Annotated in this window: 50 protein-coding genes and 4 tRNA genes; 16 read left to right on the top strand and 38 right to left on the bottom strand. The window is 35.4% G+C overall.

Annotated features, from left to right (window positions below):
• Positions 1-1,893, top strand: a 1,893-nt coding sequence (locus tag AC4CVH_RS15160) for a glutamine synthetase (protein ID WP_490788289.1), incomplete at its 5' end; no start/stop codon positions are given.
• A 51-nt stretch (positions 1,894-1,944) separates the two neighbouring features.
• Here the strand turns inward: AC4CVH_RS15160 and AC4CVH_RS15155 are convergent.
• Positions 1,945-2,493 carry a 2'-5' RNA ligase family protein gene (locus AC4CVH_RS15155; RefSeq protein ID WP_490788572.1) on the bottom strand — a complete coding sequence of 183 codons (549 nt, stop codon included), beginning with the start codon at positions 2,491-2,493 and terminating at the stop codon, positions 1,945-1,947.
• Between the two features lie 250 nt (positions 2,494-2,743).
• On the opposite strand from AC4CVH_RS15155, the gene murA reads away from it, so the two are divergent.
• The 4 genes from murA (at position 2,744) to AC4CVH_RS15135 (ending at position 6,061) form a co-directional block, all read left to right on the top strand.
• Positions 2,744-4,000, top strand: coding sequence for a UDP-N-acetylglucosamine 1-carboxyvinyltransferase (murA, locus tag AC4CVH_RS15150; protein ID WP_490788571.1), 1,257 nt, complete (start codon positions 2,744-2,746; stop codon positions 3,998-4,000).
• A 47-nt stretch (positions 4,001-4,047) separates the two neighbouring features.
• A complete protein-coding gene (locus AC4CVH_RS15145) occupies positions 4,048-4,833 on the top strand; it encodes an MBL fold metallo-hydrolase (protein ID WP_490788570.1) in 786 nt (261 codons plus the stop codon).
• A gap of 20 nt (positions 4,834-4,853) precedes the next feature.
• Positions 4,854-5,426 (top strand): GerMN domain-containing protein, encoded by a 573-nt coding sequence (locus AC4CVH_RS15140; protein ID WP_490788569.1) that lies wholly within the window; start codon positions 4,854-4,856, stop codon positions 5,424-5,426.
• A 131-nt stretch (positions 5,427-5,557) separates the two neighbouring features.
• Positions 5,558-6,061, top strand: coding sequence for an SEC-C metal-binding domain-containing protein (locus AC4CVH_RS15135; protein ID WP_490788568.1), 504 nt, complete (start codon positions 5,558-5,560; stop codon positions 6,059-6,061).
• Positions 6,062-6,116: 55 nt separating this feature from the next.
• On the opposite strand, the gene asnS is transcribed toward AC4CVH_RS15135, so the two are convergent.
• Both asnS and AC4CVH_RS15125 read right to left on the bottom strand, forming a co-directional pair.
• Positions 6,117-7,508, bottom strand: coding sequence for an asparagine--tRNA ligase (gene asnS, locus AC4CVH_RS15130; RefSeq protein ID WP_490788567.1), 1,392 nt, complete (start codon positions 7,506-7,508; stop codon positions 6,117-6,119).
• Positions 7,509-7,646: 138 nt separating this feature from the next.
• Entirely contained in the window at positions 7,647-9,461 is a 1,815-nt protein-coding gene (locus tag AC4CVH_RS15125; protein ID WP_490788566.1) for a DUF4434 domain-containing protein, read from the bottom strand.
• Between the two features lie 191 nt (positions 9,462-9,652).
• On the opposite strand from AC4CVH_RS15125, the gene AC4CVH_RS15120 reads away from it, so the two are divergent.
• From AC4CVH_RS15120 to AC4CVH_RS15100, 5 genes are all read left to right on the top strand, one after another.
• Complete coding sequence (locus AC4CVH_RS15120; protein ID WP_490788565.1) at positions 9,653-9,898, top strand: TM1266 family iron-only hydrogenase system putative regulator; 246 nt, start codon at positions 9,653-9,655, stop codon at positions 9,896-9,898.
• Positions 9,899-10,071: 173 nt separating this feature from the next.
• Positions 10,072-10,563, top strand: a complete 492-nt coding sequence (locus AC4CVH_RS15115) for a dUTP diphosphatase (RefSeq protein WP_490788564.1) — start codon at positions 10,072-10,074, stop codon at positions 10,561-10,563.
• A 145-nt stretch (positions 10,564-10,708) separates the two neighbouring features.
• Positions 10,709-11,140 (top strand): DMT family transporter, encoded by a 432-nt coding sequence (locus tag AC4CVH_RS15110; RefSeq protein ID WP_490788563.1) that lies wholly within the window; start codon positions 10,709-10,711, stop codon positions 11,138-11,140.
• 85 nt (positions 11,141-11,225) lie between these two features.
• Complete coding sequence (locus AC4CVH_RS15105) at positions 11,226-12,428, top strand: S8 family serine peptidase (RefSeq protein ID WP_490788562.1); 1,203 nt, start codon at positions 11,226-11,228, stop codon at positions 12,426-12,428.
• A 99-nt stretch (positions 12,429-12,527) separates the two neighbouring features.
• Positions 12,528-13,049: a ferritin gene (locus AC4CVH_RS15100; protein WP_490788561.1), complete on the top strand. Its 522-nt coding sequence runs from the start codon at positions 12,528-12,530 to the stop codon at positions 13,047-13,049.
• A 39-nt stretch (positions 13,050-13,088) separates the two neighbouring features.
• On the opposite strand, the gene AC4CVH_RS15095 is transcribed toward AC4CVH_RS15100, so the two are convergent.
• The 12 genes from AC4CVH_RS15095 to AC4CVH_RS15040 form a co-directional block, all read right to left on the bottom strand.
• Complete coding sequence (locus AC4CVH_RS15095) at positions 13,089-13,928, bottom strand: acetyl-CoA carboxylase carboxyltransferase subunit alpha (RefSeq protein WP_490788560.1); 840 nt, start codon at positions 13,926-13,928, stop codon at positions 13,089-13,091.
• A gap of 27 nt (positions 13,929-13,955) precedes the next feature.
• Positions 13,956-14,834 carry an acetyl-CoA carboxylase, carboxyltransferase subunit beta gene (gene accD / locus AC4CVH_RS15090; protein ID WP_490788559.1) on the bottom strand — a complete coding sequence of 293 codons (879 nt, stop codon included), beginning with the start codon at positions 14,832-14,834 and terminating at the stop codon, positions 13,956-13,958.
• 48 nt (positions 14,835-14,882) lie between these two features.
• A complete protein-coding gene (locus tag AC4CVH_RS15085) occupies positions 14,883-16,241 on the bottom strand; it encodes an acetyl-CoA carboxylase biotin carboxylase subunit (RefSeq protein ID WP_490788558.1) in 1,359 nt (452 codons plus the stop codon).
• A gap of 24 nt (positions 16,242-16,265) precedes the next feature.
• Positions 16,266-16,721, bottom strand: coding sequence for a 3-hydroxyacyl-ACP dehydratase FabZ (gene fabZ, locus AC4CVH_RS15080; protein ID WP_490788557.1), 456 nt, complete (start codon positions 16,719-16,721; stop codon positions 16,266-16,268).
• Positions 16,722-16,750: 29 nt separating this feature from the next.
• Positions 16,751-17,260 (bottom strand): acetyl-CoA carboxylase biotin carboxyl carrier protein, encoded by a 510-nt coding sequence (gene accB / locus AC4CVH_RS15075; RefSeq protein ID WP_490788556.1) that lies wholly within the window; start codon positions 17,258-17,260, stop codon positions 16,751-16,753.
• 1 nt (position 17,261) lies between these two features.
• Positions 17,262-18,500, bottom strand: coding sequence for a beta-ketoacyl-ACP synthase II (gene fabF / locus AC4CVH_RS15070; RefSeq protein WP_490788555.1), 1,239 nt, complete (start codon positions 18,498-18,500; stop codon positions 17,262-17,264).
• Between the two features lie 40 nt (positions 18,501-18,540).
• Positions 18,541-19,290, bottom strand: coding sequence for a 3-oxoacyl-[acyl-carrier-protein] reductase (fabG, locus tag AC4CVH_RS15065; RefSeq protein WP_490788554.1), 750 nt, complete (start codon positions 19,288-19,290; stop codon positions 18,541-18,543).
• Positions 19,291-19,312: 22 nt separating this feature from the next.
• Positions 19,313-20,248 carry an ACP S-malonyltransferase gene (fabD, locus tag AC4CVH_RS15060; protein WP_490788553.1) on the bottom strand — a complete coding sequence of 312 codons (936 nt, stop codon included), beginning with the start codon at positions 20,246-20,248 and terminating at the stop codon, positions 19,313-19,315.
• Positions 20,249-20,257: 9 nt separating this feature from the next.
• Positions 20,258-21,199 (bottom strand): enoyl-[acyl-carrier-protein] reductase FabK, encoded by a 942-nt coding sequence (gene fabK, locus AC4CVH_RS15055; protein WP_490788552.1) that lies wholly within the window; start codon positions 21,197-21,199, stop codon positions 20,258-20,260.
• A gap of 64 nt (positions 21,200-21,263) precedes the next feature.
• Positions 21,264-22,238 carry a beta-ketoacyl-ACP synthase III gene (locus tag AC4CVH_RS15050; RefSeq protein WP_490788551.1) on the bottom strand — a complete coding sequence of 325 codons (975 nt, stop codon included), beginning with the start codon at positions 22,236-22,238 and terminating at the stop codon, positions 21,264-21,266.
• Between the two features lie 33 nt (positions 22,239-22,271).
• On the bottom strand, positions 22,272-22,733 hold the full coding sequence (locus AC4CVH_RS15045) for a MarR family winged helix-turn-helix transcriptional regulator (protein WP_490788550.1): 462 nt from the start codon (positions 22,731-22,733) through the stop codon (positions 22,272-22,274).
• A 50-nt stretch (positions 22,734-22,783) separates the two neighbouring features.
• A complete protein-coding gene (locus tag AC4CVH_RS15040; protein WP_490788549.1) occupies positions 22,784-23,851 on the bottom strand; it encodes an NAD(P)H-dependent flavin oxidoreductase in 1,068 nt (355 codons plus the stop codon).
• A 201-nt stretch (positions 23,852-24,052) separates the two neighbouring features.
• Between AC4CVH_RS15040 and AC4CVH_RS15035 the strand changes: the two genes are divergently transcribed.
• Together AC4CVH_RS15035 and AC4CVH_RS15030 are read left to right on the top strand one after the other, a co-directional pair.
• A complete protein-coding gene (locus tag AC4CVH_RS15035; RefSeq protein ID WP_490788548.1) occupies positions 24,053-25,042 on the top strand; it encodes a DnaD domain protein in 990 nt (329 codons plus the stop codon).
• The gene (locus tag AC4CVH_RS15030) at positions 25,035-26,018 is read left to right on the top strand and encodes an ATP-binding protein (RefSeq protein WP_490788547.1); all 984 of its coding nucleotides are present in this window, start codon (positions 25,035-25,037) and stop codon (positions 26,016-26,018) included. The genes AC4CVH_RS15035 and AC4CVH_RS15030 overlap by 8 nt, the downstream gene beginning before the upstream one ends.
• 73 nt (positions 26,019-26,091) lie before the next feature.
• On the opposite strand, the gene AC4CVH_RS15025 is transcribed toward AC4CVH_RS15030, so the two are convergent.
• From AC4CVH_RS15025 to AC4CVH_RS15005, 5 genes are all read right to left on the bottom strand, one after another.
• Positions 26,092-26,167: transfer RNA gene (locus tag AC4CVH_RS15025), tRNA-Thr, on the bottom strand.
• Positions 26,168-26,173: 6 nt separating this feature from the next.
• Positions 26,174-26,250, bottom strand: a tRNA-Asp gene (locus AC4CVH_RS15020).
• Between the two features lie 8 nt (positions 26,251-26,258).
• Positions 26,259-26,334 (bottom strand) — tRNA-Val (locus AC4CVH_RS15015).
• 8 nt (positions 26,335-26,342) lie between these two features.
• Positions 26,343-26,417, bottom strand: a tRNA-Glu gene (locus AC4CVH_RS15010).
• Between the two features lie 98 nt (positions 26,418-26,515).
• Positions 26,516-27,313, bottom strand: a complete 798-nt coding sequence (locus tag AC4CVH_RS15005) for a pyruvate, water dikinase regulatory protein (RefSeq protein ID WP_490788546.1) — start codon at positions 27,311-27,313, stop codon at positions 26,516-26,518.
• A gap of 117 nt (positions 27,314-27,430) precedes the next feature.
• Here AC4CVH_RS15005 and AC4CVH_RS15000 point away from each other — a divergent pair, with 117 nt between their 5' ends.
• Positions 27,431-28,666, top strand: a complete 1,236-nt coding sequence (locus AC4CVH_RS15000; protein ID WP_490788545.1) for a BaiN/RdsA family NAD(P)/FAD-dependent oxidoreductase — start codon at positions 27,431-27,433, stop codon at positions 28,664-28,666.
• Here the strand turns inward: AC4CVH_RS15000 and AC4CVH_RS14995 are convergent.
• Positions 28,663-29,418, bottom strand: a complete 756-nt coding sequence (locus AC4CVH_RS14995; protein ID WP_490788544.1) for an acyl-[acyl-carrier-protein] thioesterase — start codon at positions 29,416-29,418, stop codon at positions 28,663-28,665. The two genes, AC4CVH_RS15000 and AC4CVH_RS14995, sit on opposite strands and share 4 nt — an antisense overlap.
• A 117-nt stretch (positions 29,419-29,535) precedes the next feature.
• On the opposite strand from AC4CVH_RS14995, the gene AC4CVH_RS14990 reads away from it, so the two are divergent.
• Positions 29,536-29,997 carry a low molecular weight protein-tyrosine-phosphatase gene (locus AC4CVH_RS14990; RefSeq protein ID WP_490788543.1) on the top strand — a complete coding sequence of 154 codons (462 nt, stop codon included), beginning with the start codon at positions 29,536-29,538 and terminating at the stop codon, positions 29,995-29,997.
• A gap of 58 nt (positions 29,998-30,055) precedes the next feature.
• Here the strand turns inward: AC4CVH_RS14990 and AC4CVH_RS14985 are convergent, their stop codons facing one another.
• The 11 genes from AC4CVH_RS14985 to nifH all read right to left on the bottom strand — a co-directional run bounded on the left by AC4CVH_RS14985 (position 30,056) and on the right by nifH (position 43,597).
• Positions 30,056-31,342: an adenylosuccinate synthase gene (locus AC4CVH_RS14985; RefSeq protein ID WP_490788542.1), complete on the bottom strand. Its 1,287-nt coding sequence runs from the start codon at positions 31,340-31,342 to the stop codon at positions 30,056-30,058.
• A 37-nt stretch (positions 31,343-31,379) separates the two neighbouring features.
• The gene (locus AC4CVH_RS14980; RefSeq protein ID WP_490788541.1) at positions 31,380-32,786 is read right to left on the bottom strand and encodes an NAD(P)/FAD-dependent oxidoreductase; all 1,407 of its coding nucleotides are present in this window, start codon (positions 32,784-32,786) and stop codon (positions 31,380-31,382) included.
• Positions 32,787-32,932: 146 nt separating this feature from the next.
• On the bottom strand, positions 32,933-33,739 hold the full coding sequence (locus AC4CVH_RS14975; protein WP_490788540.1) for a hydroxymethylglutaryl-CoA lyase-like TIM-barrel protein: 807 nt from the start codon (positions 33,737-33,739) through the stop codon (positions 32,933-32,935).
• 6 nt (positions 33,740-33,745) lie between these two features.
• A complete protein-coding gene (locus tag AC4CVH_RS14970; protein WP_490788539.1) occupies positions 33,746-34,792 on the bottom strand; it encodes a homocitrate synthase/isopropylmalate synthase family protein in 1,047 nt (348 codons plus the stop codon).
• Positions 34,776-37,430, bottom strand: a complete 2,655-nt coding sequence (gene nifB / locus AC4CVH_RS14965; protein WP_490788538.1) for a nitrogenase cofactor biosynthesis protein NifB — start codon at positions 37,428-37,430, stop codon at positions 34,776-34,778. The genes AC4CVH_RS14970 and nifB overlap by 17 nt, the downstream gene beginning before the upstream one ends.
• 25 nt (positions 37,431-37,455) lie before the next feature.
• The gene (nifE, locus tag AC4CVH_RS14960) at positions 37,456-38,805 is read right to left on the bottom strand and encodes a nitrogenase iron-molybdenum cofactor biosynthesis protein NifE (protein ID WP_490788537.1); all 1,350 of its coding nucleotides are present in this window, start codon (positions 38,803-38,805) and stop codon (positions 37,456-37,458) included.
• Between the two features lie 69 nt (positions 38,806-38,874).
• A complete protein-coding gene (gene nifK, locus AC4CVH_RS14955; RefSeq protein WP_490788536.1) occupies positions 38,875-40,236 on the bottom strand; it encodes a nitrogenase molybdenum-iron protein subunit beta in 1,362 nt (453 codons plus the stop codon).
• On the bottom strand, positions 40,236-41,864 hold the full coding sequence (gene nifD / locus AC4CVH_RS14950; RefSeq protein WP_490788535.1) for a nitrogenase molybdenum-iron protein alpha chain: 1,629 nt from the start codon (positions 41,862-41,864) through the stop codon (positions 40,236-40,238). The genes nifK and nifD overlap by 1 nt, the downstream gene beginning before the upstream one ends.
• 21 nt (positions 41,865-41,885) lie before the next feature.
• Positions 41,886-42,278, bottom strand: a complete 393-nt coding sequence (locus tag AC4CVH_RS14945) for a P-II family nitrogen regulator (protein WP_490788534.1) — start codon at positions 42,276-42,278, stop codon at positions 41,886-41,888.
• A 14-nt stretch (positions 42,279-42,292) separates the two neighbouring features.
• On the bottom strand, positions 42,293-42,619 hold the full coding sequence (locus tag AC4CVH_RS14940; protein ID WP_490788533.1) for a P-II family nitrogen regulator: 327 nt from the start codon (positions 42,617-42,619) through the stop codon (positions 42,293-42,295).
• A 138-nt stretch (positions 42,620-42,757) separates the two neighbouring features.
• The gene (gene nifH, locus AC4CVH_RS14935; protein WP_490788573.1) at positions 42,758-43,597 is read right to left on the bottom strand and encodes a nitrogenase iron protein; all 840 of its coding nucleotides are present in this window, start codon (positions 43,595-43,597) and stop codon (positions 42,758-42,760) included.
• Between the two features lie 354 nt (positions 43,598-43,951).
• Here nifH and AC4CVH_RS14930 point away from each other — a divergent pair, with 354 nt between their 5' ends.
• Positions 43,952-44,887: a substrate-binding domain-containing protein gene (locus tag AC4CVH_RS14930; RefSeq protein WP_490788532.1), complete on the top strand. Its 936-nt coding sequence runs from the start codon at positions 43,952-43,954 to the stop codon at positions 44,885-44,887.
• Positions 44,888-44,959: 72 nt separating this feature from the next.
• On the opposite strand, the gene AC4CVH_RS14925 is transcribed toward AC4CVH_RS14930, so the two are convergent.
• The 5 genes from AC4CVH_RS14925 to AC4CVH_RS14905 all read right to left on the bottom strand — a co-directional run bounded on the left by AC4CVH_RS14925 (position 44,960) and on the right by AC4CVH_RS14905 (position 48,531).
• Positions 44,960-45,745, bottom strand: a complete 786-nt coding sequence (locus AC4CVH_RS14925) for an exodeoxyribonuclease X C-terminal domain-containing protein (RefSeq protein ID WP_490788531.1) — start codon at positions 45,743-45,745, stop codon at positions 44,960-44,962.
• A gap of 13 nt (positions 45,746-45,758) precedes the next feature.
• Positions 45,759-46,247, bottom strand: a complete 489-nt coding sequence (locus AC4CVH_RS14920; protein ID WP_490788530.1) for a siphovirus Gp157 family protein — start codon at positions 46,245-46,247, stop codon at positions 45,759-45,761.
• A complete protein-coding gene (locus tag AC4CVH_RS14915; RefSeq protein ID WP_490788529.1) occupies positions 46,240-46,485 on the bottom strand; it encodes a hypothetical protein in 246 nt (81 codons plus the stop codon). The genes AC4CVH_RS14920 and AC4CVH_RS14915 overlap by 8 nt, the downstream gene beginning before the upstream one ends.
• A 352-nt stretch (positions 46,486-46,837) precedes the next feature.
• A complete protein-coding gene (locus AC4CVH_RS14910; protein ID WP_490788528.1) occupies positions 46,838-47,035 on the bottom strand; it encodes a hypothetical protein in 198 nt (65 codons plus the stop codon).
• Positions 47,036-47,724: 689 nt separating this feature from the next.
• Positions 47,725-48,531 (bottom strand): right-handed parallel beta-helix repeat-containing protein, encoded by an 807-nt coding sequence (locus AC4CVH_RS14905; protein ID WP_490788527.1) that lies wholly within the window; start codon positions 48,529-48,531, stop codon positions 47,725-47,727.
• Positions 48,532-48,938: 407 nt separating this feature from the next.
• Here AC4CVH_RS14905 and AC4CVH_RS14900 point away from each other — a divergent pair, with 407 nt between their 5' ends.
• Positions 48,939-49,259, top strand: coding sequence for a hypothetical protein (locus AC4CVH_RS14900; RefSeq protein WP_490788526.1), 321 nt, complete (start codon positions 48,939-48,941; stop codon positions 49,257-49,259).
• Positions 49,260-49,295: 36 nt separating this feature from the next.
• On the opposite strand, the gene AC4CVH_RS14895 is transcribed toward AC4CVH_RS14900, so the two are convergent.
• The gene (locus tag AC4CVH_RS14895; RefSeq protein ID WP_490788525.1) at positions 49,296-49,979 is read right to left on the bottom strand and encodes a DUF3862 domain-containing protein; all 684 of its coding nucleotides are present in this window, start codon (positions 49,977-49,979) and stop codon (positions 49,296-49,298) included.
• Positions 49,980-50,676: the final 697 nt, after the last annotated feature.

Genomic DNA, 50,676 nt, shown 5'->3' with positions numbered 1-50,676 from the left:
ATGTCAAAAGATTTAATTTATTCAATATCAAAAGATAGTCATAATGAAAAAAGTCTCAAGGAACTTTTAACGAAACATCCGGAGATAAAATTCGTATCAGCTGTAGGAGTTGACCTCTGCGGCAACAACACAGATGAAAAAATACCAATCAAAGTATTTTTAAGCGATATAGATGGTTTCCTTAAAGGTGCAGTACAGACAGACGGTTCTTCCATCATACTTCCTGGAATTGCAACTCTCGACGATGCGAAGGTTGATATGGTGCCTGATCTTGATGTCAACTGGTTTGTAGACTACAATAAAGACAACCTGGATGAAGCAACTGGAAAGCCTGTTGGAACCTTGAGAATTCCCTGCTTCCTGTACCACAATGGATCAGCAGTAGATTCAAGGTATGTGCTCAAACATTCAATAGAATATTTGAAATCAAATCTCACAGACCTTTTCAAAAAATACCCTGCTTCACTTTCCTCAATCGGAATAAAGATTGACGACATAGAGGATATCATAGGAACATCCGCAACAGAACTTGAATTCTGGGTAAGTACTCCAAACAACAAGACAGAAGTTGAGGACCTTTCAACTTCACAGGTTTTAAAGGAACAGTACTGGGCAAGAACAAAAGGTGCTGTAAAGACAGCTCTTGAACAATCCCTCGAGATAATGGAGATCTACGGATTTGAGCCTGAAATGGGACACAAGGAAGTCGGCGGAATCCAGGCCAAGATCGATGAAAACGGGAACTATGAAATAATGGAGCAGATGGAAGTTGACTGGAAATATTCAACATCAGTACAGTCAGTTGACAATGAAGCCTTCGTAAAGAATATAATAGAAGAAACTTTCAAGGAAAACGGACTCAATGTTACCTTCAAGGCAAAGCCTGTTGAGGGAATCGCAGGAAGCGGAGAACACACCCATATAGGGATAGCCCTTAAACTGAAAAATGGAAAAAGAGTAAATCTTTTCTCTTCGAAAAACAGCTTCCTAAGCATATTCGGATACGGATCAATCATGGGAATACTCAAGAACTATGAAGTATTGAATCCTTTTGTTTCATCAACTACAGATGCCTTGAGAAGATTGAAACCCGGCTTTGAAGCACCTGTATGTATAGTAACTTCAATAGGACGTTCGGTTGAAGTACCATCAAGGAACAGATCCGTACTCATAGGTGTTGTACGAGAAATGCAGAGTCCTCTTGCAACAAGATTCGAACTCCGTGCCCCAAATCCAGGAACAAATACTTACATTGCAGTAGGCGCACTCTACATAGCAATGGTTGACGGAATAGAATATGCAGTAAAGAACAACAAGTCTGAGGAAGACCTTTTGAAGGAACTTTCAAAGAAAAAGGGAGAATCTGCAGACTACTTTGACAAGGACAGAGAATACAGAAGTGAAATAGATGTATTTGAATGCTATTCCGATGAAGAAAGGGAAGACCTCTTTGGAAAGGCTCCAGCAACGGTATACGAAAACTTTGAAGCCCTCGACAAATATCCTGAGAAAAAAGCAGTACTTACAAAAGGCGGAGTTTTGAAAGAAAAATATATAGAAAGCTTCAAGACAGCTTATATAGAAAAATGGTTAATTGAACTGAGCCACAGAGTATTGAATCAGTATACAAAAGAAATAAGGAACGCAAAAATGCTTCACTCCATAGACAAAGCTCTTGATATAGACGTTGCAAACTGGATGAAGATAGACAACCTGAGACATGAACTTCTTAAGGATTCATACGACAAAAAGAGTCTCTTCACACAGATAAAAGAGGCTATAGATGCTGAAGATTACGGAACTGCATCAGATCTTCAGATAGACATAGAAAAGAAGATGTTCGATCTCAGAAATTTGTATTCCAACTACAAGAAAAACTTGCTCGACATATAACACCAGATAAAGAAGAACCACTGGAAATATTCTTTCCAGTGGTTCTTTTTTTCAATATTTTCTAAGCCTAAAGGTTTTAACTGTCATCTCTCTTCTATTATTTATAGGTTTCCACAGTGCCATTCTATTTACAGTAACCATTTTACAAATGTTTTCTTTTTTTGCAGTTTCACATGCTGCAGCATATTCTTTGCTTGACCATTCTCTTACTGCATAATTTGTATTGGCAAGCGCAACATGAAGATCCCAGTTCTCCATATTTGCCTTTACATCGAACTTATAAAGCTTCAATAAATCATTTATCTGTCTTGTAAGCCTGGTTATATAACCTTTCTTTTCTATCTTGAGATTTACCGATTTGTACGGAGGTTCGAAACATATTGCTCCATTGATCTCCACCTTGAAATTTTTATATGGGCCTAGAAGTTTCGAAATTACTTTATATAATTTCTCCACATCTGGGTTTTCTATAACTGCAAGCGTTATATGTAAAACAGGCATATGCCTGTAAAGTTTGTATTTTCTACACATACTTCTCTGAATACGTTCAATATAAGAGTAAGAATTTCTATCAAATAATGCCACCAAATAATACCTCATTTTATAATACCCCCATTAGTAAAAAGTTGTAGTAAAATCTTTTACAACAATTATATCATATAATTCTTCCATGGAATATTTAATCTCCCTTAAAGTGCCTATTTAAGCGTGTTTTTCACAGTAGCCTTTTTTCACAAATTTTTATGTTAAAAAGACATTAATTTATGATATAATAAAATTTGTGTAATATGAATTAATTTGATATTTTCTAAACTTTATATAAATATAAATCGATAAGGATGGTACATAAATGGATAAATTGATAATTAACGGAGGTAAACCTCTGTTTGGTTCCATAGAAATAAATGGTGCAAAGAACGCTGCTGTTGCAATATTACCAGCTGCATTAATGGCAAGTAAAGATAAGTGTATAATAGATAACATACCTAACATAGAAGATGTTCATTGTATTGAAAGAATACTTAAAAGTCTCGGTTGTACCATTAAAATCAACAAAAATTCTGCCACAATAGACAGTACAAATATAGTAAACTTAAATGCAAGCACGGAAGATGTAAGAAAAATGCGTGCATCTTACTATCTGATAGGAGCACTTCTTGGAAGATTCAAAAAAGCAAAAGTTGAGCTTCCAGGAGGCTGTCCAATCGGAGTCAGACCAATAGATCAGCACATAAAGGGATTTGAAGCCCTTGGAGCAAAAGTAAAAATTACGCATGGATGTGTAATAGTTGAAGCGGATGAACTTATAGGAACAAACATTTTCTTTGATGTTGTAAGTGTTGGTGCAACTATAAACGTAATGCTTGCTGCAGCACTGGCAAAAGGTATAACTACTCTTGAAAATGTTGCAAAAGAACCTCACGTAGTGGATGTGGCAAATTTTCTAAACAGTATGGGTGCAAACATAAAAGGCGCAGGTACAGACGTCATACGAATAGTTGGAGTAGAAAGTTTGAATGGATGCAATTACAGTGTAATACCGGACCAGATAGAAGCAGGCACCTACATGATAGCTGCAGCTGCTTGCAGTGGCGAGGTTATAATTAAAAATGTAATTCCAAAACATCTTGAATCCATATCTGCAAAATTGATTGAAATGGGTGCTGAAATTAAAGAAGATGGTGACTGTATTACAGTAAAATCAAGTGGTCATTTAACCGGAGTTAATATAAAAACCCAGCCTTATCCTGGCTTTCCTACAGATGTACAGCAACCTATGAGCTCCCTTTTGAGCATTTCAAAAGGCCGAAGCATAATAAATGAAAGTATATGGGAGAGCAGGTTCAAACACGTAGACGAGTTGAAAAAGATGGGAGCAAACATAAAAGTTGAAGGACGAACTGCAATAATAGACGGAATCCAAAACCTGACAGGTGCCACTGTAAAAGCCACTGACCTCAGAGCCGGTGCTGCAATGGTAATTGCAGGTCTTATAGCAGAAGGTACAACAGAGGTCCTGAGCATAGAACACATAGACAGGGGATATCCCAATATAGAAGATAAGTTTAAAGCACTTGGTGCCGACATACACCGAGATTCCGAATAACTTTTATTGTTATCCAAAGCACTATTCAAACCACAAGGAGAATTATTATGATTTTTTGTCCATTATTTAGTGGAAGCAGCGGAAACAGCACTTTTATAGCATCAAAAAATACGCGAATTCTCGTTGATGCCGGTTTAACAGGCAAAGCAATGGAAAAAGCCCTATGTAGCATACATGAAAATCCCAACGAAATAGACGCTATTTTAATTACACATGAGCACACAGACCACATTAAAGGTGTCGGCATATTGTCGCGCAGGTATAATATACCTATATATGCCAACGAAGCCACATGGAATGCCATGTCAAAATCAATAGGGAAGATAAAAGAACAAAACATAAAAACAATCGAGAACGATTATGTTGAAATTAAAGATCTTGACATAACAAGCTTCAGGATATCACATGATGCAGCCGATCCAAGGGGCTATGACATTCAAAACAAAAACAAATGTGCCTGCATAGCAACTGATTTGGGCTTCCTGTCAAATGAAATAAAATTACATTTGACAAAAGCAGATGTAGTACTTCTTGAAAGCAATCATGATGTTGAAATGCTGAAATTCGGTCCATATCCCTATACTTTAAAAAGAAGAATACTCAGCAAAATAGGTCATCTTTCCAATGAAGATTGCGGTAAAGCAATACTCGATATATCAAGCACCAAATTCAAAAAAATAATCCTTGGACATTTAAGCAAAGTAAACAACTATCCTGAACTTGCCTACAAAACCGTACTCAATGTACTAAATGATGCAGGATTAAAATTAAACAGTGACTTAAATGTAACCATGGCAGAAAGAACCATGCCAAGCAATTACACAAAATTTTGATGAGAAAAGGTGCTAATGTTATGAAGAAAACTTTTACTCTTTTATTGTGCTCTACAATCCTGATATTCAACTTCTCATTGACAGCTTGCGACAGGAACGACACTTTAAGCACACGCAATAACGAAAAAGAGAAAAACATAGTGTTTTCAAATCAGAAAAATGATATAGTAGAACTAAATGTATATTTCAACTCTACCAGAGACGGCAGTAAAGTGGAAGTATCCAAAGAACCAAGAAGCATAAGCAAAGATGAACTTCTTGCGGAGACAATAGTAAACGAACTTATAAAAGGCCCTTCAGTTAAAAGCAGGCTTTATCCCGTGCTAAACAACAACACAAGGGTAATAAGTTTATCCATTAAAGACAATATTGCCTACCTTAACTTAAGCAAAGAAGCCAATGAAAATATGTCTCCCGAAAAAGAAGAAACCTGTATAAAAAGCATAGTTCTATCTCTGACCCAACTATCAAGCATCCACAAGGTAAAAATATATATAAACAACTCAGATAGAAATTTATTTGGAGGTAACTTTGACTTGTCAAAACCTATTGGGAAAAATGATCTTGACAATCTCAATGTAAATGAGAAATAAAAAATACCACATTAATTATTGCAAATTATTATAATATTTATTATAATAATTCAAGTGTTTATTCAACTTATTTGATATTAGAATAAAAAACGAAGGGGAGGTACTGCCTAACTATAATGGCAGGATTAGACATGAGTTTATATGATGATTGGACAAATACCGTCGTAACAATGGTAAAAACCAAAGGAGAAACTGAATTTTGGAAAGAATATGGATCTATAGAAAAAAATATCTATACTAAATTACTATCGGAACATATGTCTGAGCTAAATGGCAGCATAAAGAGTCTATCCAAAAGCTTTGACATTTCAACTCTATTTTTTCTCGGATTTCTCGATGGAATAAATGACAGCTTGGAGACCAGCCTTGATCTCAAGAGTCTTGAAGAAAGCTCTGAAATAACTATTAAAATAGACTTTGAAAAATTATATTTTAATATGCTTGATGCAAAAGCAGACTATTTATATAAATTACCACAATGGGAATCAATTTTTTCAAAGCAAAAGAGAAGAGAAATTCATAAAAAATGGACATCTTCAAAAACTATAGTGAATAAAAATAAAGTCGGAAGAAACGATCCCTGTCCATGCGGCAGTGGCAAAAAGTACAAAAATTGCTGTGGTAAAACTGCATAATAAATAACTACAAACACGGTGTATACAACTTAATGTATACACCGTGTTTAATTTTCTAAAACTCTGCTGAACCTGTAGTTCTAGGGAATGGAATAACATCTCTTATATTCGACATTCCAGTCATATACATAAGTATTCTCTCAAATCCAAGTCCAAATCCAGAATGTTTGGTTTCACCGTATTTTCTAAGCTCAAGATACCACCAATAATCTTCTTTACTGAGTCCGAGCTCACTTATTCTATCTTCAAGAACACTGTATCTTTCCTCTCTCTGACTTCCACCTACAATTTCTCCAACTCCAGGTACAAGGAGATCTGCTGCTGCAACAGTCTTTCCATCATCATTCGCCCTCATGTAAAAAGCTTTTATGTCCTTTGGATAATCCGTTACAAATATAGGCTTTCCATATATTTTTTCAGTTAAAAACCTTTCATGTTCGGTTTGAAGATCAATTCCCCATTCCACCGGATAATCGAATTTTTGGCCACTCTTCTTAAGTACATCCACTGCCTCAGTATAAGTTATCCTTCCAAAATCTGAATTCACCACATTTTCAAGTCTTTTGAACAATCCTTTGTCTATAAATGAATTAAAGAATGCCATTTCCTCCGGTGCATTTTCCATCACATACTTTATTATATACTTAACAAGTTCTTCTGCTGTATCCATGTAATCATTCAAATCTGCAAATGCCATCTCAGGCTCTATCATCCAAAACTCTGCAGCATGCCTTCCAGTATTTGAATTTTCAGCTCTAAAAGTTGGTCCAAAAGTATAAACATTTCTAAATGCAAGTGCCATTGTTTCTGCAGACAATTGTCCACTTACGGTAAGATTTGTTTCCTTTCCGAAAAAATCCTTTGAATAATCTATCGATCCATCTCCGTTTTTAGGAACATTACAAAGATCAAGTGTTGTTACCTTAAACATCTCTCCTGCACCTTCACAATCACTTCCCGTTATAAGCGGAGTCTGGGCATAGACAAATCCTCTTTCCTGAAAAAACTTATGTACTGCATATGCTGCAATAGAGCGCACTCTGAAAACAGCAGAAAATGTATTGCTTCTTGGCCTTAAGTGTGCAATGCTTCTTAAATATTCAAGAGTATGTCTTTTTTTCTGAAGAGGATAATCGGAAGAAGACCTTCCCTCAATATTTATTTTTTTTGCTTTTATTTCAAAAGGCTGTTTTGCATTAGAAGTTATAACTACTTTTCCTTCAACTAAAATAGACGAACTTATTGGAAGTTTTGATATTTCCTTGAAATTATCAAGAGTATCATCAAAAACTATCTGAACATTTTTAAAAAACGTGCCATCATTCAACTCTATAAATCCAAATGATTTCGAGTCTCTTACAGTTCTAATCCAGCCTGAAACTTTTACATCCCGATCTGCAAACTTTTCAGTATTTCTATAAATAGACTTCACTAGTACTAATTCCATGACATGACCTCCAACATATGATTTTCACAAAAAAGCTCTTCCATCCATAAAGGGACAAAAGAGCTGCAATTCATCGGACTATACCTTAAAATTATAATATTTATATAATTTTATGTCAATAATTCTACATTCTATATTTTAATTTCTTACTTGAATTTCATCTATAACCGTATAATAATTTGGTTCTGATATTATAGTGAATTTTACATACCTTGCATTCACTGACCTGTCAAGAGTAAGATAAAATGGATATTTAGTCCCGTTCCTATCTGAAAATGGAACTGATGGTATCTGGAAAAGTCCCACCGGTTTAAAATTTACACCATCTTCTGATACCGCAACCGATGCCGCCTTTGGAAGCATCCCAAACCCTCTCGGCTCCCTGTAGCAATCAATCATGAACTGATTTACCTTATAAAGTTTCCCAAGGTCCAAATCAATATTAAATGAATTGCCATACCATGCCGCAAAAGCCTCATCCTTAACAGTCATTCCTGATGCATATTTCCCGTCCGTAAGCTTTATTTCCTTATTCAAATAATCAAAATCAGGCTGTGGACTCATATTATATCTGCTTCCCAGAGATAGAAGATTTTTTGACACCTTGAGCCCTTCTACTTTTACGGAAACTGGTCTGGCTGATTTTGATAAGTTTCCCGAGAAGTCTACAGCTTTAACCTCATAGGTATAGGTTTCAACACCTTTTTCCGGCAAAGGCTTGTCAATCATATACAAACAAAAATTTCTGCTGTCTCCTCCATATTTCCTCTGTATTGTAGGATTGTATATTAATACACCATTTCTATACACCCTATATGCACATATGTTTTTAGCATTTGTCGGCATGTTCCACGATATTTTAAACTTGTAATCTCCAATTTCCTTCACTGATAAATTTTTAGGTCTGGCAAGTCTCCTGTGTTTAAGCTTTCCCGATAAAACATATTTTTCATAATCATCATTAAATCCTGAATCAATATTATTGGGACTATAGTAATGACTGTAAGAAAAGCTCACAAATTTATCTACACACGGACTTTCAAGCTCCATCTTTTTTACAAGTTCATCCAGTGTAATACTAGAACTGTTAACATAATCAAAAGTTTCGATATTTGCCCAAAACTTAAGTCCCTTCTTAGTATCAACTGCATGCCTCAATGCAGTAAACCATTCATTTACCTGGTCTATATCAAGTCCTCCCGCCCCTACAGAGTCCTGCGGGCAAAATATATCACCCTGCTTGAAATTTACTCTTTGAAAAAAGTGTTTCCAGTTTTCGGCGTACTGCAGCGAACTGCCTGCTTCAGAATTCATAAATGGTGATATTAGAAATGGCAGTCTCTCACCTTTGGAATCAAGATAATCCAGATTCATGTTTATAGCCTTCGCAAGGGTGTCAAACTTATCTGTAGTATTAAACCTTGCGTTATCGACTTCATACGGAAAATACCACCCATAAAACGAGTTTCTGTACTTTTCATGATACTTTTTGTACAATTCATCACATATAAGATTTGTCCTATCCATCTGTTTGTTAATCCACTCGAAGTTGTTTGCAGAATTATTCCACCATTCACTGTTAAAATCAGTGCCCAAAAATACCTTAACGCCAAATTTTTCAGCCGACTTCAAACACAATTCAACCTCATCCTTGGTTCCATAAATCTTCTTCACTCCCGGAATACTGCTCTTATACGCTGTTTTTGTAATATTATGATCTGTAGAACTGATACCTGTCAAAATTACATACTCCATTTTGTTCTGCTTTAGATACTTAAACTCGTCATTCCACTTTTCCTGATTCCAGTTCTGAGTCATGTCTATCTGTATAAAAGAACCTGACAATATAGGATACCCTTTTTGTACCCTTAAAGGACTTCTAAAATAAATAATACTAAAAATTACACCAACCAGCACCAATACAGAAAGAAGTTTAATATTTTTTAGTTTCATGATTCACAATTTTCCTTTCACATCTCATATTAATTTTAAAATCAATAGAGTAATAAGTTTATGATATAATGTTTTAGATTAAAATACAAATCCCCCCTATATTGATACTGACATAGGCAGTACACTTGGGGAAATATAAAAACGGAGGAAGTATAATGTGATTCCTATGCTATCATTATATCAATAAAATTATGGAAACCAGAATAGGTGTAGTTGGAATAGTAGTAAAAAATCTTGAAAATGCAAATACTGTAAATCAGATCCTTCATTCTTTCGCCCACATAATAGTAGGAAGAATGGGAATACCTTACAGAGAGAAGAACATATCCATCATATCCATAATAGTGGATGGAACTTCAAATGAAATAAGTTCTATGACAGGCAAATTAGGTAAAATAAATGGAATAACAGTAAGAACAGCAATGACAAAAAAATAGCTTGAATTATTTTTGATTATCCTTTACAGAAAATTTTTTATAATAAATTTATCTGTAAAGGATTGCACATTGTTTCAATATCCTCTAATTTTCGTTAAAATATATATGTGGGCATTTGCAAAATAATTTTGCAATAATTATATTATTTAATTATAAGAAAGGCGGCTCTATATATGGATTTTACCAATTTATTTGAATTACAAGAAAATTTAGATGACGCACTTAGAAAAGATCAGGGACTTGAAGGGATTTCTCTTCTTTCACAAAAAACACTGGCACTTCAAGTTGAAATTGGTGAACTGGCTGATAAAACACGATGTTTTAAGTTTTGGAGCAGAAGTAAAGCTACAAACTCCTCTGCTATATTGGATCAACTTGCTAATTCTTTATATTTTATATTAGCTTTAGGATTAGAAAAACAGTTTGACAATATAAACAACGTACAAACTAAAGAAAATAATCGCAATATAACTTCTCAATTTTTAAATATATACGTAGATATAAATGATTTTTTAGTATGTTCCTCAAAGGATCATTACATAACATTACTTGAAGACTTTTTGAGTCTCTGTTCAAGTCTTGGATACTCACCTGTAGAAGTAGAAAAAACTTATAGTAAAATTTACATGAACACAAATTATATAGATGAAAAAAAATACTGCTAATCTTACTTATTCGGCCATTGAAACTCAAGTTTTAATGGCCTCTTTTAATATACCTCCACTTATAATAAATAAAATTTGGGTTAAAATAATCTATATTCTATTTATATTTCAAATATAAATCATAAAAATATAAGAAGGTGGTATAATGCTTGGAACCATATCTTCCATAATATCTGGGATGGCTATGAGTATTCAGGGCGTATTCAACACAAGGCTTGGAGAGAAAATAGGCTTCTCTGAAACAAATGCAGTCGTACAGGGAATAGCTTTTTCAATTACACTCGCAATTGCCCTTTTGACAGGCAGTGGGAATATTCACAATATAAAATCCTGCAGAAAAATATATCTGCTTGGAGGAGTTCTCGGTGTAATCATAACTTTCACTGTAATGTATGGAATAAAGACACTCGGCCCGACTCATTCCGTAGCCACAATACTTGTATCTCAGCTTATAATGGCATTTCTTATAGATCTCCTTGGACTCTTTGGCTCCAATAAAATAAAATTCAATCTGCATGAGTTGGTTGGAATAATAATGCTGATATCCGGGATAATAATACTCAAGTGGAATAAATAATCGAAAATACACCTTTATACCATCATCACACTCTCCGATATAAACATACTATAATACTAGTAAAACAATTGTTTAGGAGAATTGAATGTTTTCTATAAAAAATAAATTTGATCCGGATCTGAAGCTTGCCCTAGATAAAGGATATTATAGAAATTACAGAGTAATCATACAATGCAGTTCCCTTGTGGAAAGAGTACTGAAAAAATTGAAAAGTTACAGCTCAAACACGAACAAAAACATTTCCCTCATAAACTGTGTATGTACAGAGGTAAATTCACGGGTGCTTGAAAGAATATCCGAACTTCCAGAAGTCAAGTATATAACGTGGGACATATGCGCAAACTTATGTGCCAAAAACATAGTCTCTGCAAATAAAGTATACTCTTATGAAGAATGCAGCCTTACCGGGAAAAACATATGCATAGGCCTTGTAGATTCAGGAACATACCCTCATCCTGACCTTACCTCCGGCAAGAATAAAATAACAAGATTCATTGATCTTGTAAACAGCCTTGACTATCCCTACGATGACAACGGACACGGAACCTTTATGAGCGGCATAATAGCCTCAAACGGCAGCAATTCAAAGATTGCCTGCCGCGGTATTGCAACTGAATCCAAAATTTACTCAATAAAGGCCTTCAATTCTCTAGGATATGGATATGCATCAGACATACTCTACGCAATAGAAAAACTCATCCAGGAATCAAAAGATTTAAATTTAAAGATAATATGCCTTCCTTTTGAATTTACTTCGAGGAACAATTTTATTTTGTCATTGTTTCAGAGATTATTCGATATTGCTGTAGAAAAAGGCATGGCAGTAGTACTTCCCTCGGGAAATAGAGGCAATTACAAATACAGTATATGCGGTATCGCCACTCTAAACAACTGCATAGTGGTTGGAGGAATAGATACCTCCTCTCCAAATATAAAGCCATACGAATACTCAAGCTGTGGTCCATTTTGTAAATCTCAAAAGCCCGATCTTGTTGCAGCCTGTGTAGACATATGTTCCACAAATTCAAACACCCGGTATATATCTCAAAGGAACGGCAAAAAATTATATCCTACTTCTATAGAGAATTCTTATACTTGTTATACTGGTACCTCCTGTGCAGCTGCCTATATAAGCGGTATATGCGCACTATTGTATGAAAAAAAACCTGATCTTGGTTTTAATGATTTAATTTCACTTCTGAAAATATCATGTAAATTGTTGAGTTTTCCAAAATGGTATCAAGGCTCTGGAATGATAGATTTCAATAAGCTTTTAGCTATAAAATGATAGCTTGTTATTTAAATTTCACCCGAATAATGTTATAATAATTAATGTTAACAAATTATTTCTATTATTAATTAATATACCAAAGAGGAGGTTTCTAAAATGTTAAGTGAAAGACTTGCAACTGCTATAAACGATCAAATCAATTATGAAATGTATTCTTCAAATTTATATTTTTCAATGCAGGCATACTGCGATTCGTTGGATCTAGATGGATTTTCAAACTTTTTCAAAGTGCAAATTCAAGAAGAAAATTATCATGTTTCAAAATTTTATAATTTTCTCAATCAGACTGATTCACGGATATCAATAGGTGGCATTGATGCACCTGACAATGAATATGAATCCATACTCGATGCGTGTAAAAAGGCTCTATCCCATGAAAAAAAAGTTACAGCAAGAATATACAATCTTATGAACATAGCATCAGAAGAAAAAGAGCACGCTACAACAAGTCTCCTAAAATGGTTCATTGACGAGCAGGTAGAAGAGGAGGAAACTTTTACAAAACTAGTTAAAAAACTGGAGAGGATCGGTGAAAACCCAGCTGCCCTGTATATGCTTGATACGGAACTTCAAGCAAGAACATTCACACCGCCTGTTGACTCCGCAAATCCTGCCTAACACGTGGGAAAGGCTATAGATACTTTCTATCTACAGCCTTTATTTAAATTTACCCATATTTCTAAACTTATCATATCTTTGATTCAAAAGTTCATCTTTAGAATATTTCTTTAATATACCAATGCTTTCCACAAGTTCGTTTTTTATGACACGGGCCACTTTGTCAACATCTTTGTGTGCCCCTCCCTGAGGTTCTTTCAATACTTTATCTATTATTCCATAACTTTTTAAATCTTTGGCAGTGCACTTCATAACTTCTGCAGCTTTATTAGCTTTCGCAGCATCCCTCCACAATATTCCAGCGAAACCTTCAGGCGACAATATGGAATATACGGAGTTTTCAAGCATCCATACTTCATTTGCTACAGCAAATGCAAGTGCTCCTCCACTTCCACCTTCACCTATTACTATGGATATTACTGGCACTGAAAGATTGAACATTTCAATTAAATTATTGGCTATCGCCTGTCCCTGTCCCCTCTCTTCAGCTTCCATGCCACAGAAAGCTCCAGGTGTATCAACAAAGCATATAATTGGTCTTTCAAACTTTTCAGCCTGCTTCATAAGCCTCAGACTTTTTCTATATCCCTCAGGCTCCGGCATTCCAAAATTTCTTTTTATATTTTCAGAGGTGCTCTTGCCTTTTTGCTGTCCTATCACAGTCACAGGATCACCGTCCAAAAGCGCAATACCTCCAACTACAGACGAATCATCTCCAAAGCATCTGTCCCCATGTAATTCCATGAAATTATCACATATTCTATTTATATAATCAAGAGATGTAGGCCTCTCAACCATTCTTGCAATAGTTACCTTTTCCCAGGCAGTTTTGTCCAACCTGTCACTTATGATATTTTGAAGTTTCTCTATTTTTACCATGCGGCAAACCTCCTTCATTGAACCCTGCTATCGCCTGTCTTCATCATGGATAACAAGTATATTCTTAAGTGCCTTCTTAAGGTCCTTTCTTGGAACTATACTGTCTATAAATCCATGATCCAGCAAAAACTCGGCCTTTTGAAACCCATCCGGCAATTTCTGCCTTATGGTTTGTTCAATAACTCTTCTTCCTGCAAACCCTATAAGTGCATCAGGTTCTGAAATAATAATATCTCCAAGCATTGCAAAACTTGCCGTAACTCCACCTGTGGTAGGATCTGTAATTACAGTTACATATAAAAGTTTTTCTTTGCTTAACCTATTCAATGCTCCACTTATTTTTGCCATCTGCATAAGTGAGAACATACCCTCCTGCATCCTGGCCCCCCCTGATGTAGTAAATATAACAAGCGGGAATCTCAACTCTATTGCTTTTTCAATTGCACGTGTTATTTTCTCTCCAACTACAGAACCCATACTTCCCATCATAAAATTGCTGTCCATAAAACAAGCCACTGCATTCATATTCCCAATAGTTCCTTTGCCAGTTACAACAGCTTCCCTTAATCCCGTCTTGTCAATCATGGACTGAAGCTTGCTCTCATATCCTTCAAACTGTATTGGATTGTCTGACTGCATCTCAGCATCAAACTCTTCAAAACTGTCAGTATCCATTACAAGCTTTATTCTCTCTTTTGCACTCATTCTAAAGTGATGTCCACAATACTGGCATACCTTGTTGTTTCTTTCAAGATCATCTTTGTACAATACTTTCTTGCATTTAGTGCACTTAACCCACATACCATTTGGTATTGATGGTTGGGCTTTCACATCATTGTGAACATTCTTCAAAGACTCCTGACTTACTGTAATATACTTTCTTTTGCCAAAAAAATTATTCAACAAATACCGCGCATCTCCTTTCCAGCAAATTCATGAATCAACTCTTATATTTTAATTTTTACTATACAGGTTCTTTATAAATTTTTCAACATATTTAGTATCATAGGAACCTTTTATAAATTCATCGCTGTTTATTAAATCATACTGAAAATCAATATTTGTACTTACTCCATCTATTACAAATTCTTCAAGCGCCCTGCCCATGGTAGCAATGGCTTGTTCCCTTGTCTTTCCATATACTATGAGTTTAGCTATCATTGAATCATAATAAGGTGGTATTGTATACCCTGTATAGGCACCGCTGTCAATTCGTACATTGAAACCTCCTGGAATATACATGCTTTCTATCTTGCCCGGTGAAGGCATAAAATCGTGCTCTGTGTTTTCTGCATTTATCCTGCATTCTATAGAATGTCCTTTTATCTCTATATCATCCTGTGAAAAATCGAGCTCTTCTCCTGCTGCAATTTTAATTTGTTCTTTTACAAGATCAATTCCAGTAACCATTTCTGTGATTGCATGCTCTACCTGAATTCTTGTATTCATTTCCATAAAATAATAATTATTGTTTTTATCAAGCAAAAATTCTATAGTTCCCGCATTGTTGTAATTTACAGCCTTCGCAGCCCTTACAGCAGTCTCACCCATCTCACGTCTAAGATCTTCCGTCATCACAGGGCTTGGGGCCTCCTCCATTACCTTCTGGTTTCTTCTCTGCATGGAGCAGTCTCTTTCTCCCAAGTACACTACGTTTCCAAAGTTATCTCCAAGAATCTGAATTTCTACATGTTTTGGCCTTTCTATAAATTTTTCAAGATATATAGTGTCATCTCCAAAGGATGCCTTTGCTTCGTTTTTTGCATTTTGGTAATTTTTTATAAGATCTCTTTCTTCCTGCACTATTCTTATTCCACGTCCACCGCCACCTGCAGATGCCTTTATCATAACAGGATATCCTATCTTTTTTGCTGTTTCTACAAGCTCTTCCTCGTTTGATATTGCTCCATCTGAGCCAGGCACAACAGGAACCTTTGATTTTGTCATTATATCTCTGGCATTTGACTTATTACCCATATTTTCTATACACTCAGCACTCGGCCCTATAAATGTAATATTGCACTCCCTGCATATTCTCGCAAACTTGCTGTTTTCAGATAGGAAGCCAAAACCCGGATGTATTGCCTGAGCACCTGAAAGAACCGTAGCACTTATTATATTCTGTACATTCAAGTAGCTGTCTTTCGGTGACGGTGCTCCTATGCAGACAGCTTCATCTGCCATTTGAACATGAAGAGCATCTCTATCAGCCTCGGAATAAACTGCTACAGTCTGAATTCCCATTTCCCTGCAGGCTCTTATTATTCTTACAGCTATTTCACCCCTATTTGCAATTAATATTTTACTAAACACTTTTTAAATTCAACTCCCGATAATTTAGTTTTTATCTCCTATGAAAAACGTCAGTTCAGCTTCAGCAGCTTTCTTGTCTCCAACATAGGCAACTGCTTTTCCTATTCCTGCAGGTCCCTTGATTTTTATAATCTCAACAACAAGCCTCAGGGTATCTCCTGGAACTATCTTTCTCCTGAATTTAGCTCTGTTTATCCCGCCAAAAAATGCTATTCTGTTTTTGAATTCCTCTTTACTGAGTATTGCAACAGCTCCTGCCTGGGCAAGTGCCTCTATTGTAAGTACTCCAGGCATTACAGGTTCCTCTGGAAAATGTCCCTGGAAAAAATACTCATTTGCAGTTACATTTTTAACGGCAACAACTTTTTTCCCCGGTTCCATGTAAATAACCCTGTCGATAAGCAAAAACGGGTATCTATGCGGAATGATTTCCTTTATCTCCTTTATCCCCAAATTTACATTAAAATCTTGGTCCTCCATATTATCCTCCAATATACATTTTAGTCAGCTTAACCTTGAACTCTTATTTTGAAAAGGCACTGTCCATATTCTACCATCTGCTCATTCTTTGCAAGCACTTCCACAACTTCTCCCTCAACATCACTCGGTATTTCATTCATTATTTTCATGGCTTCAATTATACACAGAACATCACCTTTTTTTACCCTGTCGCCAACATTCACATAATCCGGCTTTTCAGGTGATGCCTTGCTGTAGAAAGTTCCTACAATCGGCGAACATATTTCTTTTATGTTTTCATCCTCTTCTTTCTCATGCTCTTGATCTTCGGAATCTTCTTTACTGGTCTCTTCCACAACTCTAGGAGTAGCCGACTCCTTCTGAATTTCCACTCCACTTGCTGAAGAATTATCAGCTCCTGAATTCTGAACCACTTTGGCTACACCTGATTCACCCTTCTTCTTCATTATTATGGAAACTTCATCCCAGTTTACTTCAAGATATCCAAGAGTTGAATTATCCATTACATTTATCATTTCTTCAACAGCCTTGAAGTCCATACTATTCACCCCACTTCTTTAATAAAATTACAGCATTATGCCCACCAAATCCAAATGAATTTGACATAGCATATTTCACATCTGCCTTTCTTGCTTCATTAGGTACATAATCAAGGTCACATTCCTCGTCTTTTTCCCTGTATCCTATAGTAGGTGGAATAATTCCATCCTGAATTGCCTTTATACATGCTATGGCCTCAACTGCCCCTGCTGCTCCAAGGAGATGTCCGGTCATTGACTTAGTAGAACTTACAGGTATTTTCTTTGCAGTCTCTCCAAACAGTCTTTTTATTGCTATTGTTTCACCTTTATCATTTGATACGGTGCTGGTTCCATGTGCGTTTATGTAAGATACTTCACTTTTATCTATCCCTGCTTCTTCTATAGCCAGCTTCATGGCAGTTGCAGCACCTTCTCCTTCCGGATCAACAGAAGTTATGTGGTAAGCATCACAAGTTGAACCATATCCAACTATTTCAGAATATATTTTAGCATTTCTCTTCTTTGCATGTTCAAGAGACTCAAGTATTACAATTCCTGAACCTTCTCCCATTACAAAACCATTTCTTTCCTTATCAAACGGAATAGATGCTCTCTTTGGATCGTCACTTTTACTAAGTGCAGTAAGTGATATAAAACCACCTATTGAAAGAGGAGTTATACAAGCTTCAGTACCCCCTGTAATTATTATATCAGCAGTTCCATTTTGTATCATTCTGTAGCCTTCTCCAATACAGTTATTGCTTGTGGCACATGCTGTAACTACTGCTGTACATACACCCTTTGCACCATACTTTATAGCTATGTTCCCAGCAGCCATATTACCTATTATCATAGGAATTAAAAGAGGACGTATCCTATTTGGTCCTTTTTCCATAAGTGTTTCATGCTCTTTTTCTATAGTCCCTATGCCACCTATTCCTGAACCTACTATAACTCCCATTCTGTGCTTGTCAACAGCATCCAAGTCAAGTTTGGAATCTTTTATAGCCTCATCTGTAGCATAAAGAGCAAATTGTGCGAATCTATCCAGTCTTCTTGCTTCTCTTCTTCCAAGATCTCTTGCAGGATCAAAATCTTTTACCTCTGCTGCAAGCTTTGCCTTAAAATCAGTAGTATCAAACTGTGTAATAAAGTCTATTCCACATTTACCATTTTTTATACTATCCCAAAATGTATCTACGTCGTTTCCTACTGGAGTAATTGCACCAATTCCTGTAACTACTACTCTGTTTTTCAATTATTTCACCAACCTTAATCTAATTTTAGGTTAAATATTGCTACATAACCATTCCACCGTCTATATTTATAACCTGACCCGTTATATAATTTGAATCCTCCGATGCCAAAAATGAAACCGCCTTTGCAACATCTTTTGATTCTCCAATTTTATTCAAAGGTATTCCAGAAAGTATTCCCTGCTTTACTTTATCCGAAAGTACATCCGTCATACTTGTTTTTATAAATCCCGGCGCAACAGCATTTACATTTATACCTCTTGATGCAAGTTCCCTTGCTGTAGACTTGGTAAGCCCTATTATTCCCGCCTTTGCAGCTGAATAATTTGCCTGACCAGCATTTCCCGTTATACCAACTACAGAAGATATATTCACTATTTTACCACTTCTTTTCCTAAGCATGACCGGTATTACATTCTTTATACAATTAAATGCGCCCTTCAGGTTTACATTTATAACTTTGTCAAAGTCTTCTTCCTTCATTCTAAGTATAAGTCCATCTTTCGTAATTCCTGCATTGTTAACAAGTATATCAACCGTTCCCATCTCTTCTGCTGCTTTCTTTATTAAATTTTCAGCATCTTTGAAAACACTTACATCTGCTTTAACTGAAATTACTCTACTTCCCAAGTCCTTTATTTCATTCTCGATACTTTCCATAGAAGAAGAATCATTTCTATAATTTAATACTATATCAGCACCCTTTGATGCCAGTTCCAATGCAATAGCCCTTCCTATACCTCTTGATGCCCCTGTAACTACGGCAACTTTTCCCTTCATGATCTTATCCATTTTATACTCTCCAATCTATCTTTTATTTATTGAGTGTTTTTACAGTAGAATTAAGAGAATCAATATCCTGAACGTTCAAAATTACGGCTTTTCTGTTGATCTTTCTTACAAATCCACTTAAAACCTTTCCCGGTCCTATTTCTATAAAAGTGTCAACTCCGCTTTTTATCATGTTTTCTATGGATTTTTGAAAATATACGGTGCTCATAACCTGTTTTTTCAGATAATCTTTTACTTTATCTTTACTTTCTATAACTTCTCCTGTAACATTGGTGAGAACAGGAACATCAAAATCTGAAACTGTTATGCCTTTAAGTTCATCATAAAGTTTTTCTGCTGCCGGCTTCATCATGGATGTATGAAATGGTCCGCTTACTGAAAGCTCTATAGCTCTTCTTGCACCTTTTTCAATGGATTTGTCAGCTGTCTTCTTCACAGCTTCCTTTTCACCTGAAATTACTATCTGCCCCGGACAATTTAAATTCGTTATCTCAACTATTCCAAAGCTTGAGCATTCACTGCATACATCCTTCATTGTATCAATATCAGATCCGATTATTGCAAACATGGCTCCCTTACCCTGAGGTACTGCCTGCTGCATGTATCTTCCCCTTTTTTTAACAAGAACAACAGCATCCTTAAAATCAATAGCATTGCTTGATACAAGTGCTGAATACTCTCCAAGACTGAGCCCTGCTGTCATGTCAGCCTTTACGCCAAAGCCTTCAAGAGCTTTGGCTGCTGAAATGCTTACAGTCAATATTGCAGGCTGCGTATTTTCAGTTTCATTCAAACGTTCTTTTGGCCCGTAGAAGCACATATCGCTTATAGAAAAGCCGAGTGCTTTGTCTGCTGTTTCAAATATTTCCCTCGACAGACTATTTTGCTCGCACAGCTCTTTTCCCATACCAACGTATTGAGCTCCCTGACCTGAAAATAAAAAACCTATTTTACCCATTTCATCCTCCTACTTAACCATGTCTTCCACTTTTGTTAAATTATCTTTAAGTCCATTGAAAATATCATTTATTATTTCATCTGCACTCTGTTCCTTGTTTACAAGTCCCGCAATCTGGCCTGCCATTACAGAACCATTGTCTATATCTCCATCTTTAGCCGCCTTTGAAAGTGCTCCTCTTCCCAACTCTTCATATTCAGCTGCAGAAGCATTTCTCTTTTCAAGAAGCTGAAACTTACGTGTGAGCTTATTCCTTATAACTCTCACCGGGTGTCCCGTAGCTCTTCCTGTAACCTGAGTATCTATATCCTTCGCCCTTAAAATTCTATCTTTATAATTCTGAGATACTGTACATTCCTTTGCAACCAAAAATCTTGTACCTACCTGTATTCCCGATGCTCCAAGCATGAAAGCTGCTCCAGCTCCCCTTCCGTCGCCTATTCCACCAGCAGCAATTACAGGTATGCTCACTGCATCTACAACCTGTGGTACAAGCGCCATTGTAGTAAGTTCTCCAACATGGCCTCCCGATTCGCATCCCTCTGCAATAACAGCATCCACTCCTGATCTTTCCATTCTTCTTGCAAGAGCAACAGACGCAACTACTGGTATGACTTTTATACCATGTTCCTTCCACATGTCTATATACTTTCCAGGATTTCCAGCCCCTGTTGTAACTACCTTTACTCCCTCTTCACATGCCATCTTTGCTATGTCCTCGGCAGTTTCTGAAAGCAACATTATATTTACTCCGAAAGGTTTGTCTGTCAGTTCCTTTGCCTTTCTTATCTCACTTCTTACCCAATCCACAGGTGCATTTCCTGTTATTATACCAATACCTCCCGCATTTGATACTGCGGAAGCGAGAGAACTATCTGCAATCCACGCCATTCCCCCCTGTATAATAGGATATTTTATATCAAGCATTTTGCAAAATCCTGAATTGATCATTATATACCTCCTTATTACATGGTGTTACTGTTTTTTTTAAGACATTCAATTCCTGTTCTTTTCGTCAAACTTGAATAAAAACTCCCCCATAGGTAAGTCCTCCTCCAAATCCCACCAGTATGATTTTATCTCCTTTTTTCAGATCACACTTTTTCATAACCTCATCAAAGGCTATACCTACACTTGCCGCAGAAGTATTGCCGTATTTGTCTAGATTCACATAAAATTTATCCGCGGACACATTCAACCTCTTGGATGCAGCTTCAATAATTCTAAGATTTGCTTGATGAGGAACTATGCATTTCACTTCATCTATGGAACTTTCCGTCTGCTTTAAAAGTTCTTTTATAACCTTCTCCATTATCTTTACTGCAAACCTGAATATTTCTTTTCCATCCATCTTTACCACAGAAAAAGTTTTTTTTACCTCACCCTCAATATAAGGATTGTTCACAGGCAGAGCTTCACATACAAGTGCATCTCCAAGAAAACCGTTTGAACCTGTCAAAACCGAAAGAACATTATTTCTATCACCCTTCCTTAATATTGCAGCGGCTGCTCCATCTCCAAATAAAATACAGGTACTTCTATCCTTCCAGTCAAGTATCTTGGAAAGAGTTTCTGCACCTATTATAAGAATAGTTTTCGCCCTACCGGACTTTATAAATTGAGTTCCTATATCCATTGCATATATGAAACCGGAGCATGCCGCAGATATGTCAAAGCATGTAGCATTGACTGCCCCTATGTTTTTTTGAACTATACATGCAGTAGATGGTATAAAATCATCCGGCGTAGCTGTGGCTGTTATTATAAAGTCGATTTCATCCGCTGATACACCCGAATTTTCAATGGCCTTAAGCGCAGCTTTTGAAGCCATTTCCGATGTCCCTTCACCTTTTGAAATTCTTCTTTGCCTTATACCGGTTCTCGTTTTTATCCATTCATCACTTGTGTCTACCACTTTGTTCAAGTCATCATTTGTCACAACATTTTCCGGCAAGTAACTTCCAGTCCCAATAATCTCTACTCTATTCATGTTTCCCCTTCTTTATATTGATTAAATATATTTTTATTTGGTTTTAACCCCTATATTGCACTTCGACTTAAAAAATCCATTTAATTTTTCAAGTGCTCCTATGAAAATGAATCTTTCTTGTTCATTTAAATCTTCTATACATTCCTTTATCATATCATAATGAAACTTTCGGTGAAGTCTATAAACAATCTTACCCTTTTTAGTAAGCATTATGTATACAATACGTCTGTCAATTTCGCTTCTAGATCGTTCAACATACTTTTTTTGTGCCAGATGATTTACAGCAGTAGTCAAAGTGCTGAGAGTTATATCAAGTTGACACGCTACATCAGTCATTTTTCTCGGAGTATACATACCAATTGCTTCTATAGTATGTATTTCTGAAATGGACAAGTCATCAAAAGAATGATATTGAACAGATTTTTGTTCTATCTGCAGTATGTCATAAAAAATGTCCACAAGCAGTTGATTTATAACACTTATACTCTTATCCACCAAATCACCTTTCTAAGTATAAAATAAACAATTTTTAATACTGCACAACCCTAAAATGTATCTGCACAAGACGTTAATTCTTTTATAAGCTCCTTAACTGTCACTATCTTATCTATCCTATATGCATTTGCACCGACAAAAACAAGAGCTTCATCCAAATTACCCTCTACAGCATTAATCAATGCCCTTGATATACAGTAAGGAGTATCTTTAGGATTACATTTTTTAAGACAATTGTAGCACTTGAGCGGAGCGATTCTGCCTTTGTCAGTTTTCTTTATAAAACTATTTCCAATTGCTCTTCCCGGAAGTCCTACAGGACTTTTTATAATCCTTATATCATCTTTTGTTGAATTTATATATGCCTTTTTATATTCCATACTTGCATCACATTCTTCCGTTGCAACAAACCGGCTTCCCATCTGTACTCCTGAAGCACCCAATTTCAAAAATCTTACAATGTCTTCTCCCGTATAAATTCCACCTGCTGCAATAACAGGAATCTTTCGATCGTATTTTTCTTCAAATACTTTAACAACCTTCAAAACATCCTGTACGATGTCTTCAAGATTCTCTTTTCCAGACTCAAGCTGACTTAGATGAAATCCAAGATGTCCACCTGCAAGTGGTCCTTCCACAACTACCATATCAGGAAGTCTCGAATGTTTTTTTATCCAACTTCTTATAATAAGTGAAGCAGCTTTTCCAGAAGATACAATCGGTGCTATCTTTATACTGCTGCCCTCTACAAGAGATGGAAGCTTAAGCGGCAGTCCCGCCCCCGATATAACAATATCCACATTTTCTTCCACACAGGTTCTCACCATTTCATCATAATCACTTACAGCGACCATTATATTTACACCAATTATTCCATTCGGACTTAAACTTCTAGCCTTTCTTACTTCCTTCCTGAGTGCCCTTACGTTTGCTTCCTTGGTATTCGTTTCAAAATCCGGTTCTCTATATCCTATCTGTACTCCGGATATCACTCCAATCGCACCTTGATTTGCTACAGCCTGACAAAGCCTGTAGCCCGAAACGCCGACACCCATACCTCCTTGTATAATGGGAACACTTGCTTTTAAATCACCTATGATAAGTGGAGGTAAACCCATTTAATCGTCTCCTTTAATATGTTTTTTTGAGTATCAAATAGTTTGATATTCAAAGTATATATTAAAAAAAAAACAGTGTCAAATAATTTAAAGTAAAATGCTGGAAGCTAAAAGTTAGATTGTTATAAGTTTTCCACTTTGATATAATTAATAATTAAGATGTACTTTTTAAATAAAGTCAATAAAAGGCGGGTAAATTATATGAGTACTTTTGTATTTAACGGTAAAGATTCAGGATATACTCCTGTTAGCAACATTTTCATAGATAAATTCATGCCAAAGGCCCGGGGGGAGTTTGTAAAAGTCTATCTTCTTGGGCTAAAATACTGCAACTGCGGTGAACTTGGCGTTAGTTCGGAAGTAATTGCAAGTGCACTTCATCTTTTAGAGACAGATGTACTCAATGCATGGAATTACTGGGAAGATGAAAGTGTAATCAAAATGGCTCCCATAGACAATATGGGAAACTACAGCATAGAGTTTCTTGATCTTTCAGAGTCTGTCAACCAAAAAACCGACAATGTGGATATAATTGAAGAGTTTAACAAAAACTCAACCAAAGATATGCTTCAGGATATAGAAAAACTTCTTGGAAGAACACTTTCTTCAAAGGAAATAACAATGTACGTAAGCTGGCTCAAGGAATTCAACTTTTCCCCGGAGATTGTACTATTATTGATACAATACTGTGTGTTAAAGAAAAAAACCGACAGCCGCTACATTGAAAAAGTTGCTATATCATGGTTTGATGCAAAAATCAAAAATATAAATGATGCTCAGATATTTATAAAAAAACACGAGGACAAATGGGTAAACATCCGTAAAATATTGAACTATCTTGGAATAAAAGACGGTGAAATTATGAAACCTCAGGAAAATCTTCTTGTAAAATGGCTTGATACTTACAACTTTTCTGTTGATATTATCTATAAGGCCTGTGATATCTGCTTTCACAGAATAAACAAGGCAGACTTCAAATACATAGACGGCATACTTGGAAGCTGGAATAAAGACAATATAAAAACTGTTGAAGATGTAGAAAAAAAAGACAAGAAAAAGGTCAGATATATAAATCCTCAGGCAAAGAACAGATCTGCCTCCAAATCAAGTACCTTCAACAATTTCAAACAGAGAAACTACAACTTCAAGGATCTCGAAAAGAAACTATTAGGATGGGATAACAATGATTAAAGGATATAACAGTGCCATTATGAACGCTTATGAAAATATCCGTGAAAAAGAAAAAAGGAAGCTTGAAGAAAGACGCAGCGAAATCAAACAGAAACTGCCAGAAGTTCTTGAAATTGAAAAAGAGATAGGATTATATTCAATTAAACTGTCCATTCATCTTTTGAATAATTCAAAGGACCGCGATAAATATTTAAAAGAAATGCGTGAAAAAATAACAGAACTGCGCATAAAAAAATCTGAGCTTTTGGTCGCACACAATTATCCCATGGATTACCTTGAACTTCAATACAAATGCAAAACATGCAAAGACACTGGTTTTGTGGGAACAAAACGCTGCAGCTGTTACAAGAAAAAACTTGTACATTTATATTACAGGAATTCAAATTTGACAAATATACTGGTAAAGAATAATTTTGAAAATTACAATCCTTTGTTGTTCTCACAGGAGAAATCCTACGGGGAGCACATAAGTCCAAGAAAAAACATACAAAATATTGCATCGAGGTGCTGGAAGTTCATTGAAAACTTTTCTTCAATAAATAGTAATTTACTATTTTACGGAAGTTCGGGGACTGGTAAAAGCTTTATGTCAAACTGCATAGCAAAAGAACTTCTCGATAAAGGCCACCTTGTAATATACAGGACAGCTGAAACTCTCATACAAAACCTAAGGGATATACGATTTTCAAATGATCAGAATTTAAAGTATTTAATCTTCAACTGTGATCTTCTTATAATAGATGATCTTGGATCCGAGCAGATAACAGACTTTTCAAAAACCGAATTGTTCAACCTGCTCAATATGAGACTTTTAAAAGAAAAGAAAATAATAATATCAACAAACTGCGATCTTGAAGAACTACTTAAAATATACTCAGAGAGAATTTCCTCAAGACTCATAGGAAATTTTGTATTATTTAAATTTTTCGGAGACGATATAAGGGTAAAACAAAACATACAGAGCAAAAACATTTAACACGTTTGCTGCTCTGTATGTTAATTTTCAGCAATAAAAAACAGCCTCAAAGGTGTTTACCTTGAAACTGTCCTGGTGCTGGTAGTAGGCATCGAACCCACGACCTACTGATTACAAGTCAGTTGCTCTACCAGCTGAGCTATACCAGCATATTTTGGCGACTTAGATGGGGATCGAACCCACGACCTCCGGCGTGACAGGCCGGCACTCTAACCATCTGAGCTACTAAGCCACTTTACATGGTGGGCACAACAGGGCTCGAACCTGTGACCCTCTGCTTGTAAGGCAGATGCTCTCCCAGCTGAGCTATGCGCCCACACAAAATGGTGACCCCTAGCAGACTTGAACTGCTGTTACCACCGTGAAAGGGTGGTGTCTTAACCGCTTGACCAAGGGGCCTCGATATTAAATTAAGCTTGTTCTTGAACCCGACATAGTCTATAATACAAAATATTTAGCTACGTGTCAACACTTTTTTTCATTTTCTCCTAATTTTATTACGATCTTATGTAATTCATTATCATAAGAGCTGTATCTTCAATTGCCCTTTTAGTAACATCTATCACTTTACAATTCAATCTTCTTATAAGCCTATCTGCAAAATCAAGCTCTTGAAGTACTCTTTCTTCATCTGCATATTTTATATTCGTAAACCGCGTATGATACCTTCCTATCCTTCTTTTTCTTATTTCTATAAGCTGAATAGGATCTATTGTAAGTGCAATTATTTTTTTCCTGTTTATCTCAAAAAGCTCCTTTGGAACAGGAACCTCCGGCATAAGAGGAATGTTTAAAGCTTTTATTCCCTTGTTTGCAAGATACATGCAAAGAGGAGTCTTCGACGTTCTTGAAAGTCCTATAAGTATTACATCTGCATATTTTATACCTGAATTGTTTTTGCTGTCGTCGTATTGAACCGCAAATTCCATTGCTTTTATCTTTTCATAGTAATTGGCATCCATACCCCAAACAGCCCCCGGCTTGTAATCGGGTATTCTATTCAATATTCTCGCTGCCATACTTATACATGGCCCAAGTATATTGTTTATCGGTATGCCGCATTCAATACATCTTCTCGTTAAAAATTCCCTCACATCCACAAGGACTATTGTAGATATTATAAGTATGTCTTCCTTTACCTTTATACTATCTATAAATTCATTTACATTTTCATAACTCTTAACATATGGAACCTTTTCTATTTTAATATTATTACAAAATTGATATGCTGTAGCACGTGCCACCTGTTCTGCAGTTTCTCCTATAGAATCCGATACTGCATATATTTTCAACATAATTTTCACCTTCTTGTATAGCTATATAATAACATATGATTTACTTATCAAGTACATTAAAGTAAAATATAAATAATTGAAATTATTTCTAATGTTTATACTAAGGATGTGTTTAACTTGTTTCATGAACTTATTATAGTAGGTGCCGGTGCTTCGGGAGTAACAGCTGCAATTACCGCAAAAGATTCAGGAATTGATACGGCTCTTCTTGAAGGCGGCGAAAGAATATGCAGAAAACTTCTTCTTACAGGTAATGGAAGATGTAATATAACAAATAAAAATATTGATACAGAAAAATATCACAGCAGTCACAAAAATTTCTTTGAATATGTACTGTCTAACTTCACCTACAAGGATACCTGTGACTTTTTTATGTCGCTCGGTCTTCCTCTTGTAACCATCGAACAGGGCAAAACTTACCCTATGTCTCTTCAAGCCTCTTCTGTAGTTGACATATTCCGCATGGCACTTAATGAGCGTGAAATCCCTGTATATATTAACTCGAAAGTCAAAAGCATAAAAAAAATCAAAAATAGATTTAAAATATCAACAAATACTGAAACCTTCGAATCCAAAAAAGTTATACTGTGTACAGGTGGAAAATCGGCTCCTTTCACAGGTTCAGACGGTACGGGATTTAAAATAGCCGGGAGCCTAAATCATGAAATAATAACTCCTATACCATCCCTCGTGCAGTTAAAACTTGAATACAACCATCTAAGAGCCCTCTCAGGCATAAAGTTCAACGGAAGTTGTACTCTTCTTGTAGACGGTACACCTTCAAGAAAAGAGTATGGCGAGATATTATTCACAGATTATGGAATATCGGGACCTCCTGTACTTCAAGTAAGCGGCATCGCCTCACGGAATCTTTCACTTGGGAAAAATGTGGATCTTGAAGTTAATATGTTTCCTAATATGTCTGAAAACCAGTTTACTGAATTTATGGAAAATCATTTGGGATTAATGTGGCACAGAAATTTGTCGGATGCTCTAATCGGCATAATAAACAAGAAAATGATACCTATATTATTGAAAGAAGCTGGAATACAAAACATTCATAAACCTGTATCCGACACCGAATGGATGGAAAAACAAAATATTTACTCTCTTATGAGATCATGGACTTTCAAAGTCTATGACACAAATTCATTTAAAAACTCCCAGGTTACATCAGGCGGTGTGGACACTTCAAATGTTAATCCGAAAACACTTGAATCCCTTATAACCAGCAATCTTTATTTTGCAGGAGAACTTCTGGATGTGGACGGAGACTGTGGTGGCTTCAACCTTCAATGGTGTTGGAGTTCAGGATTTATGGCAGGAAAGAGTGCAGCGAAAGATAAACTCTAAGGTTCAAACTTTTCCCATACTGTTTCCAAAAGACAAAGTTTTTCTCCCTCAAGATTCGATATCAGATGTATTCCAACATATTCCTCTCCCTTTTTTACAATACAGCTTGATGATTTTACCTTCTCTCCATATGTAGCTTCTTTTTTATATGTTATTTTGATATTCTTCATGGAATAAGCGATCATTATATCGGAGGGCATCGTTTCTATGGCCCAATCTATATATTTTACATTGTTTACATGCCTGTTTGTATCTATGTCACTATACCTTACATTGAATATTTTTTCCGTGGTAAAATTATCTGGAAGATGTATATTTTCTATATCTATAAATTCATCGTCTTCCCTGGTAAGTCCATACACTCTATACATATCATCAGTGATCCTCTTTGCCCTTCTTTTTTCAGTATCCATTAAAAGCCATGCTGAATTTGCACTGCATATTTCATTTTCTTTTTCATCAACTACTATAAAACTTCTATAACCATAAAATTTTCTAAGAGAATACGGAATTGTAGTAACCTTTATTTTTTCCCTGAAACCCGGATACCTTTTTATATGTATGTCCCATTTAAACAATACCCATGCTGAATTGCTTTTTTCCATATAGTCAAGTCCTCGTCCTAAATCCTGGGACTGCTTGATTGCAGTATCTTCAAAATAGTTTATAAGACTCGTTATAAGAAGTCTTTTTCTAAAATCTATTTCATAATAATTTACCTCAAACTCTTTTAATGTAGATAATTTTGTCATTACAGCACCTCCTAAGTCTTAATTTACTGTATATATTTAGTATTATATCACAATACATGTTATAATCTATTCATTACATTAATGCAAATCAAGAATATTAAAGCGAGGTACTTGAATATGATTAAAATACTTTTCGTATGCCATGGAAACATATGCCGCTCACCCATGGCTGAATTTGTCCTAAAGGACATGGTTCAGAAACAAAACATGGAAGGCAGCTTTTTTATAGCTTCAGCCGCAACAAGTACAGAGGATATAGGAACCCCTGTGCACAGAGGTACAAGAAAAAAACTTTCACAATATGGGATCTCTACAAATGGAAAATACGCAGTAAAACTCGAAAAAAATGATTATGACAAATACGACTACATCATAGGAATGGACAGTTACAACATAGAAGACATTCTCAATATAGTAGGCGGCGATGTAAAAAACAAGGTTTCAAAACTCCTTAATTTTTCAAATACCCCAAGAGATATTAGAGACCCATGGTACACCGGAGACTTTGACGAAACGTACAATGATGTACTTGCCGGATGCACTGCATTTCTAAACTATGTAAAGAAGCATGATTTATAAATAAACCAATTAAAAAGGCTCTTGGTGTAATGTCCCAAAAGCCTTTTCTCATTCACTTCTATATTTCAGAAACTTCTATGGTCTGATCCCTTGCCGGTCCCACAGATATTATGGATACTTTTGTATCTGTAAATTTCTCTATTGCTTTTATATATTTCTTTGCATTTTCAGGAAGTGATTCATAGTCTCTTGCATCATTTATTGATTCATCCCATCCATCAAACTCTTCATATACAGGTTCGCATTTGGCAAGATCCTCAAGGCTTGCAGGAACATAATCTATAATCTGTCCATTAAATTTATATCCAACACACGCCTTTACTTTTTCAAGTCCTGCAAGAGTATCTATCTTTGTAACTGCAAAACTTGTAAGTCCTGAAACTCTGCTGCTTGTTTTAAGTATTACAAGGTCAAGCCATCCGCATCTTCTTGCCCTTCCCGTAGTTACTCCGTATTCATGTCCCTGTTCTCTTATCCAGTCTCCTGTCTTATCATTGAGTTCTGTTGGGAAAGGACCTTTTCCAACCCTTGTGGTATATGCTTTTGCAATTCCAACAGCACCTGTTATCATTCTAGGTCCTATTCCTGCTCCTATGCATACTCCACCTGCGATTGTACTTGATGAGGTAACATATGGATACGTACCGTAATCTATGTCGAGAAGAGTACCCTGTGCTCCTTCAAATAAAACCTTTTTGCCGTCTTTTATGTTTTTGTATACCTCTACCGATATATCTTTTACAAAAGGTTTCAGCTTTTCAGCATACTCGCTGTATTCCTTGTACACTGAATCAAAATCAAGTTCTTCTCCACCATATACCTTTGAGATGATGGCATTCTTCACTTCCATGTTCTTCTTCAAATTTTCCAAGAATACATCCTTGTGAAGAAGGTCGCATACTCTTATCCCACTTCTTTCCATTTTATCTGTATAACAAGGTCCTATTCCTTTTCCTGTAGTTCCTATGTCTTTCTTTCCCCTTGATTTTTCCTTTACACCATCAAACACCTTGTGATAAGGCATTATAACCTGTGCCCTGTCACTTATTATAAGCTTATCAGGCGTTGCTTTTACACCATTTTCTTCAAGGTATTGTATTTCTTCAAACAATGCTTTAGGATCAAGAACAACGCCATTCCCTATTACATTCAATTTATCTTTGTAGAGTATTCCTGAAGGTACAAGATGAAGTTTATACTGCTTTCCATCTACTTCAACTGTATGCCCTGCGTTGTTTCCCCCCTGAAATCTAACTACAACATCTGCTCCATTGGCAAGATAATCTGTCATTTTACCCTTGCCTTCGTCTCCCCATTGTGCTCCCAAAACAATAAATGCTGACATAAATTTTCCTCCTCATTTCAATCCATAATAATTATAATCATTTTCCACATATATCTCTTGCAACAACTACCCCTGTTGTGGATGCCTGCATCAGGCCTCTCGTAATTCCCGCTCCATCACCTATAGTATAAAGATTTTCTATACGTGTTTCAAAGTTTTTATTTGTTTCAAATTTGCTTGAATAAAATTTGGCTTCAACTCCATAGAGAAGAGTATTTTTGCTGAAAAGGCCAGGTGCAATCTTGTCAAAAGCCTTCAATGACTCAACTATGGATGTAAGATGTCTTTGTGGCAGCACAAAACTCAAGTCTCCAGGTACTGCAGACTTCAACGTAGGAATTGTAGTTGATTTTTTAAGTCTCGAATAATCTGTTCTTCTTCCATTTAAAAGATCTCCCAGTCTCTGAACCATTATTCCCCCGCCTGTCAGCATATTGCCAAGCTCTGCAATATACTTTCCATAAGTTATAGGTCGGTCAAATGGTTCAGTAAACGTTGTTGACACAAGCATTGCAAAGTTGGTATTGTCTGTTCTGAGTTCCTTCTCAGAATAACTGTGACCATTTACCACCGCTATTCCTCCATTGTCGTAGTGTTCCTCTGAAACCACTCCTCCAGGATTCATGCAGAAAGTTCTTACTTTATTATCAAAGGTATCCGAATAGTAAACAAGTTTTGCCTCATAAAGATCCTTTGTAAGATGATCCATTATAGAATTGGGTACTTCGACCCTGACTCCAATATCAACTGCATTATTTACAGTTTTAAGTCCAAGAGTTTTTGATTCTTTGGACCACCACTCTGCACCACCTCGTCCAGGGGCTACCACTACATACTTTCCTTTTACCTCTTGACTTTTTCCATTTTTAACTATTCTTACACCTTTTACTCTACCATTGTCGGTCAAAATTTCCTCGACATCCGTAAGTTCACTAAATTCAGTATTTGTATTCTCAATAAGGTGAGAGTACATGCCTTTCAGAACATTATAAGCAAGCTCTGTTCCAAGGTGTCTGACAGGGCATTCAACAAGTTTTATATTATGCTTGCTCGCTTCATATTTGATGTGATCTATTTTTTCGTTGTTCAATCCATATACAGTTTTATTTGCTCCAAACTTCAAGTATATTTCATCACAGTATTTAATCAATTTCATACATTCATCTTCTGAAAAATAATCCTGTATCCTCCCTCCAACTTCAGGGCTCAAGGAAAGTTTTCCATCTGAAAAGGCCCCTGCACCGGACCACCCGAAAGTTATGGCACATGGATTGCATTTTAAACATTTTCCAGTTGTCCTTTCAGGACACTTTCTATGATCTATATTTCTGCCTTTGTCCAGTATCATTATATTCAAATTTTTGTTAATCCTGGAGGCCTCAAGGGCAGTAAATATACCAGCAGGACCCGCACCGACTATTATGATATCATATATATCTTTCAAAACGCATCCCTCCTACATCATGGTATCAGAAGTACTTATTTCAGTCAACAAAAATACGAATAATTATCAAAATTTTAATATTAAAATTCGTACTATTGAAATTGGATTTATACATAAAAAAACTCGGTATAAACCGAGAATTATTATTAACAACTATGATTCATTATATTCTTGATTGACTGCTCCATTTTCAAAAATTTCTTAATATCTGCAGCCATATTATACATGCCGAATTCCTTCACAACAGCTGTAAATTCTACAAAATCACAATTTCCTGCTCTTTCCCCTATTCCCCCAATTGTAGAATTTACAAACTTTGCACCAGCTTCAACAGCTGCAATTGAATTTGCAAGAGCCATACCAAAATCATTATGTGCATGAATTTCTATGTCTACAGGAACTTCCTGTATTATCTTCTTTACAATATAAAATGTTCGTCTTGGATAAAGCACTCCAACAGTATCTGCATACCTAATTCTTTTAACTCCCATGTTTGATACCACCATGCAAAGCTCAATTAAAAAATTTATATCCGCCCTGCTGGCGTCTTCAAAACCAACAGTTACCTCAAAACCCCTGCCGATTGTATATGCAATACACCGTCTTATATTGTTCAGCACCCATGCACGACTCCTGCCCAGTTTATATTTTATCTGTATATCCGATGATGGCACGGATATGTGTATTATATCAACTCCACAATCCATCGAATCTTCTATATCACTTATACTCATTCTATTCCATGACGATATTATGCTTTCAAGGCCAAGTCCAGCTATTTTTTCAACACTTTTCTTTTCCTGTCCCCCCATTGCCGGAATTCCACATTCTATCTGTTTTACACCCATGTCATTCAGTATTTTTGCTATTCTTATTTTTTCATCCATTCCAAACACAGTTCCTGCCTTCTGCTCTCCATCCCTGAGTGTAGTATCAACAATATTGACATCCATTTTTTCTCACCTCAAACATGTATTCCTAAAACATCTGAAAATTTCAGCAAGCTCCCGGTCATGGATATTTCGTTTCAAATTTATACTGAACTCCCTGACTTTTTTTAAAAATTGTTCCATATCAACTCCTGAATAATCTATTTCAAGTTCATCAAGCTTCAACATGACCGCCCTTTTCCCTGAATGTTTTCCTATATACACGGACCTGATACTTCCTATATCACATGGATTATACGGCTCATACGTATTAGGGTTTTTATATATGCCATCTACATGAATACCAGACTCACACTTGAAAATATCTCTTCCTATAACTGCCTTCATCGGGGAAATATCGCACCCCGTCAGTTTTGAATATACCTTCGTCAACTTTTCCAGAAGCTTTAAATTTCCTTGTATCTCCGCCCCTTTTATAACCTTAAGCCCAATAATAACCTCTTCAAGAGATGCTCTTCCAAATTTTTGCCCATTAAAAGCCGCCGTTATGGAATCTGCCCCATCCGCACAGGCTTCCATGCTTACAGCTGTTGCCATATGGAACTTATCATCAGCACAAAAATCAACATCCGCATTGAAGTTTGTCTTTATGTCTTTTATAATTTTGCTCCACTTGTACAAATTATATTTTACCGCATTCTTTATTCTCACTACTTTTATATTTATATCTTTAAAAATTTCTGATGTTTCTCTTGTAAAAATTTCATCTATTACCCTCACATCAACCTCAAGAATTATTTTAATGTGTTTGAATGAATCCAGGATTTTTGATTTTTTTACTTTTTCATAGTCTGCTACAACATATTCAAATTGATTATAGGTACCTAAATCACTGGAAAAATCATCAACTCTGTATATATAATCCAAACTCTGTGGAAATGTATTTATTTTTTCCAAAACGCTACAGTCTAACTCTATAAAATCAACTCCTATTTCTCCAAGGAGCATGAGAAACTCCTCGGAAAAATCATCATTTATATGTCCATGTTCTTTTAAAATTGAAATCAACGTTGTATCTATAATAATCTTTTTTGTGTTCTTAATTGTAATGGACATGAGCCTCACCTTTTCCCATATTGGTTTTCTCCTCTGAAATCCTTCCTGAATGCATCTTTTTTACCGCACGTAGAATTCCCTTGTTTATTGAATCATACATTTGGATTAATTTTATTCCCTCCCTCTCCAATCTTTCTCTAGGCTCAAATCCTGCCCTAAGTGTAAGTACAGCATCACAATCACCTATTGTTTTCACAATTTTTGATATTTTGCTTTCGTGTTCATCACACACTTCAATTCCTGTACAATATTTGTCCACATTTCTTTTCTCAAGAAATCTTATAGTTCCATCATTATAAGAATATATATAGAATTCAGTAGCATGTCCAAAATGCTGGTCTATATTCATACCTGTTTTAGATGAAACTGCAAATTTATATTTCTCATCTATATCACCGCATTCTCCACCGCATTCTTGACATCCCCTAAAATCTATAGAGCAGTCCTGCGCCAGCGTCCCTATGGCATCCGCTCTGCACTGTCTGCAGTGATACATTTGCTTTATATCAATCTCACAAGCTTTTCTCATCTCATTTAATTCTACATTTGAGACAAGAGGAAGATTTTGAAATTCGCTGCCCTGAACAGGTATCATCTGCATTATATTCGTCATATATACACCGCACTCTTTTACTTTTTTTACGACATCTTTTATATGTTTGTCATTTACACCTTTTAGCATTACTATATTTACCTTGCACGTTATACCTCTCGAACACAGATATCTTATGCCTGTAAGCTGATTTGAAAGAAGTATTCCCGCCCCTTCTTCACCTTCATACCTCCTGCCAAGATAGTTTACTTCTTTGTATATCCTGGCTCCTATTTTCTTATCAACTGCATTAATTGTCACTGTTACATGAGATACTCCAAGCTCTACAAGCTGGTTTACATAAAAAGGAAGCATAAGCCCGTTTGTAGATAAACAAAATGTGGTATCTGGTGAGTCTGCTCTTATAAGTTCAAGTGATTTTTTAACCTGTTCAAAATTTGCCAGGGCATCTCCCGGCCCTGCTATTCCAACAACTGTAAGGTTTTTCATTTTGCTTTTTACAAGTTTAAATTTTTCAAGTGCCTCTACAGGATTTAAAACCTCACTTGTAACTCCAGGTCTGCTTTCATTTGCACAATCATATTTTCTGCTGCAGTAATTACAGCTTATATTACATTTTGGTGCAACAGGTATATGCATTCTTGCAAATTTATGTGCATTGTCCCCAAAGCATGGGTGAGTACATGTTTTATCCTTCTTTTCCATTTCTTGAAAAGGTACGTAAAAATCATCATAGGCCTTTTTTCTATAGGTATTTTGAGTATGTTCAAGCATTGCATTTGCAACACTGTCTATTAAAAATGCAGATCCATTGTATGATGTCGTCACCTGGCGCTGTCCCCCCACCCTGTCGTGAATTGGGAATCCTATTCTTATTATTTTTATTCCAAGCTTCTTGGCCATTCTCCTCGAATCTGAATTTCCTATGAACAAGTTTATGCTAAGCCTTTTTACATAGTCCTCCATAGTACCAAAATCCGTATCATCAAGTACAATTGAATCCTCTTTTTGCACTTTCAACTCTTCCTTGAGCATATCTTTGGCCTTTGAATTCTTAGATCCCATTCCAATCATTTTTATAAGAATTCCATTTTCAAGACACAACCTTGAAACTGAATATACCAGCTCCGGTTCACCATAAAGCAAAACTCTTGCTTCACCGGTATACTTATGATTGTCTATCATCGCATCCAGATATCTTCCTCTCTGCACCATATATTCTTCAGGTATAGAAAAACCTGTTAATTTCGATATTAATTGTATAAACTCGTTTGTGTTTCTAAGCCCTATTGGTATCTTGCATTTATAAAGAGGTACCCCAAACTTGTCTCTAAGATATACACCTGGAGAATTTGCATCCGATATAGTACATCCCATTTCAATTGTAGCTGTGGCTCCAGGCATGTTTTTTATATCTTCTACTTTTGTTCCTCCTTTTGGAATTCTTCTATATTTTTCGTTATGAGGAGAGTCAAGCGTATTGGATACATCGGGCAAAATCGTATAACCTATTCTGAAGTCATCCAATATTCTCTTTATATTCCTTACATCTCCAGGATTCAAGTTTGCACATATTATATTTAATTTCCCCGTCTTTTCAGACTTTTCGCAGATTTGTTCCACTATCTTTCTGAGAACTACATAGTATCCTTCCGCCTGAGTAGCGCCATATCCCGGTGTAGGAGCCATAACAATTTTTAATTTTTTAAGTTTTTTATTTCCCTTCTCTTCTTCATAAAATTCATCTACTATTCTTTTAGTATCCTCTCCTATTGTCTCTGCAAGGCACGTTGTCAATACACCTATTGTAGTAGGCTCATACATTTTCATCATGTTTTTCAAGCCTTTTTTAAGATTCTTTGTACCACCATATACAGTACCCTGTTCAGTTAGAGCAGATGACGCTATGTCCACGGGTTCATTGTAGTGTGTAGCCATATGTCTTCTTATATACGTGCTGCAGCCTTGAGACCCATGCAAAATCACCATACTGTTTTCTATGCCCTTGAATGCCATTACACCACCCATGGGCATGCACATCTTACATGGATTTACATCTACATTTACGAGTTTTTTGTTACTCATCTCAACTCATCTCCTCAAATTTATTCTAAACATAATTCCATACAGGGCTATTTACTGTAAGATCTATTTCCTTTGCAAAATTAACCGCTCCCTGAAATCCTCCGAGTATGTGTTTCCTTTCATGATTATGGTCACAAAACGCCACGCCAAGTTTGTATGCAAGGGGCCTTTCCTTTACTCCTCCAACCAATATGTCGGCACCTTTTTCAACCATGAATTTTTCAAGTTCATACGGATTGGCATCATCAAGAATTACAGTACCTTCCTTTGTTATCCTTTCTATTATGTCGTAGTCTTCAGGTTTTCCCGTCTGTGTACCAACCATCACTGTTTCTATTCCAAGATCTCCAAACTGTTTTATAAGCGATATTGCCTTGTATCCACCTCCTACATATATGGCGGCTTTTTTGCCCCTGAGCCTTCCTCTGTAATATTCAAGCTCCGGCCTTATTTTTTCTTCTTCTTCTTTTATAAGATCCTCCGCCTTTTTAACCATAACTTCATCACCTACTATATGTGCAATCTGAAGAAGTGAGTTTTCAGTATCTTCAAGCCCGACAAAACTTGTTTTTATAAATGGTATTTTGTACATCTCCTCCATTTTTTTTGCAAGATACCCCATGGAACCTGCACACTGAACTATATTCAAACTCGCCTCGGGAGCTTTTATTATCTCATCACATTTTCCATCTCCTGTAAGTTTTGATACAATGTCCACACCAATTCTTTTCAGATAATTTTGAACCACCCATACCTCTCCTGCAAGATTGAAATCCCCAAGATAGTTTATCCCATGCCTTTTGTTTGAAACTTTCTTGTCTCCGATAAGCTGTATTATGGCATTGCATGCTGCTCTATAACCTGTGGATTTGTTTCCCGAAAATCCAGGGGATTTTACAGGAATAACCCTTATTGAATATTTTTTCTCTGCCATAGTACATACTGCATCTATGTCATCTCCTATAACACCGACAATACACGTTGCATAAACAAAAATAACTTTAGGATTGAATTTCTCTACAATCTCTTCGATGGAATCTTTAAGCTTCTTCTCTCCACCAAATATAATATCCGTTTCACTTAAATCTGTAGAAAAACTGTTTCTGAACAATTGTGAACCGCTGGATAAGCTTCCTCTAAGATCCCATGTATAAGCTGCACATCCTATTGGCCCATGAATCAAATGAAAAGCATCTGTTATTGGATTTAGCACAACCCTTGCTCCACAATACACACATGCCCTCTGACTAACCGCTCCCGAAACACTATCTTTTTCACACTTAAGTTTGATTTTGCTGTTTTTGGAATTGTAGCAGACAAAATCACGTCTGTCTGCTATAACTTCAGGCCGTTCAATTTCCTTTCTATGCTCCATAAAATCCCCTCCAAAGGTTTTATTTAATATGAATTCAGGATATATATCCTGAATTCACAAAGTTAATCCTTATCTTACAGCTTCAAAATCTTCCTCGTCACATTCTCTATCGACTTTGTCAAGCATTGCGTTGCACATTGATTCTACAAGCTTTATTGCTCCGCTATATCCGATCTTTGGAGTATATTGATGACCATATCTGTCCATTACAGGAAATCCAAATCTTACAAAAGGTATATCTTCTTCTCTTGCTATATACTTTCCATAAGTGTTAGAAACAAGAAGATCCACTCCCTCATTCTTTATAAGCTGGTGCATTTCAAAGAAATCACTGTTTGCTTTAACAACTCCTTCTACCCCGGCCTTTTTCATCATGGCTTTTATCTTCTTTTCAAACATTGAACCCGGGGTACCCGTTATAACATATTTGGGTATCATCCCAAGAGCCAGTACAAATTGAGTAAGTGATATTACAACATCTGGATCTCCTATAATCGCCACCTTTTTCCCGTTAAAATACTGTGCACTGTCAAGCATAAGATCAAGAAGCTGTCCCCGTTCTTCTTCAAGCTCTCCCGGGACTTCTTTTCCAGTTACCCTTACAAGTGTCATCAAAAGTTCATCCATGGCATCAATGCCAATCGGTTCCTCCAAACTTTCAAATGGAACTTTGCATTTACTTTCAAGCTTTTTTGCGGCATCATCCGAACCGTAACTTCCAAAGGATATTGTCATATCCGAATTTCCTGAATCAACTATATCCGAAACTCTTGCCCCTCCCTTTGGGAAAAACTTGTAATCTCCTGTATTTGGCACGTCAAATACACCATTTGTATCGGGAAATAATATATATGGTATACCCATAAGATTGAATATTCTTTTCATTTCTTTCATATCCGCCGGCCCTACAAATCCCGGAAGTATATTTATTTTTTGATTTTTCTTTCCACTGTTTACTGAAAGGTACTCAACCATACTTCTCACCATATTTGAGAATCCTGTAACATGAGAACCTACATAACTTGGGGTGTTGGTATGAATGACAAGTTTGCCCTCAGGTATCTGCATTTCCCTTATATAAGTAGGCAAATCATCTCCTATTGTCTCTGAGAGGCATGTAGTGTGAATTGCTATTATTTCAGGATTGTACATTGCAAATATATTTTTAACTGCAGTTTTTACATTCGCTCCACCGCCAAATACACTGGCTCCTTCTGTAAATGAACTCGAGGATGCCATGGCAGGTTCTTTAAAATGTCTTGAAAGCACTGTTCTATGATAAGAGCAGCAGCCTTGAGAACCGTGACTGTGGGGAAGACAGTTATGAATTCCAAATGCGGCATACATGGCGCCAACCGGCTGGCAGGTCTTTGCCGGGTTTATTCTTAAAGACTTTCTTTCTACTAGTTCTTTTGGTGTTGCATCTAACATTATTTTTCACCTCCTGAAGCCGCTACTTCATCTGTTAATTTTCCTTCTATTAAAGGCTGTTCCTTCCATGGTGGAATAAGATACTTCCACGCCGGCGTATAAATTCCATGTGCAAGCTCTCTTGCAAATATGACTGCTCCTCTGAATCCTGCATAAGGCCCTGTATAGTCATATGAATGAAGCTGTCTTGACAATACTCCCATCTTTTCAATAACATACTTTTCCTTTATACCCGTAAGAAACATATCCGGATGGAGCTCCTTTATAAACTTCTCCATCTCATGAGCATTTATATCATCTATCATTACGGTGTCATCTTCCATTTCTTTTGCAAGACCACCATAATAATCAAGTGGTACCCCTTCTTTTTTTAATTTTTCCATTCGTTCCTTGGGCACTATTACACGATATTTTTCTTCATCTTTGTGGACTGTTATCTCCGGGATATTCTTGGTGTCAGCATCAAGCTTTATCGTCGGTATAACTTCACTTCCTTCGTAGTCATCACGATGCCCGAACTCATGCCCTGCAAGCAGCGTTTTTACTCCAAGATCCTTTAAAAGCACCTGATATGTCTGGGCTCTTGATCCCCCAACATACAAACAAGCAAGTCTTCCCTTAAGTTTTTCTCTGTAATAATCAATATCGGCTTGAATTTCTGAAAGTTCTTCTTCTATTACTTCTTCTGTCTTCTTGTATAAGTAAGGATCATCAAAGACTTTGGCAAGCTCTCTTAAAGTAGTTATTGTACCGTTGATTCCGATAAAGTTGCATTTTATCCACGGTATTCCATATTTGGTATGCATCATACCTGCTATATAATTGATGGACCTGTAACACTGAACAAGATTTACATCTGCCGTGTGGGCATTTTGAATATTTTCATAACTTGCATCTCCTGTAAGAGTTGCAACTACAGTATATCCTATTTTATTCAATATTCTCTCAATTTCCCAGGAATCACCGCCTATGTTGTATTCTCCAAGAAGATTTATAGAATATTTTTTATGATCACGGTTTCCGGTTCCTATTATGTCGCTCATAACTGTATTATTTGCTATATGATGTCCTGCCGATTGGGTGACTCCCTTATATCCTTCACAGTTGAAGGCAAGTACGGGTATACCATATTTTTTCTGTGCCTCAGAGGCAACTGCATTTATATCGTCACCAATAAGTCCAACGGGGCAAGTTGCATATATCCCTATAGCTTTAGGATGAAAAATATCTACAGCTTCCTGTACTGCTTGTTTTAATTTTTCAACTCCGCCAAAAACTATATTTTTCTCCTGCATGTCTGTACCAAATACATACTCATTGAAATTTTGTCCGCCCTCTTCAGTTCTTGACTTGAATCTCCTTCCGCCCCATGTATAAAATGAACACCCAACAGGTCCATGAGTTATATGAAGCATGTCCTTTATAGGCCCCATTACAACACCCTTGCACCCTGCATAGCAGCACCCTCTTGCAGTAATTACGCCAGGTACAGTTCTTACATTTGCCGTAATTACAGGCTTAGGATCTTCCTTATTTTTTATAACAATATGAGGTTTCCTTTTTTTATAGGTTTTAGCTGGATACGGTTCTAAAACTTCATCAATAATTTGATTTAATTCTTTCTTCATAAAATCATCCTTTCACAAAAGTTAAACAGCAGCATCTCCAGTTTTCTCCGTCCTTATTCTTACAATATCAGTAACATTTGTTACAAATATTTTTCCATCCCCTGGATTTTCTGTTTTATTTACTTTTATTATTGTATCTACAACTCTTTTCGCATCTTCATCTTTAACAAGTATTACAATCAGCCTTTTTGGAACCAACCTGTGAACTTCAGATATTTGCTCTATAATGTTCTTGTTCGGTACGTTTGAAATTTCCTCTTCAGATACATAATTTTGGATTAATGAAAATCCAACTTTTTTCTTGCCACGTCCAAGAACTTTCTTACACGTAATGGAAGGAAATCCTGCGTCGGCAAGAGCATCTTTTGTCTTGCCGACCATACTCATTCTAATAACAGCTATAATTTCTTTCATATTTACGTGCCTCCTTATAATTGTTTTTTTCCAGAACTTATTGTATATACCTCTTCCACAGGAGTTATAAATATCTTTCCATCTCCAAAAGCTCCACTCTTTCCCGTTTTTGCATTCTTGGTTATAATTTTTATAATGTCATCCTTATCTTCATCTTTTATAACTATGAGAAGCATTTGCTTTGGAATTTCATCGTAAAAAATCTCGCCAACCTTTACTCCCCTTTGCTTGCCTCTGCCTACTACATCAAATTTCGTAACCGCTGGAAATCCTGCATCACATAATTCGGAAAGCACTGTTGTTACCTTTTCAGGCCTTATAATAGCTTTAACCATAAGCATAATTGAACACTCCCTTTTTTTATGTTAAACTGTAGCTTGTTAGGAACTTAATTCTTGTAATTAAGCTTCAATATATCTCTTGATTTGTGCAGAATCAGGAGATATCATTTTTTGGTTTTTTCCTTCCTTATATTCATACTAATCCATAAGTCCATGTTCCATAAGTATTGCTTCAAGTTCTTCCTGAGCCATTGGTTTAGGTACAACAAACATATCATTTCCATCTATGGCTTTTGCAAGTGCCCTGTATTCATCCGCCTGTTTGGCCTTTGGATCGTACTGTATAACTGTCTGCTTATTTATCTCGGCTCTTGTAACCTCAGGACTTCTTGGTACAAAGTATATCAGCTGACTTCCAAGCTTTTTGGCAAAAGAATCTAAAAGCTCATACTCATTGTCTACTTTTCTGCTGTTGCATATGATACCACCAAGTCTGACCCCACCACTATTTGCAAATTTACTTATACCTTTTGATATATTGTTTGCAGCATACATTGCCATCATTTCTCCACTTGCAACTATATATATCTCCTGAGCCTTGCCTTCACGTATTGGCATTGCAAAACCACCACACACAACATCTCCAAGTACATCATAGAATACATAGTCAAGATCATCTGTGTATGCACCAAGCTGTTCAAGCATGTTTATTGAAGTTATTATACCTCTTCCTGCACAGCCGACTCCAGGTTCAGGTCCCCCGGATTCAACACACTTTATTCCTCCGAATCCAGTCTTGAGTATCGAATCAAGATCTACATCTTCCCCTTCTTCCCTTAAAGTGTCCAAAACTGTCTTCTGGGCAAGTCCTCCTAAAAGAAGTCTTGTTGAATCAGCCTTAGGATCACATCCAACTACCATTATGTGTTTTCCCATCTCTGCTAATCCAGAAGTGAGATTCTGTGTTGTTGTAGACTTTCCAATTCCACCTTTTCCATAAATAGCTACTTGTCTCATTTTTCCATTCTCCTTTACTATAAAACTTTTAAATTTATGTTTATAAATTACAAGTTTAATAATTTATAACCAAATATATCACAATAATTCTGAAAGCACAATAGATTTTTTGATAAATTAATATTTAATATATCTACAAAATATCAATTCAATTAATATATATACCTACAATTATCATTTTAATAATTTGTCGATTATTTGATTATTGTATTGTTTTATCATCTTATATCTGTTCATATATTTTTCAGACTAAAAAATAACTACATATTATATAGTTATATCATTTTAGAAAATAATCAATTTTTAGTTTGTATTTTTAATAAATTTATATTAAAATCATATATAATTTATTATATATTTAAGGAGGGCACAACTATGTTTGATAAACCTGCATTAACACCTCAAGAAGTCGCAAATATGCTTAAAATATCTAAAAATACCGTATATGAACTAATAAAAAGAAGAGAATTAAGTGGTTATAAAGTTGGTAAAAAAATTCGTGTTGACTTAAAAGATGTGGAAAATTATAAGAACAGAACCCGGAATGTTTCAACTGATAATACATCATTCATAAATATACTTTCTGAACGTAGCAGCAATAAAAGGAATAACTTTATAATATGCGGTCAAGACATGCTCCTTGATATATTGTCACGTCATATAGAACTTAACTTGCCAAATACGCATATATTTCGTTCTTATGTTGGAAGTTACAGCGGACTGCTTGCCCTGTATCTTGGAAAAATACAAATGGCAACAGCCCATTTATGGGATGGAGATTCCGAACAATACAATATCCCTTTTGTAAGGAGACTGTTACCTGGCATTCCCACAATAATTATTCATCTTGCCTGTAGAATGCAGGGCTTTTATGTGTCCAAAGGCAATCCTAAAAAAATTCAAGACTGGGACGATTTTCGAAGGCCTGATATAACTATAATAAATAGAGAAAAAGGCTGTGGTACGAGAATCCTTCTTGATGAACACCTGCGCCTTAAAAATATCAACGGAAATTCTATAAAAGGATACAATCGTGAATGTTTTTCACATATGTCTGTGGCCAGCACTGTAGCCAGAGGTGGGGCTGATGTGGCAATTGGAAATGAGAAGACATGCCTTCAAGTTAAAAACATAGATTTCATACCACTTCAAAAAGAAAGATATGAACTTGTTATAAAGAAAGAAGATTTGAAACAACTTCCCTTTGAAACAATAATGGATATAATACAATCGGATAATTTCAAATCTGAATTAAAGGGAATAGGTGGCTATGATTTATCCGAAACAGGCAATATAATAGCAGAATTATAGTAATTAAAAAACACTTGAAGGGGCAAACATGTCAAATCACACCATGTTCGCCTCCAATAAGCTAAGCTTGATTTATCTTGAATTTAATATCATTGAACAAGCTTTTCTTATATATGCATCTCTTCCGTTTTGTGACAGCCATTCAACATATTTTTTATCAGAATCCATAATCTGCCCTAATGTTTTTCCTTTATATTTGCCAAATTTGATCAGAATATTTACTGTCTCGTCATCTTCAATGTCTTGTTTACTTTCCTTCTCTTCAAATTGAGATATATCCTCCATATCCTGAGTAAATATCTCAGACAAACTTGCAACTGTAAGTGTAGCGTCAACCTGCGCTCTCTTTTTAGCCATTTTAAGTATCGTATTTGCATGACTGTATATGTCATCATTTTCTATTCTATACTTTGTATATCCATAATTATCCACTCTGCTTTTTATTGAATCCGTATCTATTTCTTGAGGTAAATCAGCTTCATAAACCCATCTCCAACGATACTTATCTTCTTTTGAATTGCAGCTGCCAACACCCTCAGTTATTTTGCGACCACTCTTTCTCAGTATACATTTAATTGTATATGCGAAAACTCCCTTGCTGTAATCCGTAACTTTTTCTATTATCTCATATTCACTTGTAAGCCCCATAAGCATGAGTATTTTTTCCGCACCTGGTTTAAGAAGTGTAGGTTTCGTAACTCCTCCAATTTCTCCATAATCATGTCCATTTTTTAATGTTTTCTGAATTACAGATTGAAACTGTGCTATCTTTCCCAATGTATTTCTTATTTCTCCTATTTCCACACTGTCTAATAAATTTGGTGTTTGGTTTTCTTTATTTATCAGAACGCTGTTCATAAATTACCCTCCTTCATCTAATCCTTAAACTTTCATTTTGAATCACATCAATGCCGCTTATGCCTATCCCAATATTAACATCTTGTAAAATTAACTTCTTATCTATTTTTGGTTTCTGAAATATTTTATATTTGTCAGGTATCAAGTCAGCATCTTTTACAAATATTTGCTTTGGATTTTTTTGTATGGAAAGTGTAAAAAGCTGACTTTCTATCTTTGCTTTTCCTGAAGCCTTCATATTCTCGTAAATATAGTTTTTAAGTCCCTTTAACCTATTTTCCATAACTTTTTTCCTCTCCTGCAATCTTACGATTTCCGCTTTTATCCCATCAATATCTGAATTTATGGTTATTATAACTTTAACTATATTTTCTATCTTCAATTTAAGTTCTTCATCTATGCTGTCAAGTGCATTCTTTATTTCCTCATATGGAAATTCCTGAGCATCCAAAAGTTCCTGTATATTATTGTATCTATGACTTATCTCATATAATTTACTCAACTGCCATTTCCTCCTTGTCCACAATTCTGGAACTTTTCACTGTACCTTGATCACCTTCAATTATTTCTGTGCCCAGCACTTGTATTTCCATATTAATGCGTATAGGATATTTTTTATAGTCTTCCAAATTTCTCAAGCTTTTAAATTTTTCAAGAAAAAAATCATTAAGCTCTTTGTTGTTTATACGAATTCCAAACTCCGACTTCTCGAATATACAACCATCCGTACTATACTTCATTTTTATTTCCCCCTATTTTACAGATTAAAATAAACTATCTTATTTTAATTTTCCACGCTATTTGTTTTTTAAACTGAAAATATAAATTTTTGTTTTACAACATTTCCATATTCAATTCACTTTCACATTTACATATAAAAATAGGAAGCTTTAAATTTTTCATTCAAAGCTTCCTATCTCCGTACAAATATAAAATTATTTTAAAAATTGTAATCTGATACATTTTTTTCATTTATTATAACAATAAATTATGTAGGTTGAGTGGATTGCAGAAAGATTTGTAAATCACAAAATCATGTTATAAGAGAAAGAACCTATATACAAGCAAGTAACTTTTGAAGGAAGTTACTTGTTATTTTCTTTTTTTGTTAACTGTAGGTTTATCTATGTTAACCTTAACATCGGTTAAAACTTTATCTTTCGAAATACTGGCTTTACTTTCAAAAAACATCCTGAGCTTATCCTGTCTGTAACAAAATACCGATACAATTCCAAGACTTGCCATTGCCGTAATTGAAAGCGCTATAATGCACAAAAAGAAAAAGTTCATTCACATTACCCCCCTTTATTGTGCCAAACCTTTATTCCTGAATCCACTCATACAGTAAACGTAAAGGGAGATAACTCTATATAACACAATCCGTTACTATTTAAATACATTATATCATAATAATGGCATAATGTTAAAGATGACAAAATTGTGGATTATGAATTCTCCGCATTATATGAAACGAAAAAATAACTATATTATACGCAAAATAAGCCCTAGACCTAACTAAGGCTTATTTACAAGGAAGTTCTTAATGAAGAATGTTTTTCATTTATATGATTTCCATTTTTAACAAATATATTCGCAGTATCTTAACTAACACAAAATAGGCATTCTATATGACAAATGCCTATTTTGCAAACAAACACATTTTATAAAAAAGGTGGTCAGCTATATAAACTGACTTATGGGCTTATGGCAGTTGCACTTAAGTTTACAGTGCCCTGCAACTACAGACACCAGTTTGGTAATTACCATTACTTTTTTCATGTATGTAAAAACATTATTTTCATTTTCTCTAAGGAACTATTTCCTTAGGACACTTATAAGTATATATGGTAATTGTTACGTCTTAGTGTCATATTTATTAACTATTTGTAAAAACATCTATTAATGATCTCCATTGTATATTTTTTACATAAAAACAAGATATCTAAATTAATAGATATCTTGCTGTGCTTTACTTTTATTTAATCAAGCTGCCAGTTGAACTGTCCCTTTTTATTACCCGTGGCAATATTGCCTGATTGAACTGGAGCAACCTTATTATGGTTTCTGAGGAATCCCCATCCCTTATTATTAGTAGCCGTACAATTTTTTACTGTAACTAATCCACCATTTTGCCCTTTGTAAGTACAAGGTCCTAATTTAAATCCATTACCATCACCATTTTGACCACTGCCATTATTTGAAGCAGTACATTTAATAAACGTTATATTACTTCCTGCAGTATAAGTATCATACCCATCATCACTATTTCCTGTAGCAGAGCAATTTATAAGCGTTATATTCTTCGCTCCATTTTTTATCCCAAAGCCATCTGCATTTTCACCCTTTTTAACATTGTCAAAATTATAATCCGACTGACAATTTTCAAATGTAATATTTGAGACATCATCTTTGGCTTCTATTCCTGCAAACTGAGCCCCAGTAACTTTACAATCTTTTATTTTTACATTAGAACACTTCTGAACACTTATTCCCTGTCTTTGTGGGTTTTTTATAGTTATACCGCTTATATTAGCCTTTGCTACAATAGCTATTGTGTCTGATGGACATCCAGAAGCATCAATTACTACTCCATATGCACTCACAGGTTTAGTTACATCTACCTTTTTTGTAAGTTTATAATTACCTGCTGGAATTACTCCTCCAGCTTTTAATCTGGATGCTATATCAGTATTTGCCGCATAAACCTTTCCAAAATAACCTGCTCCTATAAATGGAACTGAAAGTATAGCAGCCAAACCAATAGCCAAAATCTTGTTTTTAATCAATGCGAATCCCTCTTTCAATTTTTAAATTTATTTATATCTTATCATAATTTACAAATTTTGTAAATTAATTTTTAAGAAATTACAAATACATCACATTAAAAAGAGGCAATAAAAAAAGAAGCTATCATCTTACTTAACAACTTCCTTGATTTTAAGATATTCTTAAAGCTCATCAAAGCTTTATTTTTCTATTATGGCGGAGAAAGAGGGATTTGAATAATAGAAATCTTACGTATATTGATACATCTTGCTTTCAAGAGATATTACAATTAAATTACTACACTTTTTACTACGTTATCAATTAATTTTGATGAATATTAATAATTATTCCCAGTATTTATATATGTATTTTTTATTTTATGTGTGGTAATGTTATTATAAAATATATAATTTAAGTGGTGAAAAATATGATAATAAATTACGAAGAAATGGATAAAAAAATTAAATCATTAATTAATACTGGGAAAATAAAAAGTGAAAGTGATTTTGATAATATGGGCATAAATGATATTGAAGCAAATTATGGACTATGCGTAAAAGATTTATTGTGTTATCGCTGCTATAAAGGTAATGAACATACTTGTAAATATAATTGTGGTTCTGATTTATCTCCTGAAGAAAAGGAAATAAAACATTTTTTTGATGTTGACTACTATAAATTACCACCTGAGGGTAGAAAAGAAGTAGATGATCGTATGAAAGAGTTAGAAACAAAGTACCTTAAATAATAAATAAAGCCCCGTTCACATTGAACGGAGCATTATTTATTTTAATTGGAATTGTGCTTTTGTATCTACGGTACCATTTGTAAATGTTACATTCAAGTTAGAGCCATTTGAATTAAACCATGAATATATTTCTGATTTAGTCCCTAGTAGACTTGTCTGCGAAGTAAGTTCCCCTTCTCCAAGAATGTTTTTTACTTGACTATAGTCCATTCCATTTTTTACTTGATTATATTTATCCATAGTTATTTTAGCATCCATACTTTTTAACATTGCTTGTGCTTTATTTGTAACTTTATCACCTTGAAATGTTACAGAGATATTACTCCCATCTGTATTTTGCCATCCATAAATTATAGTTTTTGTGTCACCTTCACCCGTAGATGAGTCTTCTTTACCTTCTCCTAATATTGCTTTTACTTTCTCATAAGTAGCACCCATTTCAATTTTTAAAAATTTGTCATAGCTATATTTCTTGTCTTCTATTTTTTGCTTAGTTGTATCCGTAGAATTTGATGTACTACTTGCAGGAGTAGTATTATCATTACCTCCACTACTTGCTATGCCAATTATTATTAATATTACTATTATTCCTATTGCTGTTAAAACTTTGTGTCTTCCAAAGAAGTTTCTTTGGTCTTTACCACAGTGAGGACATTTTTTAACACCCTTGGCAATATCAGCACCACAAGCTTTACACTTGACCAAGTTTTTATTTTCCATTATATTTCCCTCCAAATATGTATATTTTATTACATTGTAACAACTTAGTAACAGTTTGTCCATTTTTGTACAAAAAAATAAAGCTCCGACATAATATCAGAACTTTATTTTTAATTAAGTGACTACTCTTGCCATTAACACAGTGGATTATTTTATATAAATCAACGGCTTGCTTACACTATATAATATACAATGGAATTATAAAATGTTACAAAAAATAAAGCCCTAGGATTAACTAGAACTTTATTTTTAGAAAATTATAATTTAGAAAGGTTATGTTTGTTGTAAATCTTTTGCTAAAATTTATTTAGGAATAATCATTTATACTTATATTGTTTACATTTTTGTGTAGATATATTCATACAATCCTAAAAAAGTAGAACCCCGGATAAACCCCAGAGTTCTACTTAGATTGGATAGCGCTATTAAAATTAGGTTGAAGGCAAATTAATGTATTATTTTTAATTATTATATATCTTTTTGAAAATGATTGCAATTGTTGTAAAAAAATAAAGCCCCGGTCTCCCGGGGCAATAATTATTTCTGTGCAACTGTAGTAGGAACTACAGTGCTTTGTTTTGTTTATCTATTTTTCAACTGTTGCTGAGGTTATAGCCGTGTCTACAGTACTCTGTATACTAGCAATCTTTTGTTTCAGTTGTGCGTTTTCCGCATTTACAGTAACCAGATCCTGCTG

The organism is Clostridium pabulibutyricum (assembly GCF_058242705.1).
This window is presented reverse-complemented; position numbering and strand designations above follow the sequence as displayed.

Bases quoted from the DNA above. Each gene is read 5' to 3' on its own strand.
- fabZ (WP_490788557.1), bottom strand. From the start codon at position 16,721: ATGGAGGACCAAGATTTTAATGTAAATTTGGGGATAAAGGAGATAAAG.
- AC4CVH_RS14940 (WP_490788533.1), bottom strand. From the start codon at position 42,619: ATGCTTATGGTTAAAGCTATTATAAGGCCTGAAAAGGTAACAACAGTG.
- AC4CVH_RS15145 (WP_490788570.1), top strand. From the start codon at position 4,048: ATGATTTTTTGTCCATTATTTAGTGGAAGCAGCGGAAACAGCACTTTT.
- AC4CVH_RS15040 (WP_490788549.1), bottom strand. From the start codon at position 23,851: ATGGGTTTACCTCCACTTATCATAGGTGATTTAAAAGCAAGTGTTCCC.
- AC4CVH_RS14900 (WP_490788526.1), top strand. From the start codon at position 48,939: ATGATAATAAATTACGAAGAAATGGATAAAAAAATTAAATCATTAATT.
- fabK (WP_490788552.1), bottom strand. From the start codon at position 21,199: ATGATCAATTCAGGATTTTGCAAAATGCTTGATATAAAATATCCTATT.
- AC4CVH_RS15005 (WP_490788546.1), bottom strand. From the start codon at position 27,313: ATGTTGAAAATATATGCAGTATCGGATTCTATAGGAGAAACTGCAGAA.
- AC4CVH_RS15050 (WP_490788551.1), bottom strand. From the start codon at position 22,238: ATGAATAGAGTAGAGATTATTGGGACTGGAAGTTACTTGCCGGAAAAT.
- murA (WP_490788571.1), top strand. From the start codon at position 2,744: ATGGATAAATTGATAATTAACGGAGGTAAACCTCTGTTTGGTTCCATA.
- AC4CVH_RS14915 (WP_490788529.1), bottom strand. From the start codon at position 46,485: ATGAAGTATAGTACGGATGGTTGTATATTCGAGAAGTCGGAGTTTGGA.
- nifE (WP_490788537.1), bottom strand. From the start codon at position 38,805: ATGGAGCATAGAAAGGAAATTGAACGGCCTGAAGTTATAGCAGACAGA.
- AC4CVH_RS15095 (WP_490788560.1), bottom strand. From the start codon at position 13,928: ATGGTAAAAATAGAGAAACTTCAAAATATCATAAGTGACAGGTTGGAC.
- nifB (WP_490788538.1), bottom strand. From the start codon at position 37,430: ATGAGTAACAAAAAACTCGTAAATGTAGATGTAAATCCATGTAAGATG.
- AC4CVH_RS15135 (WP_490788568.1), top strand. From the start codon at position 5,558: ATGAGTTTATATGATGATTGGACAAATACCGTCGTAACAATGGTAAAA.
- fabG (WP_490788554.1), bottom strand. From the start codon at position 19,290: ATGGATAAGATCATGAAGGGAAAAGTTGCCGTAGTTACAGGGGCATCA.
- AC4CVH_RS14930 (WP_490788532.1), top strand. From the start codon at position 43,952: ATGTTTGATAAACCTGCATTAACACCTCAAGAAGTCGCAAATATGCTT.
- nifK (WP_490788536.1), bottom strand. From the start codon at position 40,236: ATGTTAGATGCAACACCAAAAGAACTAGTAGAAAGAAAGTCTTTAAGA.
- AC4CVH_RS15105 (WP_490788562.1), top strand. From the start codon at position 11,226: ATGTTTTCTATAAAAAATAAATTTGATCCGGATCTGAAGCTTGCCCTA.
- accB (WP_490788556.1), bottom strand. From the start codon at position 17,260: ATGGACTTCAAGGCTGTTGAAGAAATGATAAATGTAATGGATAATTCA.
- AC4CVH_RS15100 (WP_490788561.1), top strand. From the start codon at position 12,528: ATGTTAAGTGAAAGACTTGCAACTGCTATAAACGATCAAATCAATTAT.
- AC4CVH_RS15030 (WP_490788547.1), top strand. From the start codon at position 25,035: ATGATTAAAGGATATAACAGTGCCATTATGAACGCTTATGAAAATATC.
- nifD (WP_490788535.1), bottom strand. From the start codon at position 41,864: ATGAAGAAAGAATTAAATCAAATTATTGATGAAGTTTTAGAACCGTAT.
- AC4CVH_RS14910 (WP_490788528.1), bottom strand. From the start codon at position 47,035: ATGAACTTTTTCTTTTTGTGCATTATAGCGCTTTCAATTACGGCAATG.
- AC4CVH_RS14970 (WP_490788539.1), bottom strand. From the start codon at position 34,792: ATGTCCATTACAATTAAGAACACAAAAAAGATTATTATAGATACAACG.
- AC4CVH_RS15125 (WP_490788566.1), bottom strand. From the start codon at position 9,461: ATGAAACTAAAAAATATTAAACTTCTTTCTGTATTGGTGCTGGTTGGT.
- AC4CVH_RS15120 (WP_490788565.1), top strand. From the start codon at position 9,653: ATGGAAACCAGAATAGGTGTAGTTGGAATAGTAGTAAAAAATCTTGAA.
- AC4CVH_RS14995 (WP_490788544.1), bottom strand. From the start codon at position 29,418: ATGACAAAATTATCTACATTAAAAGAGTTTGAGGTAAATTATTATGAA.
- AC4CVH_RS15035 (WP_490788548.1), top strand. From the start codon at position 24,053: ATGAGTACTTTTGTATTTAACGGTAAAGATTCAGGATATACTCCTGTT.
- AC4CVH_RS14990 (WP_490788543.1), top strand. From the start codon at position 29,536: ATGATTAAAATACTTTTCGTATGCCATGGAAACATATGCCGCTCACCC.
- AC4CVH_RS14925 (WP_490788531.1), bottom strand. From the start codon at position 45,745: ATGAACAGCGTTCTGATAAATAAAGAAAACCAAACACCAAATTTATTA.
- asnS (WP_490788567.1), bottom strand. From the start codon at position 7,508: ATGGAATTAGTACTAGTGAAGTCTATTTATAGAAATACTGAAAAGTTT.
- AC4CVH_RS14985 (WP_490788542.1), bottom strand. From the start codon at position 31,342: ATGTCAGCATTTATTGTTTTGGGAGCACAATGGGGAGACGAAGGCAAG.
- AC4CVH_RS14945 (WP_490788534.1), bottom strand. From the start codon at position 42,278: ATGAAAGAAATTATAGCTGTTATTAGAATGAGTATGGTCGGCAAGACA.
- AC4CVH_RS15140 (WP_490788569.1), top strand. From the start codon at position 4,854: ATGAAGAAAACTTTTACTCTTTTATTGTGCTCTACAATCCTGATATTC.
- AC4CVH_RS14975 (WP_490788540.1), bottom strand. From the start codon at position 33,739: ATGGATGTCAATATTGTTGATACTACACTCAGGGATGGAGAGCAGAAG.
- AC4CVH_RS15155 (WP_490788572.1), bottom strand. From the start codon at position 2,493: ATGAGGTATTATTTGGTGGCATTATTTGATAGAAATTCTTACTCTTAT.
- fabD (WP_490788553.1), bottom strand. From the start codon at position 20,248: ATGGGTAAAATAGGTTTTTTATTTTCAGGTCAGGGAGCTCAATACGTT.
- AC4CVH_RS15110 (WP_490788563.1), top strand. From the start codon at position 10,709: ATGCTTGGAACCATATCTTCCATAATATCTGGGATGGCTATGAGTATT.
- AC4CVH_RS14895 (WP_490788525.1), bottom strand. From the start codon at position 49,979: ATGGAAAATAAAAACTTGGTCAAGTGTAAAGCTTGTGGTGCTGATATT.
- AC4CVH_RS15115 (WP_490788564.1), top strand. From the start codon at position 10,072: ATGGATTTTACCAATTTATTTGAATTACAAGAAAATTTAGATGACGCA.